At 44.6% G+C, this 57,671-nt stretch carries 55 protein-coding genes, 1 tRNA gene and 1 riboswitch (2 of these 57 cut by a window edge); of the genes, 33 read left to right on the top strand and 23 right to left on the bottom strand.

The window, feature by feature from the left end:
- Positions 1-588 carry the 3' portion of an exopolysaccharide biosynthesis protein gene (locus DSM107010_RS06390; protein ID WP_051033326.1) on the top strand. Its footprint begins 18 nt before the window's first position, so 588 of the gene's 606 nt are visible here — the last part of the coding sequence; the start codon falls outside the window, past its left edge; the stop codon is at positions 586-588.
- Positions 589-640: 52 nt separating this feature from the next.
- Here the strand turns inward: DSM107010_RS06390 and DSM107010_RS06385 are convergent, their stop codons facing one another.
- Positions 641-2,092 carry a glycoside hydrolase family 13 protein gene (locus DSM107010_RS06385; RefSeq protein ID WP_106169783.1) on the bottom strand — a complete coding sequence of 484 codons (1,452 nt, stop codon included), beginning with the start codon at positions 2,090-2,092 and terminating at the stop codon, positions 641-643.
- A 554-nt stretch (positions 2,093-2,646) separates the two neighbouring features.
- Here DSM107010_RS06385 and DSM107010_RS06380 point away from each other — a divergent pair.
- Together DSM107010_RS06380 and DSM107010_RS06375 are read left to right on the top strand one after the other, a co-directional pair.
- Positions 2,647-3,948: a glucose-1-phosphate adenylyltransferase gene (locus DSM107010_RS06380; RefSeq protein ID WP_015153007.1), complete on the top strand. Its 1,302-nt coding sequence runs from the start codon at positions 2,647-2,649 to the stop codon at positions 3,946-3,948.
- A gap of 115 nt (positions 3,949-4,063) precedes the next feature.
- Complete coding sequence (locus DSM107010_RS06375) at positions 4,064-4,654, top strand: AAA family ATPase (RefSeq protein ID WP_106167404.1); 591 nt, start codon at positions 4,064-4,066, stop codon at positions 4,652-4,654.
- 40 nt (positions 4,655-4,694) lie between these two features.
- Here the strand turns inward: DSM107010_RS06375 and DSM107010_RS06370 are convergent, their stop codons facing one another.
- On the bottom strand, positions 4,695-5,009 hold the full coding sequence (locus DSM107010_RS06370) for a hypothetical protein (RefSeq protein WP_015153009.1): 315 nt from the start codon (positions 5,007-5,009) through the stop codon (positions 4,695-4,697).
- Between the two features lie 39 nt (positions 5,010-5,048).
- Positions 5,049-5,128: riboswitch (Glutamine riboswitch) on the bottom strand.
- A 358-nt stretch (positions 5,129-5,486) separates the two neighbouring features.
- Here DSM107010_RS06370 and DSM107010_RS06365 point away from each other — a divergent pair.
- From DSM107010_RS06365 to uraD, 6 genes are all read left to right on the top strand, one after another.
- Entirely contained in the window at positions 5,487-6,161 is a 675-nt protein-coding gene (locus DSM107010_RS06365; protein ID WP_015153010.1) for an amino acid ABC transporter permease, read from the top strand.
- 137 nt (positions 6,162-6,298) lie between these two features.
- Positions 6,299-6,952, top strand: a complete 654-nt coding sequence (locus DSM107010_RS06360; RefSeq protein ID WP_015153011.1) for an amino acid ABC transporter permease — start codon at positions 6,299-6,301, stop codon at positions 6,950-6,952.
- A gap of 51 nt (positions 6,953-7,003) precedes the next feature.
- Positions 7,004-7,891, top strand: coding sequence for a transporter substrate-binding domain-containing protein (locus DSM107010_RS06355; protein ID WP_106167405.1), 888 nt, complete (start codon positions 7,004-7,006; stop codon positions 7,889-7,891).
- Positions 7,892-7,992: 101 nt separating this feature from the next.
- Positions 7,993-8,781, top strand: coding sequence for an amino acid ABC transporter ATP-binding protein (locus DSM107010_RS06350; RefSeq protein WP_106167406.1), 789 nt, complete (start codon positions 7,993-7,995; stop codon positions 8,779-8,781).
- A gap of 62 nt (positions 8,782-8,843) precedes the next feature.
- Positions 8,844-9,203 (top strand): hydroxyisourate hydrolase, encoded by a 360-nt coding sequence (uraH, locus tag DSM107010_RS06345; RefSeq protein WP_106167407.1) that lies wholly within the window; start codon positions 8,844-8,846, stop codon positions 9,201-9,203.
- A 91-nt stretch (positions 9,204-9,294) separates the two neighbouring features.
- Positions 9,295-9,795 (top strand): 2-oxo-4-hydroxy-4-carboxy-5-ureidoimidazoline decarboxylase, encoded by a 501-nt coding sequence (uraD, locus tag DSM107010_RS06340; protein ID WP_106167408.1) that lies wholly within the window; start codon positions 9,295-9,297, stop codon positions 9,793-9,795.
- A 38-nt stretch (positions 9,796-9,833) separates the two neighbouring features.
- On the opposite strand, the gene DSM107010_RS06335 is transcribed toward uraD, so the two are convergent.
- Both DSM107010_RS06335 and DSM107010_RS06330 read right to left on the bottom strand, forming a co-directional pair.
- Positions 9,834-11,564: an iron uptake porin gene (locus tag DSM107010_RS06335; protein WP_106167409.1), complete on the bottom strand. Its 1,731-nt coding sequence runs from the start codon at positions 11,562-11,564 to the stop codon at positions 9,834-9,836.
- 327 nt (positions 11,565-11,891) lie between these two features.
- Positions 11,892-12,167: a hypothetical protein gene (locus DSM107010_RS06330; RefSeq protein ID WP_015153017.1), complete on the bottom strand. Its 276-nt coding sequence runs from the start codon at positions 12,165-12,167 to the stop codon at positions 11,892-11,894.
- 322 nt (positions 12,168-12,489) lie between these two features.
- Here DSM107010_RS06330 and DSM107010_RS06325 point away from each other — a divergent pair, with 322 nt between their 5' ends.
- The 5 genes from DSM107010_RS06325 (at position 12,490) to DSM107010_RS06305 (ending at position 18,339) form a co-directional block, all read left to right on the top strand.
- Positions 12,490-13,170 carry a putative antibiotic biosynthesis monooxygenase gene (locus DSM107010_RS06325; RefSeq protein WP_106167410.1) on the top strand — a complete coding sequence of 227 codons (681 nt, stop codon included), beginning with the start codon at positions 12,490-12,492 and terminating at the stop codon, positions 13,168-13,170.
- Between the two features lie 501 nt (positions 13,171-13,671).
- Positions 13,672-15,123, top strand: coding sequence for a uracil-xanthine permease family protein (locus DSM107010_RS06320; RefSeq protein WP_106167411.1), 1,452 nt, complete (start codon positions 13,672-13,674; stop codon positions 15,121-15,123).
- Between the two features lie 105 nt (positions 15,124-15,228).
- A complete protein-coding gene (gene hpxO / locus DSM107010_RS06315; protein ID WP_106167412.1) occupies positions 15,229-16,389 on the top strand; it encodes an FAD-dependent urate hydroxylase HpxO in 1,161 nt (386 codons plus the stop codon).
- A gap of 130 nt (positions 16,390-16,519) precedes the next feature.
- Positions 16,520-17,569 carry a Vgb family protein gene (locus DSM107010_RS06310; protein WP_127022593.1) on the top strand — a complete coding sequence of 350 codons (1,050 nt, stop codon included), beginning with the start codon at positions 16,520-16,522 and terminating at the stop codon, positions 17,567-17,569.
- 104 nt (positions 17,570-17,673) lie between these two features.
- Entirely contained in the window at positions 17,674-18,339 is a 666-nt protein-coding gene (locus DSM107010_RS06305) for an SDR family oxidoreductase (RefSeq protein WP_015153022.1), read from the top strand.
- 38 nt (positions 18,340-18,377) lie between these two features.
- Here DSM107010_RS06305 and DSM107010_RS06300 read toward each other — a convergent pair whose 3' ends face one another.
- Both DSM107010_RS06300 and DSM107010_RS06295 read right to left on the bottom strand, forming a co-directional pair.
- Complete coding sequence (locus tag DSM107010_RS06300) at positions 18,378-19,628, bottom strand: Zn-dependent hydrolase (protein WP_015153023.1); 1,251 nt, start codon at positions 19,626-19,628, stop codon at positions 18,378-18,380.
- 472 nt (positions 19,629-20,100) lie between these two features.
- Positions 20,101-20,829 (bottom strand): hypothetical protein, encoded by a 729-nt coding sequence (locus tag DSM107010_RS06295; RefSeq protein ID WP_106169400.1) that lies wholly within the window; start codon positions 20,827-20,829, stop codon positions 20,101-20,103.
- Between the two features lie 264 nt (positions 20,830-21,093).
- Here DSM107010_RS06295 and DSM107010_RS38200 point away from each other — a divergent pair, with 264 nt between their 5' ends.
- The 5 genes from DSM107010_RS38200 (at position 21,094) to DSM107010_RS06270 (ending at position 27,982) form a co-directional block, all read left to right on the top strand.
- Positions 21,094-21,261, top strand: coding sequence for a hypothetical protein (locus DSM107010_RS38200; protein ID WP_158631743.1), 168 nt, complete (start codon positions 21,094-21,096; stop codon positions 21,259-21,261).
- A 17-nt stretch (positions 21,262-21,278) separates the two neighbouring features.
- Positions 21,279-22,151 carry a calcium-binding protein gene (locus DSM107010_RS06285; RefSeq protein ID WP_422387874.1) on the top strand — a complete coding sequence of 291 codons (873 nt, stop codon included), beginning with the start codon at positions 21,279-21,281 and terminating at the stop codon, positions 22,149-22,151.
- Between the two features lie 512 nt (positions 22,152-22,663).
- A complete protein-coding gene (locus DSM107010_RS06280; protein WP_106169402.1) occupies positions 22,664-23,395 on the top strand; it encodes a peptidylprolyl isomerase in 732 nt (243 codons plus the stop codon).
- A gap of 106 nt (positions 23,396-23,501) precedes the next feature.
- Positions 23,502-26,435 carry a peptidase domain-containing ABC transporter gene (locus DSM107010_RS06275; RefSeq protein ID WP_127022590.1) on the top strand — a complete coding sequence of 978 codons (2,934 nt, stop codon included), beginning with the start codon at positions 23,502-23,504 and terminating at the stop codon, positions 26,433-26,435.
- Between the two features lie 77 nt (positions 26,436-26,512).
- Complete coding sequence (locus DSM107010_RS06270; RefSeq protein ID WP_106166307.1) at positions 26,513-27,982, top strand: beta-barrel domain-containing protein; 1,470 nt, start codon at positions 26,513-26,515, stop codon at positions 27,980-27,982.
- Positions 27,983-28,010: 28 nt separating this feature from the next.
- Here DSM107010_RS06270 and DSM107010_RS06265 read toward each other — a convergent pair.
- Positions 28,011-28,083 (bottom strand) — tRNA-Ala (locus DSM107010_RS06265).
- Between the two features lie 128 nt (positions 28,084-28,211).
- Between DSM107010_RS06265 and trhO the strand changes: the two genes are divergently transcribed.
- Positions 28,212-29,120 carry an oxygen-dependent tRNA uridine(34) hydroxylase TrhO gene (trhO, locus tag DSM107010_RS06260; protein WP_106166308.1) on the top strand — a complete coding sequence of 303 codons (909 nt, stop codon included), beginning with the start codon at positions 28,212-28,214 and terminating at the stop codon, positions 29,118-29,120.
- Between the two features lie 8 nt (positions 29,121-29,128).
- Here trhO and DSM107010_RS06255 read toward each other — a convergent pair whose 3' ends face one another.
- Entirely contained in the window at positions 29,129-29,806 is a 678-nt protein-coding gene (locus DSM107010_RS06255; protein WP_106166309.1) for a class I SAM-dependent methyltransferase, read from the bottom strand.
- A gap of 231 nt (positions 29,807-30,037) precedes the next feature.
- Positions 30,038-30,412 (bottom strand): hypothetical protein, encoded by a 375-nt coding sequence (locus tag DSM107010_RS06250; RefSeq protein ID WP_106166310.1) that lies wholly within the window; start codon positions 30,410-30,412, stop codon positions 30,038-30,040.
- 449 nt (positions 30,413-30,861) lie between these two features.
- On the opposite strand from DSM107010_RS06250, the gene DSM107010_RS06245 reads away from it, so the two are divergent.
- Positions 30,862-32,469 carry an alkaline phosphatase D family protein gene (locus DSM107010_RS06245; RefSeq protein WP_127022588.1) on the top strand — a complete coding sequence of 536 codons (1,608 nt, stop codon included), beginning with the start codon at positions 30,862-30,864 and terminating at the stop codon, positions 32,467-32,469.
- 184 nt (positions 32,470-32,653) lie between these two features.
- Positions 32,654-33,352: a glutathione S-transferase N-terminal domain-containing protein gene (locus DSM107010_RS06240; RefSeq protein WP_015153031.1), complete on the top strand. Its 699-nt coding sequence runs from the start codon at positions 32,654-32,656 to the stop codon at positions 33,350-33,352.
- On the opposite strand, the gene DSM107010_RS06235 is transcribed toward DSM107010_RS06240, so the two are convergent.
- From DSM107010_RS06235 to DSM107010_RS06225, 3 genes are all read right to left on the bottom strand, one after another.
- The gene (locus tag DSM107010_RS06235) at positions 33,349-34,005 is read right to left on the bottom strand and encodes a hypothetical protein (protein ID WP_015153032.1); all 657 of its coding nucleotides are present in this window, start codon (positions 34,003-34,005) and stop codon (positions 33,349-33,351) included. The genes DSM107010_RS06240 and DSM107010_RS06235 overlap by 4 nt on opposite strands.
- Positions 34,006-34,114: 109 nt before the next feature.
- Positions 34,115-34,918, bottom strand: coding sequence for a hypothetical protein (locus DSM107010_RS06230; RefSeq protein WP_127022585.1), 804 nt, complete (start codon positions 34,916-34,918; stop codon positions 34,115-34,117).
- Positions 34,919-35,067: 149 nt separating this feature from the next.
- Positions 35,068-36,714: a M16 family metallopeptidase gene (locus DSM107010_RS06225; protein ID WP_106166313.1), complete on the bottom strand. Its 1,647-nt coding sequence runs from the start codon at positions 36,712-36,714 to the stop codon at positions 35,068-35,070.
- Positions 36,715-36,844: 130 nt separating this feature from the next.
- On the opposite strand from DSM107010_RS06225, the gene DSM107010_RS06220 reads away from it, so the two are divergent.
- From DSM107010_RS06220 to DSM107010_RS06210, 3 genes are all read left to right on the top strand, one after another.
- Positions 36,845-37,462: a TetR/AcrR family transcriptional regulator gene (locus DSM107010_RS06220; RefSeq protein ID WP_015153035.1), complete on the top strand. Its 618-nt coding sequence runs from the start codon at positions 36,845-36,847 to the stop codon at positions 37,460-37,462.
- Between the two features lie 127 nt (positions 37,463-37,589).
- Positions 37,590-37,817 carry a hypothetical protein gene (locus DSM107010_RS06215; protein ID WP_015153036.1) on the top strand — a complete coding sequence of 76 codons (228 nt, stop codon included), beginning with the start codon at positions 37,590-37,592 and terminating at the stop codon, positions 37,815-37,817.
- A gap of 68 nt (positions 37,818-37,885) precedes the next feature.
- Positions 37,886-39,286, top strand: coding sequence for an aminopeptidase P family protein (locus DSM107010_RS06210; protein ID WP_106166314.1), 1,401 nt, complete (start codon positions 37,886-37,888; stop codon positions 39,284-39,286).
- 211 nt (positions 39,287-39,497) lie between these two features.
- Here DSM107010_RS06210 and DSM107010_RS06205 read toward each other — a convergent pair whose 3' ends face one another.
- The 5 genes from DSM107010_RS06205 to DSM107010_RS06185 form a co-directional block, all read right to left on the bottom strand.
- On the bottom strand, positions 39,498-40,250 hold the full coding sequence (locus DSM107010_RS06205) for an SDR family oxidoreductase (protein WP_106166316.1): 753 nt from the start codon (positions 40,248-40,250) through the stop codon (positions 39,498-39,500).
- Positions 40,247-41,596 carry a magnesium transporter gene (gene mgtE / locus DSM107010_RS06200; RefSeq protein WP_106166323.1) on the bottom strand — a complete coding sequence of 450 codons (1,350 nt, stop codon included), beginning with the start codon at positions 41,594-41,596 and terminating at the stop codon, positions 40,247-40,249. Before mgtE ends, DSM107010_RS06205 begins: the two co-directional genes overlap by 4 nt.
- Positions 41,597-41,856: 260 nt before the next feature.
- Entirely contained in the window at positions 41,857-42,672 is an 816-nt protein-coding gene (locus tag DSM107010_RS06195) for an ABC transporter permease (RefSeq protein ID WP_106166317.1), read from the bottom strand.
- A gap of 126 nt (positions 42,673-42,798) precedes the next feature.
- Entirely contained in the window at positions 42,799-43,653 is an 855-nt protein-coding gene (locus DSM107010_RS06190; protein WP_106166318.1) for an ABC transporter permease, read from the bottom strand.
- A gap of 38 nt (positions 43,654-43,691) precedes the next feature.
- Positions 43,692-44,975, bottom strand: a complete 1,284-nt coding sequence (locus DSM107010_RS06185; protein ID WP_106166319.1) for an ABC transporter substrate-binding protein — start codon at positions 44,973-44,975, stop codon at positions 43,692-43,694.
- A gap of 73 nt (positions 44,976-45,048) precedes the next feature.
- Between DSM107010_RS06185 and DSM107010_RS06180 the strand changes: the two genes are divergently transcribed.
- Positions 45,049-45,420 carry a four helix bundle protein gene (locus DSM107010_RS06180; protein WP_015153043.1) on the top strand — a complete coding sequence of 124 codons (372 nt, stop codon included), beginning with the start codon at positions 45,049-45,051 and terminating at the stop codon, positions 45,418-45,420.
- 26 nt (positions 45,421-45,446) lie between these two features.
- Here DSM107010_RS06180 and DSM107010_RS06175 read toward each other — a convergent pair whose 3' ends face one another.
- Entirely contained in the window at positions 45,447-46,628 is a 1,182-nt protein-coding gene (locus DSM107010_RS06175; RefSeq protein ID WP_106166320.1) for an ABC transporter ATP-binding protein, read from the bottom strand.
- Between the two features lie 502 nt (positions 46,629-47,130).
- On the opposite strand from DSM107010_RS06175, the gene DSM107010_RS06170 reads away from it, so the two are divergent.
- Both DSM107010_RS06170 and DSM107010_RS06165 read left to right on the top strand, forming a co-directional pair.
- Entirely contained in the window at positions 47,131-47,853 is a 723-nt protein-coding gene (locus DSM107010_RS06170; RefSeq protein ID WP_106166321.1) for a GntR family transcriptional regulator, read from the top strand.
- Between the two features lie 269 nt (positions 47,854-48,122).
- Positions 48,123-48,527 carry an allophanate hydrolase-related protein gene (locus tag DSM107010_RS06165; RefSeq protein ID WP_106166322.1) on the top strand — a complete coding sequence of 135 codons (405 nt, stop codon included), beginning with the start codon at positions 48,123-48,125 and terminating at the stop codon, positions 48,525-48,527.
- Positions 48,528-48,539: 12 nt separating this feature from the next.
- On the opposite strand, the gene DSM107010_RS06160 is transcribed toward DSM107010_RS06165, so the two are convergent.
- Positions 48,540-49,277 (bottom strand): aspartate/glutamate racemase family protein, encoded by a 738-nt coding sequence (locus DSM107010_RS06160; protein ID WP_127022582.1) that lies wholly within the window; start codon positions 49,275-49,277, stop codon positions 48,540-48,542.
- 310 nt (positions 49,278-49,587) lie between these two features.
- On the opposite strand from DSM107010_RS06160, the gene DSM107010_RS06155 reads away from it, so the two are divergent.
- The 3 genes from DSM107010_RS06155 to DSM107010_RS06145 all read left to right on the top strand — a co-directional run bounded on the left by DSM107010_RS06155 (position 49,588) and on the right by DSM107010_RS06145 (position 53,011).
- Positions 49,588-50,205: a PAS domain-containing protein gene (locus DSM107010_RS06155; protein WP_015153049.1), complete on the top strand. Its 618-nt coding sequence runs from the start codon at positions 49,588-49,590 to the stop codon at positions 50,203-50,205.
- A gap of 189 nt (positions 50,206-50,394) precedes the next feature.
- The gene (locus DSM107010_RS06150; RefSeq protein WP_106171335.1) at positions 50,395-51,579 is read left to right on the top strand and encodes an NAD(P)H-quinone oxidoreductase subunit H; all 1,185 of its coding nucleotides are present in this window, start codon (positions 50,395-50,397) and stop codon (positions 51,577-51,579) included.
- A 115-nt stretch (positions 51,580-51,694) separates the two neighbouring features.
- Complete coding sequence (locus DSM107010_RS06145; RefSeq protein WP_127022579.1) at positions 51,695-53,011, top strand: class I SAM-dependent methyltransferase; 1,317 nt, start codon at positions 51,695-51,697, stop codon at positions 53,009-53,011.
- 346 nt (positions 53,012-53,357) lie between these two features.
- Here the strand turns inward: DSM107010_RS06145 and DSM107010_RS06140 are convergent, their stop codons facing one another.
- The gene (locus tag DSM107010_RS06140) at positions 53,358-53,879 is read right to left on the bottom strand and encodes a DUF1643 domain-containing protein (RefSeq protein ID WP_241994141.1); all 522 of its coding nucleotides are present in this window, start codon (positions 53,877-53,879) and stop codon (positions 53,358-53,360) included.
- Positions 53,880-54,106: 227 nt separating this feature from the next.
- On the opposite strand from DSM107010_RS06140, the gene DSM107010_RS06135 reads away from it, so the two are divergent.
- Together DSM107010_RS06135 and DSM107010_RS06130 are read left to right on the top strand one after the other, a co-directional pair.
- Positions 54,107-55,132 carry a 2-hydroxyacid dehydrogenase gene (locus tag DSM107010_RS06135; protein ID WP_106169926.1) on the top strand — a complete coding sequence of 342 codons (1,026 nt, stop codon included), beginning with the start codon at positions 54,107-54,109 and terminating at the stop codon, positions 55,130-55,132.
- A 220-nt stretch (positions 55,133-55,352) separates the two neighbouring features.
- Entirely contained in the window at positions 55,353-55,778 is a 426-nt protein-coding gene (locus DSM107010_RS06130) for a CAAD domain-containing protein (RefSeq protein ID WP_015153055.1), read from the top strand.
- Between the two features lie 162 nt (positions 55,779-55,940).
- Here DSM107010_RS06130 and DSM107010_RS06125 read toward each other — a convergent pair whose 3' ends face one another.
- From DSM107010_RS06125 to DSM107010_RS06120, 3 genes are all read right to left on the bottom strand, one after another.
- On the bottom strand, positions 55,941-56,933 hold the full coding sequence (locus DSM107010_RS06125; RefSeq protein WP_015153056.1) for an S-layer homology domain-containing protein: 993 nt from the start codon (positions 56,931-56,933) through the stop codon (positions 55,941-55,943).
- Between the two features lie 124 nt (positions 56,934-57,057).
- Positions 57,058-57,183 (bottom strand): hypothetical protein, encoded by a 126-nt coding sequence (locus DSM107010_RS42070; protein ID WP_277871314.1) that lies wholly within the window; start codon positions 57,181-57,183, stop codon positions 57,058-57,060.
- Positions 57,184-57,214: 31 nt separating this feature from the next.
- A protein-coding gene (locus DSM107010_RS06120; protein ID WP_127022606.1) for a homoserine dehydrogenase crosses the window boundary here: on the bottom strand, positions 57,215-57,671 show its end. Its footprint extends 944 nt past the window's final position; 457 of the gene's 1,401 nt are visible here — the last part of the coding sequence; its start codon lies beyond the right edge, outside the window; its stop codon occupies positions 57,215-57,217.

Genomic DNA, 57,671 nt, shown 5'->3' with positions numbered 1-57,671 from the left:
CACGATATTAAATCTTTACTAGAAAAACTATCTCAACAACCTTTAACTTTAAGCGATATTTTGGCAGGAACTTCAGAACGAGGTTTTAGTCTTGTTATTGCCTTACTTGTCTTACCATTTTTATTCCCTCATCCGCCTGGTTTTACTGGCATACCAGGAATAGCTTGCTTAATTTTATCCCTACAAATGGCATTGGGAAGGCGATCGCCTTGGTTACCGAAAAAAGTTGCTCAATTCAAATTTCCTCGCTGGTTTGCCCAGCAATTGTTACAAAACTTGAAAAGGTGTACCAGATTGCTAGAAAGAATCGTTCGTCCTCGCATGTTGAAAATAGCGGGAAATCCTTATATTTGGCAATTTAACGGGTTTTGTATTGCTTGGTTAGCTATTTTATTAATGTTACCAATTCCACTGACAAACTCTTTTCCAACTATTGGTATTTTAGTACTGGCAGTAGCAACACTAGAAGATGATGGATTATTGATGTGTGTTAGCTATATATATACTATTGTCATTACCTTAATATTTGCCTTTTTAATTTACGCTCTTTGGCGAGGTTCTAGTTTATTACCGAGTTTATTTCAATAGAAAAATGTAGAGACGTTACATGTAACGTCTCTACATTTTTAGGTCAAAGTTTTTATACCAAAATACAACCTGCCCTTGGAGGTAGATTCAAATTCATTTGCGATCCATCAGCAATAGACTCAATTTCTGCACTCCCAAATAACAACTTGCTGGGGTGCGATCGCAACTTATTTGTGTCGAAACTAACTTGTGCTGAGTCAGTACCAGTATTGACAGCTACGACAATTTCTTCTGAGCCTAAAGTTCGCGCAAAAACATAAACCAAGCCCTGTGCGTGTAACACTTGATAATCTCCCGTACGCAAGGCAGGATATGCATGGCGTAAGGCAATCAACTGACGGTGGTATTCGAGAATTTCCCGATCCCAAGTGGCTTCGAGAGGGAAACCCCGCCGAGAGTCTGGATCGATTTTGCCTGGTAAACCAACTTCGTCACCATAGTAGATGCTAGGAGCGCCAGGAAATGTTAATAGCAATAGGGTAGCAAGTTCAACACTAGGGCGATCGCCTCCTGCAATCGAAATTAGTCTCGCCGTGTCGTGGCTAGCGAGTAAATTCAACTGCGTTAACTGAATTTCCCAAGGATACAATTGCAGCAATTCTTGCATTTTTGTGGCATATTCAGCTGCAAACAGGGGTGGATAGGGATAGTAGGAACGGTCTTGTACTTGTGTCATATCCACGCGATCGCCAGCCGTAAAAGCGATTGTCGGTGCGGCAAACAAGTAATTCATCACGCCGTCAAATTGCGTGCCGTCCAGCCATTCTCGCGAATCTTCCCACACTTCACCGACAATATAAGCATCGGGATTGATGGCTTTGACGCGATCGCGAAACTCTTGCCAAAAACCAGGAGTTCTAATTTCAAACGGCACATCTAACCGCCAGCCGTCGATGCCGAATTTCAGCCAATATTCGGCAATCTCCATAATGTATTCTCGCACTTCTGGGTTATCGTGATTGAACACGGGTAAAGCGCGATTTCCAGCCCAGCCTTCGTAATTAGCAGGGCGATCGCCATCATAAGGACACAAGGGCCATTTTTCAATCTTGAACCAATCTACCCAAGGAGAGTAGGGACCATTTTCGAGAATGTCGTGAAAAAAGAAAAAGCCCCGACTGGCATGATTGAAGACTCCATCCAAAACAACCTTAATATCGCGGCTGTGACAAGCTTCTAGCAATTCTTGAAAAGCTTCATCTCCGCCTAACATCGGATCGACTCGATAGTAGTCGTGGGTGTGATAGCGGTGATTGCTAGCAGATTGAAAGATCGGGGTGAAGTAGATGGCGTTAATGCCTAACGTTTGCAAATAATCTAATTGCTCCATCACACCCCAGAGATCGCCACCCTTATAACCTTGAAGAGTGGGCATTTCTTCCCATTCTTCCCAAGTAGCGTTTTTTAACAGCCGTTTGCGGGGTTGTTGACTCTTAGCAAAGCGATCGGGAAAAATTTGATAGAAAACAGCGTGTTTTACCCAGTCTGGGGTGGTAATCTCCATAGTCACTTTCTAGCCCTTCATTGACAAGGTACAAATACTCTCCATTCTGTGGCTCTAACCAGGGGGTGAATGTCGCGATCGCTTTTTGACAGTTATCAGTGACTAGTGGCTAGTGGCTGGTGGCTAGTAGTCAATAGGGTTGGGGGAGCCAGTGCGGTCTTGGGGGTGGCGCTATCGCGGACTTCGTCGCCCCCTATGAGCAACTGGCGCTATCGGGGTGTGGGGTGTGTAGGAAGTGTGGGGTATAGAGAATTTTGAATGCGCGAATTGTTTTGCTCCCTCTGCTCCCTGCTCCCTGCTCCCTAAAGATGGGGAAAACTACGACTAGCGGTAGCACCACACCAAATTTTACGATAATTTTGGAGTTTGGGAAGTGCGATCGCTGCTGCTCAACTGCTCTATGCCTGCCAAAGCCGAGCTAACCGCGATCGCCCCAGACTCCCAGGAATTCTTCATGTGTAGTGCTGATAAATTTCTGCCTCTAGATTCTTAACAACTTTTACACCTAGTCCTCTACACTAATTTTGGGAACGAAAGGCAGTCGGGAGGAATTTGTGAAAAAAGTACTAGGAATTATTCTCGGTGGCGGTGCTGGAACTCGTCTTTATCCGCTGACTAAGCTACGAGCTAAGCCAGCCGTACCATTAGCAGGGAAGTACCGCTTAATCGATATTCCTGTCAGTAATTGTATTAACTCAGAGATTTACAAAATATACGTTTTAACACAATTCAACTCGGCTTCACTCAATCGCCATATTGCCCGTGCATACACCTTTTCTGGTTTTACTGAAGGCTTTGTAGAAGTCCTGGCAGCTCAACAAACGCAGTACAGCACTAACTGGTTCCAGGGTACGGCAGATGCAGTGCGTCAGTATCTTTGGTTGATGGAAGAGTGGAACGTGGACGAATATTTAATCTTGTCGGGAGATCACCTCTACCGCATGGACTATCGCCAATTTGTCGAGCGTCACCGCGAAACTGGTGCTGATGTGACTCTTTCTGTGATCCCGATCGAACAACGTCGCGCTTCTGACTTTGGCTTGATGAAAATTGACAGTGCGGGACGGGTAATCGACTTTAGCGAAAAACCCAAAGGTGATGCACTGCTGAACATGCAGGTCGATACTACAGTATTGGGGTTAAATCCAGAAGAGGCGAAGCAAAAACCATACATCGCTTCAATGGGGATTTACGTTTTTAAACGCGATGTCTTAATCAAGTTGCTGAAAGAAGCGCCAGAACAAACTGATTTCGGGAAGGAAATTCTGCCAGCTTGTGCGAAAGAGTACAACATTCAAGCCTACTTGTTTAACGATTACTGGGAAGACATCGGAACGATTGAGGCGTTCTACGATGCTAACTTATCGTTGACAAAGCAACCCTATCCAGCTTTTAGCTTCTACGAGGAAGAAGCACCAATTTACACTCGCGCTCGTTACTTGCCTCCTACTAAAATGATGGATTGTCAGGTAACAGAATCAATCGTTGGCGACGGTTGTATTTTGAAAAACTGTCGCGTACATCATTCAGTCTTAGGCGTGCGATCGATTATCCAAGCAGGCTCGATTGTAGAAGATGCGCTACTCATGGGGGCAGATTTCTACGATCCCCATATAGAGGAAAGACAAACAGTTTGTGCAGATGGTGAAATCGAGAACGTTCCTCTGGGAATTGGTGCTAACACCATTATCAGACGAGCAATTATTGACAAAAATGCCCGGATCGGTTGTGATGTCCGCATCATCAACAAAGATAGGGTTGAAGAAGCAGATCGAGAAAGCGAAGGCTTCTATATCCGCAGTGGCATCGTTGTCGTGCTGAAAAACGCCGTTATTTCGGATGGAACCGTTATTTAGTGGTGAGTGATGCGTGGTGAGTGATGAGTGGAAGAATTGAAAATAATTTTCTACTCGTATAATGTGCAGCTTCTTTGTTCCCCCCTTAAAAAAGGGGGGCTAGGGGGATCTTTTCATGAGTAAGGTAGTTCTGCGATCCTCCAACTTCCTTAAAAAGGGGGCATTAGATCAGTCGTACACGGGTTTACTCTTTACTCCCTACTCTCTAATTCTGCTCGTTGGTTTACCAGGGAGTGGAAAATCTACTTTAGTAGGACAACTGGTAGCAGCAGACTCAAAGCTACAACCCATATCAACTGACAAAATTCGAGAACGCCTATTTGGGAATGAGGTGATTCAGGGGGAATGGTTGCTAGTTTGGCGCGAGGTGCAACGGCAATTTCAAAGGGCTGCAATTCAAATTTCGCGCGGCGAAGTCAGTACGGCAATTTACGATGCAACTAATGCCCAACGCAGACATCGGCGAGAAGTCATCGTTTACGCTCGTGCTGCGGGGTTCAAGCAGATTGTAGGACTTTGGGTCGATACTCCTGTATGGTTATGTCTAGCGCGAAATCGACGGCGCGATCGCCAAGTCCCTGAAGAGGTCATATTACGGATGCATCGTCAGCTGCGCGATGCGCCACCGAGTTTATCTGAAGGGTTAGATTGTTTGCTGCGTTCCAGTCAATTATCTGTTTGCACTTCAGCCGCTTCACCAAGTTAAGGTAGTAGGAACGCACACCGCACGCTCCTATTAAGTCTAACTAGCTGTAAAAGGGTCGAAAGCTTCTTTCTCTTCTTAGCGGACGATTGTATGATTCCTCAATCCAAGTTCTCACTTCATTTTCTGAGTTAAAATCAAACGTTTCGCCTGTTATCGGGTCGTAAAGCTTCCACAACGAACGACCTATTTTATCTTCGGTTTGCCACACTCGCATTTCTGCATTGTGACTCCAAGCGGTAACGAGCGATCGCCACATCTTTTTCAACCACGATCTGCGAGTTGGTCGATTGTGTTGCGGTTCTGGTTTGTAGTTGTAAATTTGTTCTAGTTTTTGAATGTTTTGTTGATAATTCATCACGATCTCGCCTCCTGAAGGAATCAGGTCATTATTTCGCGTGCGTTCCTTCTGGATATTTCCTTACTTCCGTCTCTCTCAGCATCTGGTGAAGAGTGTTTTTAAGAGAGATGAACGATTTATTTTCTGTATTTATTGTAACTAAATTTTCTGAAAATCGGTTGAAATCTTAGTTCAATAGTCACGAAATTCTGACAAAATAGCGAACAAGCATGAAATTACTCCTCGCAGCTTCAGATTCTTCTACATGATTTCTGCTTTCATAGCGGCTTTCAATTGGGTAAAACACGCAATCGAGAATTGCTATCAAGAGTGACTTGTATCGATCTACACAGAACAAAAGACGATAATTGTATACAGTATTCAAAATTATGTAACTGACTTAAAAGTTAGCATTACTATTGCTAAGCTACTGCAAGTATTTGGCGCGATCGCACTAACTTTTGACTCCTAACTTTTGACTTTTGACTTGCTACTATGAACTATACCTTTGATTTTTCAGTGATTTGGAATAACATAGGTTTGTTTACGGCGGGAGCATTTGTCACCATTAGGTTATCGTTAATTGCGATCGCCTTTGGATTGATTCTTGGCATCGTAGGAGCGTTATTTAGAACCTCTGAAAATCGGTTTTTGAATTGGTTAGCGATCGCCTATGTTGAGGCTATCAGAAATACGCCATTTTTAATCCAACTTTTCTTTATATTCTTCGGATTGCCGAATTTAGGTATTAAGCTAACAGCAGAACAAGCAGCAATTTTATCATTAGCTGTCAACTTTGGGGCTTATTCTACAGAAATCGTCAGAGCAGGTGTAGAAAGCATTCATAAAGGGCAAGTTGAAGCAGGCTTGGCACTAGGATTCAAACCCTTATCGGTGTTTCGCTATATTGTTTTAACTCCGGCATTATCAAATATTTATCCAGCTTTAGTTGGTCAAATTATTCTTGCGGTTTTATTTACTAGTGTTGTCTCTCAAATTGCAGCTGAAGACTTGACATTTGCTGGGGACTATCTGAATTCCAGAACTTTCCGCAGTTTTGAGATTTACTTCACGATTTCTCTCATTTATCTAGCTATTGTTTGGTTAATTAAAGGATTAACTTACGCTATAGAGAAACGGTTTTTTGAATTTGCTAAATATAGACGCTAATCCATGACATATTTATCGTGTTTTGGCTAGTGTACAGGCGGGTTTATCAAACACTTAAGACTACGGCAAATATTTACGATAAAAACCCGCCCGTACAAATGCATCACTTTTGACTTTTAACTTTTGACTTTCTAAAAATGGATGAATTTACTATACCAATCATTTTGAAAAACCTCATAATTGCAACCCAATGGACGTTGATTTTATCTGCGATCGCATTTATTAGTGGTGGAATTATTGGTTTTCTCGTGATGTTGATGCGGATTTCTCCGAACCAGTGGATTCGAGGCATTAGTTGGATTTACATTGAGTTTTTTGAAGGAACGCCGCTATTATTACAATTGTTTCTTGCCTTTTTCGGACTCTCTGTGGTTTTCGGAGTTAATTTGTCACCTTTACAAGCAGCAACTTTAGCTTTAACGGCTTTTACTAGTTCATTTTTAGCAGATATCTGGCGGGGTTCTGTAGCTGCTATTCCTCAAGGACAATGGGAAGCAGCATCAGCATTAGGTTTTGGCTATTTCAAAAAACTTAGATTGATTGTATTACCACAAGCACTCAAATTATCGATCGCACCAACCGTAGGATTTGCCGTACAAGTTATCAAAGGAACTTCTTTGGCTTCTGTAATTGGCTTTACTGAATTATCTCGCGCTGCGGCGCAAATTAATAATGTGACTCTGCGATCGCTATTAGTATTCTCACTTGCAGGTTTGATTTATTTCTGCTTGTGTTATCCCCTTTCTATTTTAAGTCAAAATTTAGAACGAAAATTAACATACAAAGCTTGAAAAAATCAGTCTAACGGCTAGTTCCGACTCCCGATTTCCTATTTACCTCAAATGAACGCGATTCCTAAAAAGTGGCTGCAATTCATCACGCTGTTTTTGGCAAGTTTATTAATGATGGCGAGTATTGCTGCTTGTAACTCGTCAGAATCATCTTATGTCAAATCGATGTCAGTGACATCTGGTACTGCGTCAGCTACTAGCCTACCTGGTGTAAATTCTGGAACAACGCTAAAACAAATTCAATCTACTGGCAAGGTACGAGTTGCTGTTCCAGATGATTTTCCCCCGTTTGGTGCTGTGGGACCAGATATGCAAGTGCGCGGCTATGACATTGATGTAGCACGGGAGATAGCTAAAGGTTTAGGGGTCGAGTTGGAATTAGTCCCCGTGGTTGGTAATTACCGAATTCCGTTTTTGCAAACAAATCGGGTAGATATGGTAATTTCGAGTTTGGGTAAGAACAAAGAACGAGCCAAAATTATTGATTTTTCCATACCATATGCTCCTTTTTTCTCAGGAATTTATGGCAGACAAAATGTTAAAGTTGCTTCTATGGAAGACTTGAAAGGTCGTACCGTAGGTGTTGCTCAAGGCTCTTTAGAAGATTTAGAACTGTCTAAACTACCTACTGGAACAGTTAAAATGAAACGTTTTGCTAGTAACAGCTTAACGGCATCAGCATTAGTATCGGGACAGGTAGAACTGATTGCAACTGGCAACGTGGTAGCGGCTAAATTAATGCGAGATAACCCCGATAAACAAATCGATCGCAAGCTTGTGCTGAAGAATTCTCCTTGTTACATTGGCGTACGACGTGGTGATACCGATCTTTTACAAAGAGTTAATGCGATTATTACAGATTTGAAAACCTCGGGAAAGTTGAATAGTTTTTCTCAGAAATGGTTGGGAGAACCTCTGGCAGAATTGCCTACTGTATAAAAAGTCAAAAGTCAAAAGTCAAAAGTTAAAAGTCAAATGTATAGTGGGCATTGTCCACCATGCAAATAGATATAAATAGTTAATGGGAAAAGTATCAGTTTATGGCATACCCTCACTCCGAAATAAGTTCAAGTAATATCGCTAGTACTGACTTGAAGCCAATTGTTATTGCTAGAAACGTGGAAAAGTGGTATGGCAATAATTTTCACGTTCTTAAAGGCGTTAGTCTGACAGTTAATCGAGGTGAAGTCGTGGTTTTAATGGGACCATCTGGTTCGGGTAAATCAACTTTTATTCGGACTTTAAATGGTTTGGAGCCTTATCAAAAAGGTAGCATTGAAATTGATGGAACGAAGATTTCTCATAATCTCAAAAATATCGAAATCGTACGTCGAGAAGTAGGAATGGTGTTTCAACAATTTAATTTATTCCCTCATTTAACTGTACTAAAAAACGTGACTCTCGCTCCAATTCATTTGCGCGGAATGACAAAAAGCAAGGCTGAAGAAATGGCGATGCAACTATTAGAAAGAGTCGGAATCGACCATCAAGCAAATAAATATCCAGGTCAACTATCTGGCGGACAACAACAGCGAGTGGCGATCGCGCGTGCTTTAGCAATGAAACCAAAAGTCATGTTATTTGACGAACCAACATCAGCTCTCGATCCAGAAATGGTACAAGAAGTATTGCAGGTAATGCGATCGCTGGCTAATTCTGGGATGACGATGGTTTGCGTGACTCATGAAGTTGGTTTTGCTCGCGAAGTTGCCGATCGCGTTATCTTTCTAGCTGATGGTTATTTAATAGAAGATACCACACCATCGGAATTTTTCAATAACCCAAAAGAAGAGAGAACTAAAAAGTTTCTGTCGCAGATTTTGCACTGAATTCCTGTTAAAATTCGAACGATACATCAGCGCGATCGCAAATTATATTTGCATTGATAAATATGGTAGGTAAACTTACTACACATGTCTTAGACACAGCTCAAGGTTGTCCCGCTCGACAAATGACAATTGAATTGTGGTTGGTTAGCTCAAATGGAGAAAAAACGCTATTAAAAACTATTCATACTAATAATGACGGTCGTACGGACTCACCATTATTAGTAGATGAAGAACTCAAATCAGGTATTTATGAACTAGTTTTTTCTGTCGGCGATTACTTTACCAAACATATAGAGAACCTACCTCAGCCAGCTTTTCTCGATCGCGTACCGTTACAATTCGGAGTTGCCGATCCTAATTCTCACTATCACGTTCCCTTACTCGTTTCTCCCTGGTCTTATAGTACTTATCGCGGTAGTTAAGCTTAATTTGGATCGCGCAAAGACGCGAAGGCGTAAAAGTGTTCTTTGCGTCTTTGCGTCTTTGCGTGACAATTCTTTTCTAGGTAACTTGATGATGATTTCTCTAACAGAACTGAACCAAATGAGCCAAGATGAGTTTGTAAAAACCTTGGGAGCAGTGTTTGAAGATACGCCCGCGATCGCTTATCATGCCTGGTACGAGCGACCGTTTAAAAACGTAGCGCAATTACATCAAACAATGGTAGATGTTGTCAGAACTGCCAGTCAAGACGCACAAATAGAACTCATTCAGGCACATCCTGACTTAGGTAGTAAAGCCAAAATGGCAATGGCATCGGTACAAGAACAAGCTGGTGCAGGTTTAGACCGTCTTACACCTGAAGAATACGATCGCTTTTTATCTCTAAACCAAGCCTATAAAAATAAGTTTGATTTTCCGTTTATTATTGCCGTTAAAAATCACACAAAAGATAGCATTCTTGCAGCTTTTGAACAACGGTTGCAAGATTCTATTGAAACAGAACGAAACCAAGCTTTAGCAGAAATTTTTCAAATTGCTAAATTTCGTTTAGATGCGATCGTATCACAGTAGGGGTGCATAACTATGCGCCCCTACCAATGTTTGATTTTTTAAAACTTAAACTGAGCGCGTAAATTACCTACATAAATATTAGGATTGTCACTGAAATTATTCGGATTGGCAATCAAATAAAACGCGGGAACTAGAGCAATGTTATCCGTAATTGGGTAATAGTAAGTTGCCTCAAACTCATATTGTACGCCGCCATCACCACCACCAGAAACTAAAAAGTTCCGACCGTCTAAAACAGCAAATGGTCTGAGATAGGAAAATGTTAACAATGCTCCTTCTTTGCCTAAATCGGGAAAAGCTAATCCTGCTTGAATTGCCTGTACGTCAACTTCTCCATCCAGTCGTCCATCTGTAGTAGGTTTAACATTCGTACTCGCATAGGTATATCGTCCAAATAAACCAATGCCTTGAGTTACTAACCAATCAAAATTGAAGTTCCAAGTATCAGCTGTAGCATCTTCAATTGAACCGCCAAACCCATCATCGACAAAACCATAAATCGGTTCGCCAATTGCGCCACCTACCCGTCCGTTCACTGCTTGAATGTTAGAACGGTTGTAGAGAAATCTCAAGTTCAAATTCTTGCCAGGAGCAAAGGCTAATTCTGCTGTAATTGTGTTAGTTGGTTTAAATAAACCTTGACTAGGATTACTAGAAGTATTGAACGCAGAACCAGAAAGAAATTCTGTATTCTCGCCTAAATAACCAGCAGTTAATTTGACTTGGTCGTTAATTTCCCAGGCTACGACTGCTCCTGAACCTCTATCGACGGAATTAAGAAGAGTACTACCAATCGAGTTGTAGCTACTTGCTCCGGTTAAATATAGAGTGAAGCGGTTATTGTCAAAATGACGAAACCAGTTAACGCGAGGACCAACTGTAAATTGTAGACTTTCCCCAACCGGAAAACTATAGAATAATTCGCGCACGATGACATTATTATCCGCTCCCGTCACACCTTTTTGATCCGTGTAAGGTACGCCAAAGGTATTAAATAAACCAGCAGAAGCAAATGTATTTGCAGGAGAATTCCCATTCCCGGCTACGAGTTGGGTGACGAGGCTATCCTTACCTGTGAATGAAGTGTTGAAATTGAGGAAAAGGTAATCGCTGAAGGTAACATTAGGGTCATCGCTAATCGTCCGGCGTACAGGTCTACCATCAGCTCCCCGCGCCGGAACAAAAACACTGGTTCCCTCTGCTGTTATATCTCCATCGGCAAAAGCTCCAGTCACGTTGAGGAAGATATTAGCAGTGAGTTTTGTCGTCGTGGAAAATTGATTTGCTTCTAATTCTGCTGTTTGTGTTTCCAAAGCATCGACACGACGACGCATAGTCGCAATTTCAGCTGCAAATTCTGCTTGCAGAGCTTGCAAGGTGTCTAAGTCCTGTTTGTCTACTACATCGGCGCTGGCTGTAGCAATGAGTTCGTTGACTCTGTCTAAACAGGCATTCAACCCAGCCGCAAATTCATATCTCGTTAATGCACGATTACCGCGATAAGTTCCATCAGGATAGCCAGCAATGCAACCGTATCTTTCTACTAAAGATTGTAATGCTTGAAATGCCCAATCTGTAGGTTGTACGTCCGAAAGCTGAGATACAGATGTGACTTGTGCCATAATATCTGGATCGGTCTGAGATGATTCTAAATTATTCTCATTTGCCTCTACTGGTAGTACGCCGATTGAAAGACTTGCTGCTAATAAACTTAACCACAAAGTTATTTTAGCTGTCGCTTTTACTTGACAGAAAAAACCTGAATCCATGACTCCTCACACGCATAGCAAACTGGCAATAACAGATAGCAATCTGTCTTGCTCTAAACAATTTAAAAATTGAAAAAACAGATTTATAGTGGCGATCGCACTCTAGAATTAAACTCGATCCAATGTCGAGTACACATCCTTACTTTTAGCTTTCAAGACCCGATCGGCTTGCAAGCATACTGTATACGCTAGTGTAACTTGAGTGAAAAAATTGTAATTCCAACTACAAAAAAGTCTAGATCGCAGTACGAACTTTCGATCTAGACGCGATTGTTATTCTAGAAATCCCTAGCTCGAAAAATCTCCTTTGGCAGACGTTGAGAGATTTTAATTCATCAACAGCCAAAGTTTTTGCAGCGAACTGGTGGAATTTTCTTGTTGCTCGAATTCCTTGTTAGCCCAGCACCGTTCAATATACTCTACTTGTTGTTCGCGATCGACTAATTCATCGACAAGTAAGGAAATTAGGACTCGCCAAGCAAAGTCCAATCCTAACTTAAATGTAGAAGCTTTACCATCTGGATTGGGAATTCGGCTGGGAATGAGTTCTAATTGTTGGTAGTTTTCCCACTGAGAGTTGCTTGTTTGGCTGAGAGTTTTCACAATCGTCCTCCTCAATTAAAGTCATTGCAGGAGGCACTTCTAAACCTGTCACCACGACGCTTGACAATTACGCGAGTTAGAATTGCGCGGTTTGTGAGCGTATGTCCGAATCTTTTTCCATGCCTTAAGATACATTTTTATTATATAACAAGATGAACTCTTGTTACATATCTGTATTTAGAAACATTTTTGCTCTGTCGGCTCTCTCTTTGAGCAGAGATAAAAGCTGTATTCAGCTAGCTCAAAACCTTTCTAGAAAAGAATTTCGATCGAAAATGCTAGTTTGAAATATGGCACGATTTTCTACTCTTCCAACTAGCTAATGCTCAACTCAGATGATGAGGAAATTTTTTATTCCAGCGTGGCGATCGAATACATTGTGCCACAGGGGAAAGAAGCTGTTTTTCTCAAATGGCACGATCGCTTAGTGAGTGCTGCCGCACATTACGAGGGGTTTACTCGCACAGATCTCTGTCCGCCTCTGGAATGTTGCGATGGAGTCGTCAAATGGTATTCCATCATGCACTTCGACACACCGACTCGGTTAAATCGGTGGCTGCAATCACGCGATCGCGATCGCGTGATGGAGTCAGGACGAGAGATTTTCCAAATTTACAAATTCAAGTCATTGACGACTGGCTTAGAGGGATGGTTTTCTCTCCAGTCTGGTATAGAGAAAACGAGTTTGGGTCTCCCAGCATGGAAGCAAGTCTTATCGGTAGTTCTGGGATTGTATCCCACAGTCATGACGCAATCGAGAGTATTTGCTGCTTTTGGTATCATGCAGTCTTGGTCGCCTGCTAGTTCGATGTTGGTGAATAACCTGATAACATCCTCAATTTTGACGTGGTTGGTGATGCCATTGGTAACGCGGTTCATGAGATTTTGGCTACAACCTGCTTTTCGTTTAAGTTCGGTTAAAACCGATTTAATTGGAACCGCGATCGCGTTGATTGCACTGGGAATGATGGCAATATTATTCGAGCAGTTGTCCAAATCATAAAACGCATTCATCGCACTTCGATCGCACCACTTAATATTTCAGATCCGCAGCAGGCTTGTGTTGTTAGAAGTTTTAGTATACTGTATACCATATCTATCGAGTTTATGTTTAGACTGCAATGCTCGATGCCTGCAATTTCCTGACTACGTGACAATCCTAGAAGTAATTTAACAATTCTAGACAGCGACCAAACGAACATTTTTGTAAATTGATGTTTTGTAGCCAAAAATACAGAATATTAAATCTGGAGACAATTTGTATTTCAATCGCTAAATAATTTTAAGTTGGCGAGTCAAGAGAGGAGAGATAAACGATCGTGAATTGTATTAAATAATGCAAAAACTCGCGAGAGAGTTGAGATTTAATGACAAATTAGTAGTAAAAATCGACTAAACTCCAGCAGGCGATCGTTGGGAAAAAAAGAGGCGATCGCGCGTGCATGACAATAACGAAAATAGTTTTATAAACCTCGCAAATAAGCGCTGAATTTGAGGAATCCTGATGGCAAAAGTGAGTGTTCAATCGACTCCGCAAACTGAGGAGCGCAACGCTGTAGCACCTGTCAATAGACTAATCTACGGACTGAACGACAAGCCTCCATTTATCGAAGCAGTGCTAGCAGCCATGCAGCACGTTCTAGCGATCTTTGTCGGTATTATTACTCCTCCGTTGCTGATTGCCAACGCTTTAAAGCTGAACCCAACTGACACTAGCTACGTCGTCAGTATGTCACTGTTTATTTCAGGAGTCTCGACATTCATTCAAGCTAGAAAAATTGGACCAATTGGTTCGGGATTGCTCAGCATTCAGGGAACTAGCTTCTCTTTTCTAGTGCCCATTATCTCCGCAGGGACAGCAGTAGTCGCAGCCGGAGGAACCCCAGAAAGCGCGTTGAGCTTAATCTTTGGCTTATGCTTCTTTGGCGCGTTTATTGAAATAATCTTGAGCCGCTTCTTACACCTAGTTAGAAAAATTATCTCTCCCCTAGTCACGGGTACGATTGTTTGCGTCATCGGTCTGACCCTGATCAAAACGGGGATTATCAGTATGGGTGGAGGGGTAGCAGCGCAAAGAAACGGTACTTTCGGCAGCTTGCAAAACATAGGCGTTGCCACATTGGTACTGCTGACCATCATCGTGCTGAACGTGAGTAAAAAGCCAATGCTGAGGATGGCTTCAGTTGTCATTGGACTGCTAGTCGGCTACGCTGTGGCAAGCGTGTTAGGCATGGTTAACTTCAGCGGTTTGGGAAATTTGCCGTTAATCGCCGTGCCAATTCCATTTCGTTACGGACTGAGCTTTGACTTTGCTGCTTTCGTGCCGTTCATTCTACTCTATATCATCACCACAGTAGAATCGATTGGCGACCTCACAGCCACATCAGCGGTATCTGGAGAGCCAATTAAAGGCGCGACTTACATGCGGCGAATCAAAGGGGGAATTTTAGGAGATGGTGTAAATTCTCTGATTGCGGCATTATTCAATACATTTCCCAACACGACATTCAGTCAGAATAATGGCGTGATTCAAATTACAGGTGTGGGTAGTCGCTATATCGGCTACTACATCGCAGCCATACTTGCCTTTTTGGGTCTATTTCCAATTGTTGGTGGGATCTTTCAAACCTTACCGCAAGCTGTGTTGGGTGGTTCCACAATTATCATGTTCGGCTCAATTGTTGTCGCCGGGATTAACATTCTCTCATCAGTAGAACTCGATCGCCGTGCGATGGTAATTGTCGGTACATCCTTGGCAATGGGGTTAGGGGTGACTTACACGCCGGAAATTGTTGATGCATTACCACTAGCAATTAAAAACGTTCTCTCTTCTGGAATTTCTGCCGGTGGACTGACGGCTATCTTATTAAATTGGTTGTTACCTTACGATCGAAAAGAAGAAGTTACCGAGCAGGACGATAGTAATGCTGACGAACTTGCAGAGTTAGAAGCATGAGCAAAATTCAAAAGTCAAAATTTTGAATTGTTTTGGTCGCTGAGTTGGGACAAGTTAGGTAGAGGCAAGTTACATAGGGGCAAGTTACGCAGGGGCAAAGTTACAATGTATAACCTCAAGGTTGTCATCATCGGTGCGGGAATTGGCGGTTTAACCGCAGGTATCGCTCTGCGTCAGGCAGGGTACGAAGTCGAGATTTATGACAGAGTCAAAGAACTGCGTCCGGCGGGTGCGGGAATTTCATTGTGGTCGAACGGTGTAAAAGTCCTCAACCGCCTGGGGTTAGGGGAAAAGATGGCGGCGATCGGCGGCTTGATGGATCGAATGCAGTATCTTACCCTTAAGGGGGATGTATTAAGCGATATCGATCTGCATCCCTTAGTTGAGGAAGTCGGTCAGCGTCCTTATCCAGTCGCTCGTACTGACTTGCAACAAATGCTCTTGGAGGCTTATCCCGGCGAAGTCAAGCTAGAACATAAATGTATTGCAGTCGAACAAGACGAGAATAGCGTTACGGCAATTTTTGAGAACGGACATCGTACCACAGGCGATCTACTTATAGCAGCAGACGGAGTGCGATCGCTTCTGCGCACGTATGTATTAGGACAAGAAGTGCAACCCAATTACGGTCATTACGTCAACTGGAATGGTTTAGTTCCCGCCAGCGAAGATTTAGCCGCAAAAAATTCTTGGGTAATTTTTGTCGGCGAACACAAACGGGCTTCAATGATGCCAGTAGCAGGCGATCGCTTCTACTTCTTTTTTGATGTTCCTTTGCCTAAAGGTACTGTTTCTAGCCCCGAAAATTACCGCGCCGAATTGACAGAACACTTTCAAGGCTGGGCGCAACCCGTTCAAAATTTAATTCAGCGTCTCGATCCCTACAAAACAAATCGTTTAGAAATTCACGACGTGGGACCGATTGACCGGATGGTACGCGGTAGAGTTGCTTTACTCGGAGATGCCGCGCACGCTACTTGTCCAGATTTGGGACAGGGAGGTTGTCAAGCAATGGAAGATGGGTTGGTGTTAACTCAATACCTGCTCACAACAAATATTAGTATGGAATATGCCTTAAAACGCTACGAAGCAGACCGGAAAGAACGGACTAGCGCTGTAGTTGAAAAAGCCCGCAAACGCGCCGAAATGATTCACGGTAAAGAGCCAGAAATTACCCAAAAATGGTATCAGCAACTTGCACAAGAAGAACCAGCAGATGTTAGAGGTGCGATCGCTAAAGTGATTTTAGCTGGACCATTGCGTTGAGGGAATTCGGAATTAAAAACTCTTGACAAGATTTTTCCCTTAGAGCAAACTCAAGTAGCCTTTGAATATCTCGAAGAGGAGAGGTATTTTGGCAAAGTGGCGATCGCTTTCTAGTATTCCTGGCTGAGCTATGTTGAGAACGCTTTTCCGTACAATTGCACTCGCCGCCGTGCTGCTTTCTAATACCAGGGCGATCGCATCTCCTTTAACTATTGCCAGTTTAACTCCAGCGCGCGAAGAAACTCGCATTGGCTTACCGAATGGGTTTCAATACCCAAATGGCATTGCCCGCGCTAGTGACGGAACACTGTACGTGGGTTCAGTGACAAGCGGCAAAATTCTCCAAGTTCAACCAAATGGTAGAATTGAAACTTTCTTCCCAGGAAATAATGAAATATTTGCCGCTAATAGTCTGCGGCTCGACGATCAACGCGGTATTTTGTGGGGAGCTTCATCAGACTTTTTAGGCGTGCGCGGTGCTGATGGCAAAGTCACTCGCCGTCCCCATCGGATCTTTGCACTCGATATTCGGACTGGTAAAGTGCTGCGGGTGGTTTTGATGCCAGATGGCGGCTTTGGTAATGACATGGCGATCGATCCCAAAGGTGGAGTTTACCTCACTGATAGTAATCGTCCTCGCATTTACTATCTTGCACCTGGAGCCAAGCAACTTCAGGTTTGGGCTGAAGACGATCGCTTGCGCTCTCAACCAGTTGGTTTAGCTGGAATTGCACGAGCAGCTAACGGTATCGTAGTTGTGGGGCTGTTCTCCGGTGGCAGATTATTCAAAGTGACTCCATCACCACAGGGAACGCAAGTAGACGCGATTTCGCTGCAACGCTCGATTGAAAATCCAGATGGTATGGTATTTGCTCCAGATGGTTCGCTACTCGTATTAGAAGGAGCGATCGCCAGTGGTAACGGTCGTCTGCTCTGCATTCGTGACATTCTTACACCTGCATCGCAACCAAAAGCGATCGAAGTCTTAGCGGACAAAATGGAATCGCCCGTTAATTTGACTGTAGCAGATCGACAAATATGGGTGACAGAATCGCGCATTCGCCATCGTCTCATTCCAGGAAAAGAAACTGCCATTCCCGATCGCTTTTTTATCCGCCGTTTTACGTTACCGTCTTCTAAGACCACCAAGACTTCTTGGTTAAGATTCGATCCCCCCTAACCCCCCTTCAAAAGGGGGGAATAAAGCCCCCTTTTGAAGGGGGTTGGGGGATCGAGGACTATGCATCCCAACCGAGAAGAATTGCTTCTAATGAGGAGTAAAACATGGCAACATATCTAGTCACGGGGGCAAATCGCGGGATTGGTTACGAATATTGCCGTCAACTCAAAGCACGAGGGGAGAACGTCATCGCGGTCTGTCGTGCGGTTTCGGATGAGTTAAAAGAACTAGGCGTACACATTGAATCTAAGATTGATATTACCTCAGATGCATCCGTCACCGAACTACGCGATCGCCTGCAACAAATGCCGATTGACGTGTTAATTAACAATGCGGCGATCGTCGAGCGCGTCACGCTGGAAAATCTTGACTTTGATAGTATCCGAAAACAATTTGAAGTCAATGCGATCGGTGCTTTACGAGTGACGCATACATTCCTACCCCATCTCAAAGCAGGTTCCAAAGTCGTGATGATGACTAGTCGCATGGGATCGATCGCCGATAATACTTCTGGCGGTTCCTACGGCTACCGGATGTCCAAGGTTGCATTATCGATGGCGGGTAAGTCTCTAGCGCACGATCTCAAACCGTTGGGAATTGCCGTTGCTATTCTCCATCCAGGGTTAGTCCAAACCCGCATGACTAACTTTAGTGCATCTGGCATTACTTCTGAAGAATCGGTGCAAGGATTGTTAGCCCGAATTGATGAATTGTCATTAGATAATACGGGGACTTTTTGGCACAGCAATGGTGAAGTTTTGCCTTGGTAAACTCGCTCATGATGCCACCAATGACAAATGACCAATGACTAATCACAACGATAATGCCGATCCAACTCTAAAAACGTATGCAATAAAACATTCGTTCCTTCAGCACACTGTTCTGGCGAAGTAAATTCCGTTTCAGCATGACTGACACCCGCTTTACTCGGCACAAAAATCATCCCCATATCGGTGAAAGTGGCGAGTTCTTGAGCGTCATGGCTGGCGCGACTGGGTAGATGGGTGTAACTCAGCCTTAAATCTTCGCACGCTTGCGCGATCGCCTGTTGGATCTGCGGTTTTGCTAAGGCTGGCTCGTTCCGCAAACGAGGTTGTAAATCGATATAAGTCTGAGTTTCAACGGCGATCGTTTCAATCTCTGCTTGCAGTTGTGCCATTAAATTATCGAGATGCTGGCTGGATAAATCCCGAATATCTAAGCTCATCTTCACTAACCCTGGAATGACATTCGCAGCATTAGGTAAAACTTCCATCCAGCCTACTGTGGCTACCTGTTGTCCGCCTGGGGTATGCGCAATTTTATTCACTGCCAGTACAACTCTTGAGGCAGCTACCAAGGCATCTTGTCGCATCTGCATTGGTGTAGAACCCGCGTGGCTGGAGCTACCTTTAACGGTAATAATGTAACGTCTTTGCCCGACAATTCCTTCCACAACACCGATCTGCTTGCCAAGGCATTCTAAAACGGGTCCTTGCTCGACGTGCAACTCGACAAAAGCTGCGATGTCTGCGGCGGTGCGACGTGCTTCTGTAAGTCGCCTCCAATCGCCGCCAACCCGCGTCAAACAAGTTTGAATGTCTATGCCATCAACACGGGGATATGTCGCCGGATCGAGAATGACTCTACCGGACATTGCTTTACTGCCAATCATCGTCCCCTCTTCATCGGTAAAGACAATGACTTCTAGAGAGCGATTCAGTTGAATTTGCTGTTCTTGCAAGACTCTTACCACTTCCAAGCCTGCCAAGACTCCAAACGCACCATCATAGCGTCCGCCATTCGGTACGGTATCGATGTGGGAACCCGTTGCTAAGGCTGCTGCGTCGGGATATTTGCCGGGGTATTTACCGATGATATTGCCAGCCGGATCGATGTTGACGCTCATCCCTGCGGCTTGCATCCATTGTTGCACCCGATCGCGAGCTTGCATATCCGTAGCGCTGTAAGCAATCCGCCGCACTCCTCCACCAGGCAAAGCGCCAATTTGCGCTAACTGTTCGATGCTCTGGATGAGGCGATCGCGGTTTATCGACAGTTGGGATAAAGTATCTACCATTTGGCAATATCTCAGACTAGAGTATTTATTCCCAGACATTTATGTATACAGTATACTCTACTTTTAAACTGAGATTGTTAATTCAGGTACAAAATTGAGGAAATTCCAATATCGCTCTCCGTTTTTTCTCCTAATCCTTTCAAAATTTAAATGAGATTGCTATAGTATTGATTGTTGACCAAACAATCGAACAAAATTTAGATTAAAAATCCTTTCCAACGTTAATTGAATTTCGTGAGGGTTGTGCTTAATTGCATTCTCGATCGGGTTACTAAACACTCGCCAAAGCTGGTTGGTATCGGCGTTCACAATAGGCAGATCGTCCGTGATGCAATCGATCGGTTGAATGCGTTTTTTGGTTAAATTGTGGTTTAAATTAATGAGGACTGAATCTACTAACGGCTTTAGTTGAGTCGGTTCGCAATGGAAAATAACACCTTGTGTTTCAGCAGTGTGAGCTTCGAGAAGAGAATTAATTAAGGCGAGCTGGCGATCGCTTCAAGCGTTCGTATAGGTACACTGACAGAATACTAATCGAGCAAGCACAGGCGAGTTGGATAATAAGTTCTCTTGAGTAAAGATTGCGGATTTTTGCATACTCAAGGGTAGCCAGACCAGTTATGGGATAAAAAATCGCATAATAGGCGATCGCTACCGCTTGATAGATAACATGTAACCGCCAATGCACTGGAACCAGCACTGCAAAAATGAGAAATAACAGGGATGGTGGTGTTTCAGGAAGACTGACGAAAGTGAAAATAATATGTGTAAGACGGCTCAAGGAACAGGCAAAAAGCAGAAATAGCGCTTCGGGATACCGTCGTCCCCAGATCGTTTTTTGCCCGATCGCACAAGCCAATAAAATGACAACAGCGCTGAGGTAGTAAACAATGGATGCAACTCTCCATCGCTCCGAGATCGATGCATCTCCATAGGTACTGAAGGCAACTGCTCTCAATCTCTCAAACTCAAACAAAACAGAGTAAAGACCTTCAGCCGATACGAGCGACTGCCAAAACAACGCTAACCATAGTCCAAGGCGCAATCGCTTTTGTAAAAATTGATGCCGCCAAGTCAAGTAGTCCGCTGAGTCTGGGCGTGATTTAAGGCGGGTCAACCAGTATTGAGCGTGTCGGCTGAGCCAGTGCCAAATTAATTGAATAAATTGCAACCATTGACCTGACTTGAGCGATCGCCCCATAAATAAATTTTAGAGATATTCAACTCCATGATGCTATATCACAATCTTCAGATTTGGAATTGACCGATCGGTTAGATCGGGCATCGATGCAAAGGCTGTCGTCCAAAGACCCTGACCGATTGGATGAATTTAAGATTAACCGATTGGTTTTACCAATTTGACTGGACGACCGATTTGCAAGCAGTTACTCCATTCGTAGGATAAACACCAACACAAATAGCCCTAGAACGAATAGTCCAAAATACGAAACAGGATGTGACTGCAATGGAAACAAATACAAATCAAGCGCCTTTATTCCCAAAGCCGACTGGCGATTATGCCGTAGGAACAACTTCTCTTTACTTTAAAGATTCGGAGCGAGAAGAACCTTTCACAGAAGACCCCAACGACTTACTAATGACTATCTCACTGCTTTTTTCGATCGCTATCTAAAAAATCGAGAAAGTCCTCTGTTTGCTGATAGTTCCTTTCCGCTTCCAGAAGCCTATCCAGAAGTTATCGCCCAATCTTATCAGGGAGAAAATCTCCTGTCTGACAAAGATGGTGATGATGAGATCTATGGCGGGCAAGAGAATGACTCCCTCTATGGCGGTGGAGGTAACGATCTCTTAAAAGGAGGCGATGGCAGCGATGCCTTACACGGAGGTGGAGGGGATAATTCCCTCTACGGTGAGAGCGGGAACGATTATTTATTTGGACAGGACGGTAGCGATTGTTTACACGGAGGTGAAGCGAACGATCTTCTGCATGGGGATGGGGGCAACGATGTATTAGAAGGGGACAACGGCGACGATACCCTAGTTGGTGCTGATGGCAACGATACGATGAGCGGCGGCAAAGGCAACGATACTCTCAGTGGTGGTGCGGGTAACGATCGCTTAAAAGACACTCAAGGCAACAACATTCTCTACGGCGACGCTGGCGACGATGAGTTGCGTGCAGGTCATGGAGATGACAAACTTGATGGCGATTCGGGTAACGATATCTTGATTTCTGGAGCAGGTGACGATCGCTTGAATGGGGGTACGGGCGACGATTTACTCCAAGGTGGTTCCGGGGTCGATCGCTTCTATTTGAGTAGCGATCGCGATATCATCCAAGACTTTCAGGATGGTCGAGATTTATTGGGGCTACTGACAACGATCGATGGTCCTCCTCTCAGTTTCAGCGACCTTGATATTGTTCAAGTTGGGCAGAATCTTGAAATTCGCTGGAAGCTTGAAGGGTTGAACGATGTAGGAAGTCAGACGCACGTAATTATTCTCGAAGGGATTCAAGCTAGTCAAATTACAGTTGATGATTTTGTGCAAATAACACCCTAACCCTCTCGTAGATCTCAAGCAAAGCGCACAAGCGGAGTAACTTCAGCTTACTCCACTTGTTCTAGCCTAGCGCGATCGCACTCGCTACGAGATTCCCTCGATCCCTGCTCCCTGCTCTGTGCAAATAAACTTTTATCAAGAAATCCGAAATTCTTGTAACTTTAGTTGTTTTGTCATTTAATTTTCCATAGTTGGAGTATAACGTCATAAGAAAAATCAAAGATTGCCAAAGAAAAGCTAATTCCGCTAAAGGTGACATGGATAAGATGAGATGGGAGTAAATTTAACATGCAGCTAATGTGGGGAATTTTTACCTATACAGCGCTAATCAAAAGTTAGTAGGGAAGCCAATTGAGTAAAGAATAAAGACTTTTTACCTTTTACCGCGAGATCGGCTAAATCAAGATTAGTATTAGTATTCGCAAGGACAATTATGAGCAACCCTAGTCGAACACAAATTATGTTATGCATTTTTCAGCTAGGGCTGTAAATTTATATATCTGTATATTGGTATGGCACAAGAGTTTCAATTAAACAGCATCATTCCCACTCAAGAAATTCCGTCTCTATTGAGTCGCTATCAATTGCTACCGCAGTTGATGCGGGGAATTGCGATCGATCGCGCGATCGCTCCTTATTTTTGTACCGAAGCCGAACGCCAACAAGCAATCGAGCAGTTTGAGAGACAGTATCACATAAACGATACAGAGTCAAGAGCAGCTTGGTTAAAAAGAGCTGGCATGAGTGAAGCACAGATGGCAGAAGTCGCCGTGCGATCGCTCCTGATTGAGAAGTTCAAACAAGATACTTGGGGTGCAAAGGTCGAGTCTTATTTTATGAGTCGCAAAGCAGCCTTCGACCAAGTTATTTTTTCCTTACTGCGGACAACAGACGGTTTGCTGGCACAAGAAATTTACTTTCGCATCCTCGAAGGGGAGCAAACCTTTGCTGAAATGGCACAACAATACTCCAAAGGCTCGGAGGCAAACACAGCCGGAGTCATCGGACCCGTGCCATTAAGCCAACTCAATCCAACTCTTGCCAAAATTCTTTCCATCGGTCAACCAGGGCAGCTTTGGCGACCGACTCGGATCGAAAACTGGTTTACGATCGTCCGACTGGAAAAGTTGCTACCAGCTCAATTAGACGCAAATATGCGGCAGCGTTTGCTCAACGAAATGTTTGAAACCTGGCTGAACGAACAAATTCAGCAGCTCCAACCATTGCAATTTTCTTGGTCTTAGCGTTTGCCCGTAGCTAAATCAGACCCCGGACAGTATCAAGCCGATCGATCTGCAAATTCTGATTTTGGAATATTTTGACTTTTAACTTTTGAATTTTGAATTCGTCATGACAGCTACTATTTCTAGCTCTCAATTTCAAGCATTTCTCGCTCAGACAAATTTATTTCATCCGCTGCCAGCAACGACTTTACAGGAATTAGCAACGAAATGTCACTTGTGGCGCTATCGGATCGGGCAACCGCTACTCGTGCGGGAAAAAATGCCGACGCAGGTGTTAGTTATCTACCAAGGTACTGCTAGATTAATAGGCTACGATCGCCGCCAGCAAAGCCCCGTAAGTTTGGGTTTAGTCGAACCGAAAACCGTCTTAGGTTGGGCGGGTTTGATTCGCAACATTCCCTGTGAAACCGCGATCGCCTCTACGGAAGTCATTTGTATTGCGATTCCCGCCGCCGACTTTTTAGCAAGTCTTTCAGCCGAACCGACTTTTGCCCAACACATCAAAGCGCAATTTTCTCCTGCGGAATTGTGCGAACTCTTGAGTTTAGAACTCCAACGTCGCGCCGACAGTGCCACGAAACTGAAAGACTTGGTATTTCAACTAAGTCCGTCCGTCGAGGTACTGAATTTAGCCCCAGGGCAAGCAGATGGGACGCGATTGCGTGGCGATCGCACTTGGCTGATTAGTAGTGGAGCGGAGGCGATTGTCGGCAACCGTTTCGAGCTGAACGGTTCAGCCCCCACAATTACAGAGCCAGGGGTGCGGCTGCTGGGCGTGAAATTACCCCAGGAAATCGAACGAACTATGCCCGTCGTACTTGCTCCTACCGATCTAGAAGTTCCCTACGCCCCAGAACAACCCCCAGTAGCCCCAGCAACCAACACCAAATCCGTTAAATATCCCTTCGTGCGCGGACAGGGAGAAATTAGCGCGGCGATGGCTTGCTTCCAAATGTTGTGTCAATATTTGGGCGTATCGTGGCGACGGGACACGGTGCGGCGGGTATTGGAAAATCAGCAGAAATCTCTCGGAACAATTTCTTTGCAAAGCTGCGGCGCGATCGCCGAGATGTTGGGCATGAGCGCCCAATTAATTCAAGTCCCCAGCAAAGCGATCGCGCGGATCAAAACTCCTGCTTTAATCCGCTATCACGATAGCTTGGCAATTCTCTACGCCTGCGACGACAAAGAACTGACGCTTGCCGTTCCCGAAATCGGGATTCACCGTCAAACCCCTGCCGATTTTGCCCGTGCTTGGGGCGAGGGAGGGCAAGTATTGCTGTTACAAGCGCGTCCGGGGGAAAAGACGGAAAGATTTAGCTTGCGCTGGTTTTTGCCGGCGATCGCCCACCATCGTGGCGTATTGATCGAAGTTTTGATCGCGTCATTTTTCGTGCAGCCATTTGGTTTAGCCAATCCCCTCGTTACCCAAGTCATTATCGACCAAGTTTTGGTCAACGGTGCTTTGGATACATTAGACGTCCTGGGAATTTTGTTGCTTGGGGTAGCGCTATTTGAAGCCTTGCTCACGGGAGTCAGGACTTATTTATTTGTCGATACCACGAACCGCATCGACATTGCTTTAGGTTCGGAAGTGATCGATCGCCTGTTACGTCTACCTTTAAGTTATTTCGATCGCCGCCGCGTCGGAGAATTAGCGTCACGTATCAACGAGTTAGAAAATATCCGCCAATTCCTCACGGGTACGGCACTGACAGTTGTATTAGATGCCGTGTTCTCGGTGATCTACATCGCTGTGATGCTCTTTTACAGTTGGATACTGACACTTGTAGCCCTGGCAACAGTTCCAGTCTTTGCCCTGTTGACAATTTTCGTCGCGCCCATCGTCCGCAAACAACTGCGGGTGAAAGCAGAACGCTACGCCGATACTCAGTCTTATTTAGTAGAAGTTGTTTCGGGAATTCAAACAGTCAAAGCGCAAAACATCGAACTTAAATCGCGCTGGCACTGGTACGAACGCTACGCCCGTTACATCAGCGCTGGGTTTAATACCGTGGTGACTTCCACTACGGCAAGTTCGGTGAGCGGATTTTTCAATAAGTTTTCTGGGCTATTACTGTTGTGGGTTGGGGCATATTTGGTGATTTCCCAACAATTAACCCTGGGACAATTGATCGCCTTTCGGATCATTTCTAGCTACACCACCAGTCCCTTATTGCGGTTGATTCAACTGTGGCAAAACTTCCAAGAAACTGCTTTATCGATCGAGCGTTTGGGTGATATTCTCGACGCACACCCAGAAGTAGACGAGGCAAACCGGGCGCAACTGCCAATGCCTGAAATTGAAGGGGCAGTCAAATTTGATGGCGTGTCTTTTCGCTTTGGCAACAGCGGTGTGTTTCAACTGACTAATGTAAATCTAGAATTTCCTGCGGGTACGTTTGTCGGGATTGTCGGGCAGAGTGGTTCGGGTAAGAGTACCCTAACGAAGTTGTTACCGCGTCTGTACGAACCGACGACAGGGACGATTCAAATTGACAATTACGATATCAGCAAAGTTGAGTTGTATTCCCTGCGACGACAAATCGGCATGGTGTTACAGGACACGTTGTTATTCAACGGCACGGTGCAAGAAAATATTGCCCTAACGAATCCAGAAGCGAGTTCAGAGCAAATTATTGCCGCTGCGAAAATTGCCGTCGCCCACGACTTTATTATGTCTTTACCCAACGGTTACAACACCAACGTTGGGGAACGGGGTTCGGCACTGTCGGGGGGACAGAGACAAAGGATTGCGATCGCCCGTACGGTACTGCAAAATCCCAAATTGCTGATTTTGGACGAAGCCACCAGCGCCCTCGATTACGATTCGGAACGGCAGGTTTGTCAGAATTTAGCAGAAGCATTTCACTCGCGCACCGTATTTTTCATTACCCACCGTCTCGCCACGGTAAAAAATGCCGATGCGATCTTGGTGATGGATAAAGGCGTGGTGGTAGAACAAGGCACTCACCAACAATTAATGGCTTTGAGAGGACGTTATTTCTGTCTCTACCAACAACAGGAATCGCAACTGTAAATATTCCCCTCGTGTAGGGGCGCACAGCTGTGCGCCCCTACATACGAATACCGCCATCGACAATAGGAATCGCAACTATGAATACCGAACCGTTAGCCAAATCTGAGGAACAATTTTTAAATTCATCAGTAGTACTTAACCGTCCTGCTTTGTGGTCGCATTTGTTTATTTGGCTGATTGTTGGCGCGACAACTTCGGCGATCGCCTGGGCAACATTTGCTAAACTCGATCAAACTGTAGTCGCAACGGGTAAATTAGAGCCGTTAGGGGCAGTTAAAGAAATTCAAGCTCCCACTGGGGGAGTGGTGCGAGAAATTCACGTTCAAGACGGTCAGAGCGTGAAAAAAGATCAGCTTTTAGTCACTTTAGACCCGACTTCACCTCAAGCTGACTTAGATTCTCTCACAAAAGTCCGCTCTAGTTTAGTACAAGAAAATCAGTTTTACGACCAGGCAATTAATAGTAGTAAACCTGTAATTTCTGGAAGTGCCGATCTGGTTTCTCTACTGAAGTTACGCGCCGATTTGATGTCGGAAAATCGCTATTTTCAAAATGTTTTAAAGGGTGGTAATATTGCTTCTGGAGAAACGACGGATTTTGCAAATAATCAAAGTCAATTATTGATAGCTAGTCAAAATGAAATTCAATCGAGAGTTCAGGCAGCGCGGAAGCAAGTTCAAGAATTAGAAAAACAGCGATCGCAGACTGCCAAAGAGCTAGCAACGGCAAAGCAAATTCTTAAGGTCAACAACCAAATTTTAAAGCGAATTACTCCCTTGGCAACTGGAGAAGGGGCAATTTCTCAAATTCAATACGAACGCCAGCAACAGGAAGTTATTACCAAACAAGGAGAGGTCGATCGCCTAACAGCCGAACAACAAAAGCTAGCAATTTCTATCGATCGAGCTAAGGAAGAATTACAAAATACAATTGCCACCTCAGCGAAAGAAGTTCACAGTAAAATTGCCGAAAATCATAAAAAAATAGCGGAGATTGATAGTCAATTAAGCCAAAAGCGATTGGAAAATAAGACAAAATTAGCAGAAATTGACGCGCAAATTAGTAAAGCCGTACAATCTGTCAAATATCAGCAGCTTAAATCTCCAGTGAATGGAACTGTATTTGACTTGCAGCCTCGTGCGGCGGGTTTTGTGATTGGCGATACAAAACCAATTTTAAAAATCGTTCCCAACGATAATTTAGTTGCTTCGGTATATCTGACAAATCGAGATATCGGCTTCGTGCGCGAGGGAATGAAAGTGGAAGTGCGAGTCGATTCCTTTCCCTCAACAGAATTCGGTACACTCAAAGGAAAAATTACTTGGGTTGGTTCCGATGCTTTAGCACCAACTCAAGAGCGGCAATACTACGCTTTTCCTGCCAGAATTCAATTAGAATCGCAAAATTTATCGGTGAATGGCAGACCAATTTCCTTACAATCTGGGATGGGAGTCAATGCTGGGATTATTATTCGCAAGCGATCGGTTATGAGTATTTTGACCGATTTATTTGACAAGCAAGTCAGAAGTGTAGAGTCGATCCGGTAGTTGGGATTAAATAATTAATAACTAAATATGGAGGTTAGCGGACTCGAACCGCTGACATCCTGCTTGCAAAGCAGGCGCTCTACCAACTGAGCTAAACCCCCGTGAGTCGTGAGTTTGCTGTCGTTTTTTCGACAACTTTGTTATTATAGCTACTCTAAAACAATATGGTCAAGAGCTAAACGAGCAAAATTACCAAAAATATTTCAGAAATTTCTACTCATTCAAAGCCATGACTCAGGTTATCGCCACATTTTATAAGTTTGTCAGCTTACCAGACTGCGCCGAAATACGCGAACCGTTACTGTCTTACTGCCTGTCTCAAGGGGTGAAAGGGACAATTCTACTCGCAGAGGAGGGAATTAATGGCACAATTGCAGCTGCTTCCCGAAGTTTAATTGATTCCCTATTTGCTTTTCTCGGCTCCGATCCGCGTCTGGCAGACTTAGAGTACAAGTTATCACGTGCTGAAGCACCCCCATTCGAGCGGATGAAGGTGAAGTTGAAGCGGGAAATCGTCACCATTGGAATACCGGAAGCAGATCCGAGCCAGCAAGCCGGTACTTATGTCAACCCTCAAGACTGGAACGCAATTATTAGCGATCCTGAAGTCGTAGTGATTGACACCCGCAATGATTATGAAGTAAAAATTGGAAGTTTCCAAAGAGCGCAAAATCCACAAACTCAGTCATTTCGCCAATTTCCTGAATACGTGCGTCAACATCTCAATCCCGACAAACATAAAAAGGTAGCAATGTTTTGTACGGGAGGAATTCGCTGTGAAAAAGCTTCATCTTTCATGCTGTCTCAAGGATTTCAGGAAGTTTATCACCTCAAAGGTGGAATTTTAAAATATCTAGAGGAAGTTCCATCTGAAGAAAGTTTGTGGCAAGGAGAGTGTTTTGTATTTGACGAACGGGTAGCTGTACAACAAGGTTTAGTACCAGGTAATTATGAAATGTGTCGTAGTTGCGGACACCCAATTTCAGAAGAAGATAAGCAATCGGAAAAGTACGAAGAAGGAATTTCCTGTCCTGATTGCTTTAATACTCTTACCGAGGAGAAGAGAAGCCGCCAGCAAGAAAAGTTGAAACAGGGAGTCGGGAGTCGGGAGTTGCGGAAGCAGGGACAAGAGAGATAAGGAAGCAATTAGCAATTAGCATTCATTACCTTTCTTACCAGAGTTAAACCGTCTCCAATTGGTACAAGGCTGAGAGTAATACGCTTATCTTGATGAAGTTTTTGATTTAAGGTGCGTAATTTCTTAGTGCGATTATCTTGGACCTGTGGATCGGCAACTCGTCCCGACCATAAAACGTTATCAATTGCAATTAATCCGCCTGGACGTATAAGCTGAAGTGCTTGTTCGTAGTAGCTATCGTAATTACTCTTGTCTGCATCAATTAAAGCAAAATCAAATGTTTCAGATGCACCTGTTTCTATGAGATGGTGAAGGGTTTCCTTGGCTGGTGCAACGTGCAAGTCAATTTTATGTGCTACGCCTGCCTGCTGCCACCAGTGACGCGCGATCGCAGCATATTCCTCATTTTTTTCACAGCTTACTACTATACCATCAACGGGTAATGTTAATGCCATGACTAAAGAACTATAACCCATAAATACACCGATATCTAAAGTTTTCTTTGCTCTGATTAATTGCAACAATAAGGCGATAAATTGACCCTGTTCGGGTGCAATTTGCATCTTACCTAATGGGTGACGGGCAGTTTCTTGACGTAGTTGCGTTAAAATCTCTGGTTCTCGCAATGAAATAGATAATAAGTAATCATATAAATGGGGCTCTAAGCCAAGAGTTTGCCAAGTCATGATCGAGTCAGTAATGAGTGGCGATCGCAATTAAATAATATCAAAAAATAGTGTCAAAATAAATATCAAAAATAAAGGTAAGCAATACTCACCATCCATTTAAACATTTCAAAAATTATCAGTTAGCAATTGCAATCCGTTAGCTGATTTGAAGTAGTTGTTGAACGTGCTTTTGAAAAGCTAACAATCCTGCTTTTGAATTCCAGTTTTCTTGAAAAACATTCATATTCTCTAAGTCGATAACTTTTCCATCTCTCGGAAAAAAGATTTTTTGACCGAAAACTTGCTCGTAAGTTGGCGGATTGTGCCATCATTAGCTATCCAAACCGTTTTTACCATCCGATAAAAGCTAAATTCTTTTGCTGTCAACTCTTTGTACAACTCGTTATCTATAACTCGAACTACATGAGTGACCCTGGCGTGCTGTCTTAAAATGATAAAATCGTCTTTTTGAGGCTTGCAAGTATTTTCATATTGATTGTACTTCCAGTTTAAACCAAAAATATTTTCTGCTGGTTCAATATATTCAGTTTTATCCTTATAAGCCCAATATCTACCATCTTGATTTTTTACATTTTTAGTCCATTTTAGTCTAGTCAGATTCATGTTGAATCCCTCTGAGTAATTTTGCTTATATCGATCGATTCTCAGGAGTATGAGAAAGCTTATATAAAGCTAGTACGAGCGATTGGTATAGCTTCTATAGTTAAGATGCCCGCGGATAAATTTACAATAAATGATAAATGCCAAATTTCTAATCGTAGGTAATTGTTCTTAAAATTTGGTCTGAGCGATCGCAAATACGATTAACATCATCAAATAGTTAAGTCAAGGTTAATTTTTGCTGCTTGACTGCGGAGCGAGATTTGTTTAAATTACTGCCGTAAACTCTTTTTTTCTCAAGATTACTTTCACGTCATTAACTACTAACAGGATAGCGATCGCGCTAAATCGAAGCGCATGAATTGAGCTTTTTGGTAGTTTATTTTGACTTATCAAAATTAAGGTTTTCGATATTGTTTCGATTTTCCCTTGCCAAACTAAAGGAAATACTTATGAATTTCAACTTGCGACAACTTAACCGTCGCTCATTTCTGCTCGGTTCGGCTTTCACCAGCGGGGCTGTAGCTGCCAGTTTGTTGTCGCCATCCCGACAAGTTAAGGCACAAGCGCCAGGAATTGTGACCTCAGACAAAATGCGCCCGACAATCCCTTATGGAGTTGCTAGTGGTGATATCACGGGGAATCGTGCCGTAGTTTGGAGCCGCTGCGATCGCCCCGCACGAGCGATCGTAGAATACAGTACGAGTGAAAATTTTCGCCATGTCCGACGAATTATCGGAGCGCCAGCCTTAGAAGCAACTGACTTTACAGTCCGCGTTGACCTATCAGGACTGCCAACCGACGAGCAAATCTTCTACCGATTTACTTTTCAGGATTTGGACAACTCTAGTATTTCGAGCGTTCCTGTCACGGGAACTTTTCGCACTCCTTCAACTAAAAAACGCGACATTAAATTTGTCTGGGGAGGAGACACAGCCGGACAAGGCTGGGGAATTAATCCAGAATTTGGTGGCATGAAGATCTATGAAACCATGCGACAACTCAATCCAGACTTCTTCATCCACTCTGGCGATACGATTTACGCTGATAATCCAATCTTGGCTGAAGTCAAACTTGATGATGGTAGCATTTGGAAAAACATCACCACACCAGAAAAAGCAAAGGTAGCAGAAACACTAACTGAGTTTCGCGGCAACTATATTTATAACCTACTCGATGAAAACGTCCGCCGTTTCAATGCCGAAGTCCCTCAACTCGTTCAGTGGGACGACCACGAAACCACAAACAACTGGTATCCAGGCGAGATTCTTACAGATGTCGGTACAGATGCCCGTTATCAGCTTAAAGATGTGAATCTTCTGGCAGAACGGGCAAGACAAGCATTTCTAGAATACCAGCCAATTCGCTTCGATCCTAACGACCCAGAGCGGATTTATCGTTCGTTTCAGTACGGAGCGATGCTAGACATTTTCATGCTCGACAAGCGCAGCTATCGAGGCGCAAACTCGGCAAATCGCCAAACTGAGGCAAGCGACGAGACAGCATTTTTAGGTAAAGCTCAGGTCAGCTGGTTGAAGCAGCAGTTACTCACCTCAACCGCCACTTGGAAAGTCATTGCTAGCGATATGCCAATTGGACTAGTAATTCCAGATGGGACAACAGCCTATGAAGCGCTATCAAATGGGGATAACGGCGTTCCTCTAGGGCGAGAACTAGAGTTTGCAGATTTGTTTCAGTTCATTCAGCGGCAAAATATCCGCAATGTTGTTTGGTTGACAGCAGACGTGCATTATGCTGCGGCTCACTACTACGACCCTAGCAAAGCTCAATTTACTGATTTCAAGCCTTTTTGGGAGTTTGTCGCGGGTCCTTTAAACTCAGGCACATTTGGACCTAACGAGCTAGATAGTACTTTTGGTCCGCAGGTGAAATTTAACAGTTTGCCAAAGGGAACTAAGCCAAATCGTCCCCCTTCGGAAGGGTTACAGTTTTTTGGTATGGTCAAAATCGATCGCGACAGTGAAGTGATGACCGTCACCCTACACAATTTAGCCGGGGACACCCTCTACAGCGTGGATTTGCCTCCTGAAGAGAGCTGAGGGAGCTGAGGGAGCTGAGGGGACAAGAGGGACAAGGGAGAAATTAGTCACACCACACCCCACACTCCATACCCTATCAACACGCACCACGCACCACCCAATTACCAATTACCAATTACCAACTACCAACCACTCAACAATTCCGGTTACGATCGAAGAGTTTATGCATTCCGAATGAATTGCCATGACGATCGAACTCTACTATTGGACAACTCCAAACGGACATAAAATTACCATTTTTCTTGAGGAAGCAGAGCTACCTTACGAAATCAAACCTGTCAATATTGCTAAGGGCGAACAGTTCGACCCAGAATTTCTCAAGATCTCACCTAATAATAAAATTCCGGCGATTATTGATCGCGACCCCCCTGATGGTGGCGAACCGATAAGCGTATTTGAATCGGGGGCAATTCTGCAATATTTGGCAGAAAAAACGGGAAAATTTTTACCAGATAACCTACGCGATCGCGTCGAGACAATGCAATGGCTGTTCTGGCAAATGGGTGGATTGGGTCCCATGCTGGGACAAAATCACCACTTTGTCACTTACGCACCGGAGAAAATTCCTTATGCGATCGATCGCTACGTAAAGGAAACCGAACGATTATATGGCGTACTCGACGAACGGCTGACAAATCTACCTTTTATCACAGGTAGTTACTCGATCGCGGATATGGCAGCTTATCCCTGGATCGTACCCTACGAGACGCAACAGCAAAATTTAGATGACTTTCCCAATCTTAAACGCTGGTTTGAGAGCATAAAAGCACGTCCTGCCGTGCAACGTGCCTATGCTAAGGCTGACGAAATTAGTACTGCGCCATCTGTCACCGAAGAATCTAAAGCGATTTTATTCGGTCAAGGGCGGCGGCGCTCGTCTTAAGTGTTTTTGGTCAACTTTTGGCGTTGGCGATGTAGCAGTAAGCCAGCGCCAATAACACCGACACCAGCCAGCGTTCCTACTCCTCCTGGTTCTGGGACTGTTTCGATTGAGCCAGTAATGACAGCATCACCCTCAAGCGAAAGAACGTTTGGATCTGGGTTAAGTCGATCGACTTGAGTAAAATCTAGCGTTCCAGTCGCGCCTGTGAATATGCCTTCGCCACCTGTAATTGTCAGCGTACCGGAACCAGATCCCGTCAGATTTTCCCGGTCAAGTGTAGCCGTAGCCGTGGCAGTTCCTCGCAATTTGTTATCCGTGCCTTCTCCCTCAAATACGATGTAACCTGGTGGCAGATCTGGTAAGCCAAACGTAGCGGGATTGGTATCAAAGTTAAGCGCACCAGTTGCAGGATCGGTTCGCGCGTAGATTAATCCTTCATACTGAGTTAGACCATAAGGGGCTTCAGGGTCGGAACTCGTAGCTAACTCGATCGATTGAGATAGCTCCTCGTCAATCGGTACGATCTCGATTCTTGTGTCATAGTTACCGTTAAATGGATATATCGTCTGCGCGATCGCTTTTGTCGTATCCAGTCCCACGCTAGCCAATGCGAAAGCGACTGAAATCAGCTTTACCGTATATGAAAGAGTCATTTGCATCCTGGCTTACAGCTATGCAAACGATCCTACAGCGCCAAATTTACAGTTTCTTGTGCTAATTTTTGGGAATATTTGCCGAATGTTTAGCAAATAGATGTTGACTCTAAGTTGCTTTTCTTCGCCTTGCAGCTGTCCGAGGCGGAGTGCGCCGTGCTTTGTGTCTGGTAGGTGGTTTCGCTGGTTTAGCTGGGGGTTTGGCGGTTTCTGGTTCCGGTGCGGGTTCTGGCGCGGGTTCTGGCGCGGGAGATTTAGCAGTTGTCCGAGTTGAGGTTTTCCCCTTGGCTTTAGGCTTGGTAGTAGTTGATTTAGCCGGGGATGTAGCTATTTCTAGTTCCGGTGCGGGTTCTGGTGCGGGTTCTGGTGCGGGTTCTGGTGCGGGAGATTTAGCAGTTGTCCGAGTTGAGGTTTTCCCCTTGGCTTTAGGCTTGGTAGTAGTTGATTTAGCTGTTTCGGGTTTGGCGGTTTCTGGTTGCGGTGCGGGTTCTGGTGCGGGAGATTTAGCAGTTGTCCGAGTGGAAGTTTTCCCCGGGGCTTTAGGCTTAGTAGTCGATTTAGCTGAGGGTTTAGCTGTTTCGGGTTTGACGGTTTCTGATTCTGCTGCTGATGGGGATGTAGACGATACCTCTACAGTTACCGTACCTTTCGTTTCTGGTGTAACCACAGCCACCACCATTTGAGTTTGGCGATCGTGTGCTTCAAATTGTGTGACTAGATCGGCTAATCCCATTTGTCTTGAATATTTGGGAATCACACTTGCTTTGAGAAATTTTGCCTCCATTTGAGCGATCGCATCATTAGGGTAGTAATTGACAAGTAAAACCCCATCTCCCTGTACCGCTGTCATATCTAAAAAGTATGTACCTAAGCGAGGAAGGTCATCTTGCAGTAATTTTTGTAGTTTGTCCATGTGAATTGGAAATTGGTAATGGGTAGTTGGTAATGGGTAGTTGGTAGTTGTTGATGGGTGAGAGATAATTCAAGAAATTAAAAGTATTTTCATGCACGACTTCCGACCCCTGTACGGGCGGGTTTGGAAACCAGCCCCTACCGACTCCCTCAAGAAGATAATAACCGCCCGACTGTACGATTTTTGGGGATGAAAGTTTGTCGTGCAACTCGTTGAATATCGGCTGACGATACCTGAGAAATCGCTTCTAGTTCTTTAAATAAATTTTGCCAGGAACCTGTTTTGACTTCGTACTCTAACAATAACTGTGCCATCCCCATATTTGAGTCGAGCGATCGCAATAAATCTGCTTTAGCTTGTGTTTTGACTCGCTCCAATTCCATCGCTGAAACTGGTTCGGTTTTGAGGCGATCGATTTCTTTTCTCATCGCTGTCCCCACTTCATCAACTGTATGCCCTGGAGCTGTCAAAGCATAAAATAGCATTAAATTTTCATATTTATTCCCCGGAAATCCACTACTACCTTGAGCTGATAAAGCTAGGCGTTGCTTTTCTACTAAAGATTGATAGAGTCGTGATGTACGTCCGTTACTCAACAATCTGCCAATCGTTTCATAAACCACATAATCTGGATCGTTAATTCCCGGACAGTGGTAGCCTTCTAAATACCAAGGTTGAGTCGGTAATTTGAGCGTCACTTCCCTCGTTTTTTGCTGCTTTGGTTCTACTGTTGTCAACTTAGGAGGAGCGACTTTAGCGCGATAGCGTCCAAAATAAACTTGAGCCAACTGTTTTACTTGTTGGGGATTAACATCACCGACAATTGCGATCGTTAATTGACTCGGTATGTAATAAGTATCGAAAAACTGCTGCACGTCAGCCCGCGTTAAGTTGCGAATATCTTGTTCGTAACCGATAACGGGACGCTTGTAAGGATGGACTTGATAAGCAGTATCGAGGAACTTTTCCACCATTTGTCCAATAGGCGAATTTTCTACCCGCAGCCGTCGTTCTTCTAAAATTACATCTTTTTCTTTGTAAAATTCTCGAAACACGGGTTCGAGAAAACGTTCTGACTCCAACGACATCCACATTTCTAGTTTGTTGGCGGGAAAGCTGTAAAAATACCGCGTTGCTTCTGTCGAAGTATTGGCATTTAAACCTACACCTCCAGCTTGTTCGACAATTTGCCCTAACTCATTTTGTTTAACTAACTGGGCTGCTTCAGCTTCTACTCGCTCAAATTGCGCTTGCAATTTGGTAACTTCTGCCTCATTTTTCGCTGTCTTGGCTGCGGTAATTTCTGCTGCTAATTTGTCTAATTTTTCTAACAGCGGTTTTTCTGCGGTGTAGTCTCGCGTACCGATTCGCGTCGTACCTTTAAATGCTAAATGCTCCAAAAAGTGAGCCACACCTGTCTTACCTACTGGTTCGTTAACTCCACCCACATCAGCATAGGTCAGAAAAGATACAACTGGTGCTTGATGGCGTTCCAAGACAATAAACTTCATCCCATTACTGAGACGAAATTCGGTTAAATCCTGGCTCACACGCTTGTAATAAGGTTGGATTGACTCCGATGGAGCAGAATTCGGAATTCGAAATTCAGAATTCGGAATTAAAGCTTCCCTACTCCCTGCTCCCAGCTCGTCCCTGCTCCCTATTTCAGCTAACGCCGTTTCCGAACAGACAACCCAAAACAAGATAGTTACAATTGTTAATACGGCAAGCAAGCGTTGCCAGATCTTAAATGCGGATAAAATTGAGCGGATAAAACGTACGATCTGATGCATCATAGATTGGAATCAATTGTGCGTTCGAGATAGATCTATTAACGATCTATTAAAGTTTGCCAGTTATGCAGCTGGATGTAAGAGAATGTCCCTACAAGTTGTATTAACATCGATACAACCATAAATACCTTCTATGCAAGTTTTTAACCGTGCTTCACAGCCAGCAGATTCTTCTCGCGATCGCATTTTACAAGCGGCGCAGCGATTGTTCGCGCGTCAAGGGTTTGACGGTACGACGACCCGCGACTTAGCACAAGCTGCTGGTGTGGCGGAAGGTACGCTGTTTCGTCACTTTTCTAATAAAAAAGCAATTTTGGTCGAGGTAGCAACCCAAGGTTGGGTAGAAATTCTCACCGATCTGCTGACGGAATTGAGCGAAATGGGCAGCTATAAAGCTGTAGCACAAGTCATGCAGCGGCGAATGTGGAACTTTCAGAAAAACGCCGATTTAATGCGGGTTTGCTTCATGGAAGCCCAATTTCATCCAGATTTGCGCGATCGCGTTCAATCTGAGGTGATCGGCAAAATGACGGATGTTGCTGAGGCTTTCTTTCAAACAGCAATGGAACGGGGCATTTACCGTCCGATGAATCCGCGTATCGTCGCCCAAGTTTTCTTAGGCATGTTTGCCATCTCTGGTTTCAGCCACAACACGTTAATGGAACCCAACGCCTCCCCCCAACAAATGAAAGAGATGGCGGAAGGACTAGCAGATATTTTTCTCAATGGGGTTTTAGTGAAGAGTCATTAGTCATTGGTCATTCGTCATTTGTTGTTGCCAATGACAGATGACGAATAACTATTCATAGATGAACGCAAGATATTAAAATCTTGTTAATAATTAAATATTGATGTGTTCTGCGTCTCGGAGGTTGCGAATGAAAGACCTAAGTAAATGGTTGAACCCTAGAGCGGCGATCGGAAGTTTACTAAGTGTTATTGTTTTGCTGAGCGTAGCAGGCGGACTTGTTAGCTGTACTCCTAGTGGAGATGAAAGAGTCAGAGACACGAACGAGAATGTAGAAGAAGACAACGAGAACGAAGCAGACGACGAGGATGATGGCAACGAAGCACCTAACCAAAATAATCAAGATGACGACGATTAAATTGGTCATTTGTCAGTAGCTAGTCACCAGCCACTAGTCACCAGTCACTCTTCACGACTTAGTTTTCAATGACTCATGACACTGATGTGGAAGCTCTGCGGCAGCGGCGAGAGAATCTAGCCGATCGCCTTGATGTACCAGTTATATTATGGTCGGGACGCAGTAGCGCGCGTAATTTTCCTGCTAATTGCTTTCCCTTTCGAGCCAGCAGTCACTTTCTCTATTTTGCTGGTATTCCCCTGGAAACAGCGGCTATTCGCTTAGAAGGGGGGAAAATGACGTTGTTTGTAGACGATCCGAAACCAGAAAGCGCCCTCTGGCACGGAGAAATGCCCAGCAGAACAGACATTGCAACTCAGATTGGCGCAGATGCAGCTTTACCCATGAGCGAGTTGGAATCTCATGCTGTGGGGGCAGCTACTATTGCCGCACAGGATACTATGACCGCTCTCCAACAGTCTCGCATCCTTAACCGTCCAATTTCACCAGCTAAGGTATTGCAAGGCATTGATTTGGAGTTAGCTCAAGCAATTGTAGCGCTGCGGCTCAGTCACGATCGCGCTGCTTTAATTCAATTACGCCAAGCTGCTGACGTGACGGTACAAGCTCATATTGCTGGTATGGCAGTGTCAACTAACGCCTCATGGGAGGCAGACGTGCGCGCCACGATGGAACACGTTATTCTCGCTAATAACATGAGCTGTGCTTATAGCAGTATCGTGACGGTGCATGGAGAAGTGTTGCATAACGATCGCTATCATCACCCGATGCAGTTGGGAGACTTGTTACTGGTGGATGTAGGGGCAGAAACATCAACAGGTTGGGCGGCGGATGTCACCCGTACTTGGGCTGTATCTGGGCAATTCTCAGCCACTCAACGGGCGATCTACGATGTGGTACTGGCGGCGCACGATGCTTGTATTGCGAAGATTCGTCCCGGCGTAGAGTATCAAGATATACATTTGTTAGCGGCGACGGTTATTGCTCAAGGTTTGGTCGATCTAGGCATTTTGCGCGGTCAACCGGAAGATCTAGTCGAAATGGATGCTCATGCCCTATTTTTTCCCCACGGGATCGGGCATTTATTGGGTTTAGACGTTCACGATATGGAAGATTTAGGGGATATTGCTGGATATGAGGAAGGGCGCAAACGCAGCGATCGCTTTGGGTTAAATTATTTACGGTTGAATCGTCCCCTCCGTCCTGGGATGTTAGTCACGATCGAACCAGGATTTTATCAAGTTCCGGCGATTTTAACCGATCGCGATCGGCGGGAGAAATATCGCGATGTCGTCAACTGGGAACGCTTAACTCAATTTGCTGACGTGCGCGGCATTCGGATCGAGGACGACGTGTTAGTTACGGAGACTGGCAGAGAAGTCTTGACAGCAGCATTACCAACTAAAGCGGAAGCGGTTGAGGCTTTGGTACAAGGGGACTTGTCTCAGTTAGAAGCGGTTTATAGTTAAAAATAATTACGCTTCGGTACAACTTTCTCTTGTCCCCCCCTTTCATAAGGGGGGTTAGGGGGGATCTTTGAGTCATTGGCGTAGTTTTTCGATTTTCTCTTGTCTCCCCCTTTCATAAAGGGGGTTAGGGGGGATCTTTGAGTCATTGGCGTAGTTTTTCGATCCCCCAACCCCCTTAAAAAGGGGGCTAAGAAAAAAGTTCGCATAGAAATTAATTTAACTGAGCAAACAGCGCTTCCCAATCAGTGATTTCCGGTCTTGCACCAGAATTAACAATTTCAAAAGTCTTGTTGACTGTTACGGGGTCAGATATACACTCTACGCAAGCGGTAGCTACATCTATTCTGCTAGTATCCCCTACCAAGGTATCGCCCGTACCTACAACAACAGCTAATTTGCCGTCAGTTGTCGCCTTTAATAATGTATTCAGGTCATAAGAAGTGTAAGGACCATCAATTAAACGCCCTGGGCGGATAATCGTGTAAGGCAAACCCGAAGTCGCGATCGCCTGTTCTCCTTCCTGCTTGGCATCAAGTACGCCAAAGGCATTGAGAATACTAAAAGGAAACTGCTTTTTGCGTAAGACACCACAAGAAGAAACAAAAACAAACCTTTGCAAATCTTGCGGTGCAGCTGCAACCAAATTTTTCACACCCACAGCATCAACCTGCTGCGGACTATTTTGGGCTGAGAAGAAGTTTTGAAAATCCCATTTGGCAGAAGGAAAGGCAGTCGTACCAGTACAACAAATAATATGGGTAACGTTCTGTACTGCTGCTGGTAGGGTGTTGGGTTGACGAATATCGCCTACGGCAATTTCTACGCGATCGCCAAACATCTGTTTTGCTTTATCGGCTTGACGGGTGAGGACGCGCACGGTAAAACCTTTTTCCAGTGCTTTAGCAACTGCTAACTGTCCGACTCCACCTGTTGCACCAGCGACTAGAATTAATGCTGCTGTCATTTTGCCATCATCCGTAAAGCTAAAGAAATCAACGATAGGAAAGTTAAAAACCCGACGGCATCCAGAATAGTTGTGAGTAGGGGACCGCTGATCAATGCCGGATCGAGTTTCAATCGCTTTAATCCCATCGGTAGCATTGTCCCTAAACTTGCCGCTACAAATACGTTAATTGCCATCACCGAGGCAGCAACAATAGCAACCCAGCGTTCTTGAGGCGGCGACCAAATTAAGGACAGAATCCCCAAAGCGATCGCCAAAGCTAAGGCTGTTCCTAGCCCAGCCAAGATCTCTTTACGGAGAATTTTTAACGTATCTAGAGGTGTCACTTCGCCTACACCAAGTCCGCGTACCGTCACCGACAAAGCTTGTATGGCAACATTGCCACTCGTGTTAGATAAAATCGGCATAATTACGGCTAACACTGGCACTACAGAAATCACCTGTTGAAAAGGTGCGATCGCGCTGGCTGCCCCAACATATAACCCAATATTTGCTAACAGCCAAGGCAATCGCTTGCGGATAGTTACATGGGGCGGAGATAAAGCCGCTTCGTCACCACCACTGACCCCTGCTAATTTTTGAATATCTGCCGTGGCTTCCTCTTCTAAAATATCTACCACGTCGTCAACGGTAATAATTCCTACCAAGCGATCCTCCCGATCTACGACTGGGATGGCGATCAAGTCGTAGCGTTTCATCAACTGGGCGGCTTCTGCTTGCGGTGTGTCGGTTCTGACTCGCACGACACGCTGACTGGCAATCTCGCGAATGAGAACATCGGGGATAGTAAATAATAATTGTCGCAAGGAAACTACGCTCACCAGTTTGCGATTATCGTCGGTGACGTAGGCATAGTAAATCGTCTCTTTATCTTCGTCATTGCGTCGAATTTTATTGAGGGCTTCTCCTACAGTTAAACCTTGGCGCAGGCGGACGTATTCCGTCGTCATCACCCGTCCTGCCGTGCCTTCGGGATAGCCTAATATTGTTGCTGTGGCTTGCCGTTCTTCCGCACTAAGTTGTTGTAGCAGCCGCTTGACAACACCAGCAGGTAACTCGTCAAACAACTCTGCCCTGTCGTCAGGACTCATGGACTCTACCAGGTGAAATACCTGGGCATCATGCAGAGAACCGATTAATTCTTCCTGCACTTCTTGAGGTAAGTATTCAAATACAGCGATCGCCTGATTTTTATTCAGCAAGCGAAAGGCGATCGCTTGTTGCTGGGGAGAAAGTTCCGCAATATAATCCCCTGCATCTACAGGGGGCAAACGGTTTAATTCTGCTTTAAGTAAGTTGAGATCGGTAATATCGGTTAGGGCAATACGTCCTTCTTGAGTGAGCATAAACACCTCCTAAGTCTCCCCTACTCTGAGAGACTAGTTCGCTCAGCTCAGAGGAGAATACTACTGTGGGGGGATGGACTTCGATCTACGTCCATAAACTTTGAACAATTCAACATCGATACCCAATTTGGGTAACGCTACGTTTAATCGTAACCTGCAAGTGTTGTTTTCGGAAGTCCAAGCTAAAAATGACCGAAACATTTGTGTATCTCGCTGGTTGTAATATTATCTTGCCCGATTTGCGATCGAATGAAACATCTTCATCTTGTTTGCTGTCGCGATAGGTAATTAATTGCCACTAATGCGATCGCAATCAAAGCAAAAGAAAATAAAGTTGTCAATGTTCCCAGGGCATAGAGTGCGGGAGAAGTGACGTTTGTTGTCATACCAAAAATTTCTAATGGCAAGGTGTTAGTCTCCCCAGAAATTAATGACGTGCGGGTAAACTCATCGTAGGAAAGTGTGAATCCTAGTAACCCTACACCAATGACACTAGAGGCAATTAGAGGAAAGACAATTTGCCAAAATGTTGTCGTGTCACTCGCTCCTAAATCGTGGGCAGCTTCTTCATATGCAGGGTTGAACCGACCAAATATTCCTAACATAATTAAAAAGGCAAAAGGTAGCGTCCAGGTTAAATGTCCGGCAAGTGCTGAAGAATACCACTGATTATCTAACCCAACTATACTAAACAAAATTCCAATTCCTAATGAGACTAGAATGCTAGGGACTATTAAGCTAGAAATTGTCAGGTAAAAAATCAGATTTGAACCGAAAAACTTCCGACGAAATGCTAGCCCTGCCATCACGCTAAAGATAACTGTAATTAGCATGACAATTAATCCCAGCCAAAGCGATCGCCCAAATCCATCGACAAAGTTTCCTACTCGCTGCGGCTCAAACACTGCTTTGAGCCAATGAAAACTAAAACCCCGCATCGGGAAAGTTAATTGTCCTTCCGGTCCTTGCAACGATAAGAGAAAAATAGCCGACATCGGACCATAAAGGAATAAGACAAATAATCCGAAAAATCCTGCTAGTAGATAGTAAGAAAGCGATCGTTTTTTTTCAGCCATATTTAATTATGGGGAATAGGGAGTAGAGATCGGTGACCAGTGACCAGTTATCAGTGAAGAGTTATAGTTGGTAGCTAGTAGTTAGTCATTTTGTTTTTTGACTTTTAACTTTTGAAATTTGACTTTTTACAATTCTTTGCGAATATCAACTACGCGCAAAATGGCAAATACAATTATCAGCGTAACAATCAATAACACGACTGCATTTGCTGCGGCTAGGGGATACTGCAAGCTATCGAGTTGGTTCTTAATTAAATAGCCAACAGAAGAAGACTTACCACCACTCATAATCCGCATCGTGGCAAATTCTCCCATCACCAACGTCACCACAAAAATCGAACCGATCGCAATTCCCGAAGCAGATAAAGGCAGGATAATTTCTTTTTGAATTTGAAATGGAGAAGATCCTAAATCCTCAGCTGCCGTTACCAAAGAGCGATCGATTCGCATCATGCTATTAAATATCGGTGCAACCATAAATAAACAGTAGAGATGCACCATCGCCAGAATTACAGAAAAATCAGAAAATAGAAAAATTTCCACTGGCTGATTAGTTATACCTAAGCCCATTAATGCCTGATTAATTAATCCCTCTCTCCCTAAAAATGGAATCCAAGAAATCATCCGAATAATGTTTGATGTCAGAAAGGGTACAGTACAAATTAAAAATAAAATCGTCTGCCATTTCGGACTTTTAATGTGAAAAGCCAAAAAGTAAGCAACTGGATAGCTAATCAACAAGCAAATCAACCAAACGAGAAAAGCAAATTTAAAGGTATTGAGATAAGTTGACAAGTAAACTCTCGAACTAAAAATTCCCAAGTAGTTATTTAAAGTAAATCCTGGGGTCATCGCAAAGCCATTAAAATTCCAAAAACTGACAATTGCGATCGCGATAATTGGCAATACCAAAAACAGTAGAAAAACCAATGTTTGTGGAGCTACCAACAAATAATTGCGTAAAGTTTTTGAGTTGTTCATAGAAAGTGGTGCGTGGTACGTGATAACTGAATAACTGATTACGCCACAATAAACTCAGTCCACTTATAAACGAGATATACTTGCTGCTGCATGAAAGAGTTCCAACAGACGACATTACCCATTCGTTCTGTAAACGAACCACCATCGCGCACCGCACCTTTAGACTCGATCTTTTTACCAAAGGGATCGATAATGTCAATCGCCGCAGGTTTGCCTTCATACCAAAAGTCCCATTCTTCCGGCTTCATAAACTTTCTGGCATTTTGGGGAGCAGCACTGTAGTAACCTTGACGCGAGAGGAATCCGCCTACCCAACCGTCTAACATCCAGTTGAGGTACTCGTAAGCAGCGTCTAGTTTTATTCCCGAAAGATTCTTCGACAAACCCAAACCGCCACCCCAACCGCGATAACCTTCCTTCAAGGGTGCATAAACGCAAGGGATTCCCCTTGCTCTCACAGCAGTCACCGCAGGCGACCACATCGATTGCAGCACCACTTCCCCAGATGACATCAGGTTGACGGACTCATCAAAGGTCTTCCAAAAGGCACGAAATTGCCCAGCTTGCTTTTGCTCGATTAAAAGGTTAGTCACCTTGTCGAGTTCTTCTCTGGTCATGTTACCTTTATCGCCAAACTTCATCTGTCCTGTGGCTTCCATCACCATTGCTGCATCCATAATGCCAATGGAAGGAATATCGAGCAGAGATGTTTTGCCTTTAAATTGTGGGTCAAATAAATCTGCCCAAGACTCGATTTTCTTGCTTACTAAATCAGGACGATATCCCAGCGTATCGGCGTTGTACTGAAATGGAATCATCGTCGCCCAGTCAGTTGGTTCTGAAGCAAATTCAGTCGAATCCTTGCCTTTCAGAAACATGACTTTGCGTGGAGCCGTTCCTTGAGAGGTATTGACTCTTGCCCCTGGATATAATTCTCCAGTCGTGAAGATCGGCGTAATTTTATCGAATTCTTTGATTTTCCTAATATCAATTGGCTGAAGATTGCCAGAAGGAGCAACTAATGGTAAGGCAAAATATTCACCGTCAAAAATATCGTATTGTTTGGGTTGAGTAATGGCAATTTGAATGTTTTCTGCCGTACTCAACGCCCGCATTTGAATTTTGAAACCCAAATCTTTCTCTGCTTGGACGCGAATATCGTTAATTTGTGCCGCACCTGTGCCAATTAATCGCAGCGTTACATCTTGAAGTTTGTTAGTAATAACTGTTGGACTGCGATTGGAACAACTAGCAGCCGCGATCGCAGTTCCCCCTGCTGCCAAACCTGTTTTGAGCAGCTTGCGCCGACTAATTTTTCTCATAACTTTACAAAATCAAAAGTCAAAAGTTAAAAGTCAAAAGTTAAGATGGTGCGATCGCCTCTCTTAGAAAGATATGACACCGCCTTTTGATATTTGCGATCGCGCTTTTCAGTTTTCTATTCGCGTTGTTAAGCTGTGTAGTTTTTTGCATAAAATATCGGGGGTGGCAAGGGAAATATCAAAGCAGCTTATTCGGTCGGGAACTTCCATTGGGGCAAATGTTGAGGAATCTAGAGCAGCACAAAGTCCTGCTGATTTTATCCACAAACTAGAAATTGCCTTAAAAGAAGCTAGGGAAACTAGATACTGGCTCAAACTAATCGTTGCTACTGCCATTGTTCCCGAAAGAAGATTGCTGTCTCTACTAAGTGAGATAAATGAGCTAATGAACATTATTGCTGCCATCATTATTAAGTCTAAGCAGAATAGAACAAAGCCGTTTTGACTTTTCACTTTTCACTTTTGACTTTTTTATGCGGCTAAGAAAACGCAGTTATCTTTCGACCAACTAAGTACGACTAATTGTCCTTCTGTAAGTGCATTTGCATCCCAATCAGTTGTACGGGCTTTGTATAATATTTCTTGCCCTGTGGCTTCTGCCATCAAGGAAACTCGCGTCACAAAACCCGTCATTTCTACAGCAACAATTCGAGCAGTAATTTGATTGGCAGCCAGAGAAGACTGAATAGGAACAGTAGGCAAATAAGGCTCGATCTGCATTAAATCGGGACGGATCGAACACGCTGCTATAGATCCTACTGGTGCAGCGTAGCCGCGACAAAATAAAGTGCCAATGCCTTCTACTTCCAGTTGAATTAAATCCAAACTCGTATCGGCAACGCTGTTGACAACTTTACCTGTAAAGATATTGTTGTCTCCCATGAATTTAGCAACAAACTGGGAAGCAGGAGTGTTGAAAAGTTCTGAAGGTGTAGCAACTTGATCGATCCGTCCGTGGGTCATCACCACCACCATATCTGAAAGAGAAAAAGCTTCTTCAACGTGGTGAGTCACCTGAATGAAGGTCATGCCAAATTGTTTCTGAATTCGGCGCAACTCCGTCCGCATCTTAACTCTTAAGTTTTCATCCAAGGCGCTTAAAGGTTCGTCCAACATCAACACCTGGGGACGGGTGGCTAAGGCTCTCGCTAAGGCGATCCGCTGCTGTTGTCCGCCGCTGAGCATATTCGGTTTGCGCTCGGCAACATGGCTCAAACCTACCATTTCTAGCATTTCTCCCACTCTGGTACGGCGTTCTTGTTCTGGGAGTTTACGCATTTTCAAGCCAAACTCGACGTTTTCCCAAATGCTTTTATGTGGAAACAAGGCATAGCTTTGGAACATCATCGAAGTATTGCGTTTCGCTGCTGGAATGTCATTGACGCGGCGATCGCCAATTAAAATATCTCCGCTAGTGACTTCTTCATGTCCCGCGATCGTTCTCAGTGCTGTTGTTTTGCCGCATCCACTCGGACCTAATAAACAGCAGTAGTTTCCGGCGGGAATATCTAAGGTCAAATTTTCAACTGCTGTAAACGAGCCGTATTTCTTCGTCACCGATCGCAACGATACGCCAGCCGCCGCATCAGCTAAGGCTTGTTGCGTTGCTGAACTCGTTTGGAGGAATTCTTGTCTAACTCCAGTTGTTGTCATGATTAGTTCTGTAGTGCAATTGCTAGCTTGACTCAAACCTGCTGCGAACGGGCGATGCTAGAAAAGCGGTAACAGTAGTTCGCTCTTATCTTTGCACTTTACTCATCAGCAGGTACGCACGTTTGGACTCAAAAGTCTAGCTGATAACTGTGTATGCTGTATACGATGATATATAAGAATAAATTGAAAAAAAAACTGTATGTTGGACTACAATCTCCCCCGAGAGAAAGAGCATGTCTATCTCAGGCGAGGGGTCTCGATAATTAAGAATATCTATTTAATAATTGAGGGTGGCGATCGCTAGCAAAAACTTACGCTCCTCAGGAGAAAAAATTGTATACTGTATGCAAAGCTGATGAAGAGGTCAGGAGCTAGCCACACAATATTCATTCTGGCTCGATCGCCTAACTTCTTCCTCAATAACACGTACAAATACAGTTAAGGAAGATCGTGCCGTCAAAAACATAAAATAAGAATAGCTAAAATATCCCTCTTCAGACAGATGCTAAGGAGTCTCGCTTTGTCCCTGTCTCCTCAGTCGCTCCAGCGACAGCGATCGCTACAAGAACAAGCATATCAGGCGTTGCGGAATGCCATACTCTCAGGGGAACTAGCACCAGGAGAGCGACTAGTAGAAACCAAATTAGCGAACAAGCTTCAGGTAAGTCGAACGCCGATTAGAGAAGCAATTCGCTTACTTCAGCATGAAAATCTAGCTACAAGCGACCTAGATGGAGTCTTGCGGGTTGCGACGATCTCAATTGTGGATGCAATGCAATTGTACGATTGTCGAATTGCTTTGGAGGAATTATCTGTCCGGGGAGCCTGTCACCATGCGACAGAAATGCAACTGCAAGAACTTGAAAGCATGGTTGAGCAAGCAGAAAAGATAGTAAATAGTAAACCTACACAACTGACTAGCTTTCGCTTGTTAGATATTGACTACCGCTTTCATCGGTTATTAGCGCAGAGTTCCGGCAATCCCTGGCTTGTCTCCCTGTTAGATCGAGTCTTCGATCAAATGCAACTGTTAAGGATTCAGACAACCAAACACAATCCCAATGTATTAGAAATTCGTACAGAACATCGACAAATTTATCAACCTATACAGCAGCGAGATGAAAAAGCGGCAGTCGCGGCAATGGTTGCCCACTTAAGAGCAAGTAAAGCGCGAGTCGTACAAGAAGTCGAGCAATTACAGCAAACGAAAGTGAGTAGTGAGTAGTGAAGAGTGGCTAGTAGCTAGTGGCTAGTGGCTAGTAATCAATAGACCTCCTGCATGAATCAAAAAATCATGGATGTCATTCTGTTGGCGAAGCCTTCCCGAAGGGTACGCAACGCAGTGTAGTGAAGAATCTCCCAGATGTTTCGCGTCGCGTATGGATGACAATTCAAGTATTCACGCAGGAGGTCTAATAAATACTAACTACCAACTACTAACTACCAACTACCAATTTCCAACTACCAATTACCAATTACCAATTCCCCCTCAACATGAAAACAACCTCAGAAACCAGAAAAGTTTTTATTTGTGGTTCGGCATTGCGCGGACAACCAGATCATCAAAATCTTCAGTCAGCAAAGTTTGTCAAAACAGCAGCAACTCAACCCCGCTATCGCCTTCACGCTGCTGGTGACGGTTGGCATCCGGCGATTTATGAAGTCGCAGAAGGTGGAATTTCTATTCCTGGGGAAGTCTATGAAATGACGAAAGAGCAGTTTGAATATTTGTCGGCAAACGAGCCACCAAATATGTATGCAAGCGATATTGTTCTAGAGGATGGAGAAGTCTTGACAGCATTTCTTTATCCGAAAGAATTAATTGAAAAATACAATTGGACTGATATTTCGCATCTTGGTGGGTGGGCTGCTTACAAAGCCAGTTCGAGCGAAAGTTAAAGGCGATCGCTGTTACTTTTTGGGAGCAAAAGGGGCAAGCATACCAGTATAGGGTTTAGGAATGGGATATGCTAAGTCGCCAACTTTGCTAGTACTTAAACCCAAACTTACCAAAGCTTCTACAAATTTGACAGCAGCAGTAACACCATCAATGACGGGAATACCAATCTCGTCGCTAATTTCAGCAGGTAGGTCAGCCATACCACCACATCCTAAAACGATCGCCCCACAGTCATCTTCAGCTAGGGCAGATTTACACTCTTGAATAATTGTCTTGCGAGCTGGAGATCCTGCAATCTCCAGTTCCAACACGGGGAGATCGATCGCGCGAATATTACGACAAAAGCGACTCATACCGTAGTTTTCTACTAATTGCCGAGCAATGACTTGCGTGCGTTTGAGGGTGGTAACGATGGAAAATCCAGTAGCCACAAAACTCGCAGCGTGCATCGCCGCTTCCGCAATACCGAGGACGGGACCCCGTGCTAGTTCGCGGGCAGCCAGCAAGCCAGGATCGCCAAAACAAGCGATGACATAACCATCTACCCCAGTTGCTTCTCCTTGGTGAATTTCTTCAAGTAAGCCAACTACGCTAAGTGCTTCATCGTAATGTCCTTCGATCGAAACTGGTCCCATAGTTGGGTTGCAAGCAATAATCTCAGTGTCAGGACTTGCAACGGCTTTTGCTGCTAACCCGATTTTTTGGGTCATGCTAGCTGTGGTATTGGGGTTGATGACTTGAATTTTCATGGTTTTGCTGCATGGAAAGGGTGGGTTTCTGGAGATTTTTGTCCAATGTGCAACTTTCTCTCGTTCTCCCTTTATAAGGCAGGGTTAGGGGGGATTTTGCCTTAACCGAAAAGTATTGATAGCAATTCTCGATTGTATGGATGACATTTGTAGGGGCGCACAGAGAAAGCGCCCCTACCAGACGTGTATTGCATCCAATTGAAAACCGCTATGAGATAGGAGGTCAGAAGTTGTTGTTTTTTTGTTTTATATAGCAAATGTCATACTTGCGAGTTAAAGTGTTGTAGAAAAATTGCTATTTTCGCAGACTATGCCAATCAATTCAAATAAGTTTGCTGAGAACACGGGCGAGCTAACGATTCAGTTAGAAGCAATGTGCCGTCGCTTAGAAAATTTGTATATTCGTGCAAAAGAGCCAGCTTGGTCGCCAGCGGAGTTACTGGCAGAATCTTTTAGAGAACTCAGTTGTTCTCTAGAAGAGATTTATGTTGCTATTGAGGAGCTGCGGCAGCAAAATGAAGAATTGGCAGCAGCTAGATTTTTAGTCGAGCAGGAGCGCCAACGCTACCAAGATTTATTTGAATTGGCTCCAGATGGCTATTTTGTCACCAATGCTGCGGGAGTGATTCTCGAAGCTAACCGTGCTGCTGTTAGTCTACTGAATGCAGCGCCAGAATACTTAGTTGGCAAACCACTTGTCTTGTTTGTCGAACGAGGCGATCGCTCATCCTTTCGTTCTCAACTCAATCGACTATGCTATCAAATTGACCGACTGCAAAACTGGCAAGTCCGCATCCAACCCCACAAATGGGAACCCTATGACGCATTCTTGACGGCAACCGTCGTGCGCGATCGCCAAGGAACGGCAAGTCATTTACGGATTTGCCTGCGACAGACCGACGAGCAGCAAGTGGCGATCGGCAGCTAAACCATCTATACCAGCAGTTGCCAAAGTTTATGAATATCAGTGGTTTATAAAACTTTTTCGGAGCCGTCAATTCTTATAATTATTAAAGAAACGCAATAAAACTGGTTAGTGGTTAGTAGTAGAGACGTTATATGTAACGTCTCTACTACTAACTGATAACTGATTGGTCAAGGAGCGATCGCTAAACATATGGCAAGGATAGAAACCAGAACAGAACCCATGGTACTCAACATGGGACCGCATCACCCCTCCATGCATGGCGTGATGCGGTTGATCGTGACTCTGGATGGCGAAGATGTGGTCGATTGCGAACCCGTCATCGGCTACCTGCACCGAGGAATGGAAAAAATCGCCGAAAACCGCACCAACATCATGTACGTCCCCTACGTGAGTCGGTGGGATTATGCGGCGGGGATGTTCAATGAGGCTGTTACTGTCAACGCCCCCGAAAAATTAGCCGATATTCCCGTTCCCAAACGCGCCAGCTACATCCGCGTCATCATGCTGGAACTGAACCGGATTGCCAATCACTTACTCTGGTTGGGTCCGTTTATGGCTGATGTTGGCGCTCAAACTCCTTTCTTTTACATCTTCCGCGAACGCGAGATGATCTACGACCTCTGGGAAGCAGCTACAGGCTACCGGATGGTGAATAACAACTACTTCCGCATTGGTGGTGTAGCCGTCGATCTACCTTACGGCTGGATCGATAAGTGCCTCGATTTTTGCGACTACTTCATGCCCAAAGTAGACGAATACGAGCGCCTGATCACCAACAACCCGATTTTCCGTCGTCGTGTTGAGGGTGTAGGCACGATTACAAGAGAAGAAGCTATTAACTGGGGGCTTTCCGGTCCCATGCTGCGGGCAAGTGGCGTAAAGTGGGACTTGCGGAAAGTTGACCACTACGAATGCTACGACGACTTCGACTGGGACGTTCACTGGGAAACCGCCGGGGATTGCTTTGCGCGTTACTTAGTGCGAATTCGGGAAATGCGCGAATCGGTGAAAATTCTGCGCCAAGCCATTGCCGGACTACCAGGTGGACCCTACGAAAACCTGGAAGCCAAGCGGATGCAAGCTGGTCCAAAATCTGAATGGAGTGGTTTTGATTACCAATACATCAGTAAGAAAGTTGCCCCCACATTCAAGATTCCCAAAGGCGAACACTACGTCCGTGTAGAGAGTGGCAAAGGGGAATTAGGCATTTATATTATCGGCGATGATAATGTCTTCCCTTGGCGGTGGAAAATCCGCGCAGCTGATTTCAACAACGTGCAAATTCTGCCTCATATCCTCCGAGGCGTGAAGGTTGCTGATATCGTCACGATCCTGGGTAGTATTGACATCATCATGGGATCGGTAGACCGATAAATAAGTCGTAAGTTGTAGGGGCGGGTTTACCTAAAATATTTGTCAAAGTTAGAACAAACTAGTGAACCCGCCCGTACAAAAGTCGTCAGTCAAAAATAATCAATACAAATGACAAATGACAGATGACTCGAATTTAGAGTTGAAGCAGGCGATTCGACGTGCGATCGCCTCCAGTTCTCAGCAGCGAATCACTTTTGCTGAGTATATGGAATTAGCGCTATATCACCCGACTTGCGGCTATTACACGACTAAAGCCGTCCAAATGGGCAAGCAGGGTGATTTTTTTACGTCTACCCATCTGGGTGCTGATTTTGGCGAGTTGCTCGCAGAGCAGTTCGTTCAAATGTGGCAGATCTTAGGAAAACCTCAGCCCTTTACTTTAGTAGAAATGGGGGCAGGTCAAGGTTTTTTGGCTTTAGATTTACTCAAATACGTCCAGCTGAATTATCCAGAGTTTTTCGCCGTACTGGACTACATCATTGTCGAGCAGTCTCCTGCTTTGCGAGAGTTACAGCAGCAGACGATCCCCCCAACCCCCCTTGAGAAGGGGGGCAAGACGATCCCCCCAACCCCCCTTGAAAAGGGGGGCAATGTTCTCTCTACAACCCCCTTTTTAAGGGGGTCGCTGCCGGCGGGGGGATCCATCCGCTGGTGCAGTCTAGAAGAAATCCCAGATAATTCGATCGCTGGCTGTTTCTTTTCCAACGAACTCATAGACGCACTACCCGTACATCAAATTGCGATCGAACGAGGTGTGCTGCGAGAGGTGTATGTTGGACAAGGGAAACAAGGGGGACAAGGAAGTAGCAATTCTAGTCACCAGCCACTAGCCACTAGCCACTCTCCTTTTACAGAAATTACAGAGAAACTTTCTACACCCAGACTGCAAGAATATTTCGACTTGGTTGGCATCGATATAACTTCTTCTACCTATCCAGATGGATATCGCAGCGAGGTAAATTTGGCTGCTTTAGACTGGTTGCAATCAGTAGCTCAGAAGTTGCAGTGCGGATATGTATTGACAATTGATTATGGTTATCCTGCAAGTCGATACTACAATCCAGCACGATCGCAAGGGACTTTACAATGTTACTATCAACACCATCACCACAACGATCCGTATATCAATATCGGACAACAAGATATCACCGCTCACGTTGATTTTACAGCTCTACAGCGATGGGGCGATCGCTGCGGACTGCCAACAGTCGGGTTCACCCAACAAGGCTTATTTTTGATGGCGTTAGGATTGGGCGATCGCATTGCGGCACTATCTCAAACCACAAGCCAATCGCTCCAACAAGTCCTATGGCGGCGTGATGCTCTACATCAACTGCTCGATCCTATGGGTTTAGGCGGATTTGGCGTTTTGATTCAAAGCCGGGGACTCACTGAGACAGAAGTAGCACAGCCCTTGATGGGGTTAAAGTAGAGACGTTACATGTAACATCTCTACAAGGTGAAATCTTAAATCAATAGCTCTGACGATGGTGAGAATTCAATTTTCCCCCACAATGATTAGAGTAGTAAAGTAAGGCTATCAAACAGCAAAATCATGAACGCCCACGATCTATTAACACTAGTAATGCTTTTGACTCCTGGGATTTTGCTTTCAGTAATAATTCTGGTTACATTTGCCGCTGGAGGCTGAATCAGTTATCAGTGGCTAGCGGCTGGTGACTAGTGACTAGAATTGCTCCCTCAGCTTCCCCAACTTCCTCAGCTTGGCAACTCTCTCTTCCCCGACTCCCGTACGGGCGAGTTTAATTGCAGATCTTCTAGTTGTTCGCAGGAATTTTCCATGAACCCCCCCCTACGACTCCCGGCTCCCGATATGGTATTAGGACTGCACCCCCTCTAACATAGAGTGGATGACGTGGCTGTCCTTTTAGGGTGACTCCTAGACAATGCAAAACTTGACCCTGACTCAAGAAACCTAGTACGGATTTATCTCTTTGTTGCCAACTACCATAGTTACCCCAACCAATGACAATTTTCTCGACACTTTGCTGCATTCGCATTAAATAAGAGTCATTCTCGCAGCCAACCGGATCGAAGACTCTTCGCAACACTAACCAATCGGTGGCGCGGTAAGCAAATAAATTGCCTACTTCTATGCTTCCGTATCCCCAGTTACGAGCAAAATTGATACAGCGACGAATCGTGGGATCGTCTTTGGTTGCATCTGCCGTACTGGGGTTGAGCATAATAAAGCCAATGCATGGTAGATCGGTATCCCAAACTCTAGTTAGGGAATAACGATACAATCCATCGGGTGCGATCGCAGCACTCATCTTCATTCGGCAAGACGCAAGAGTTAACTAACTACTAACAAATGACGAATGACAAATGACGAATAAGTTCGCAAAGAACTGTAACGACTGCTGGCTCAAGTACAATGAAAAGCAGCTTTGCTACATCAGGATGACATCTTTACAACAGCACAACAGCTAAAAGTTTGCTTTTTTGACTTTTAACTTTTAACTTTTGACTTTTCACTGTTGACGTACTGAGTAGAGGAACAAGGATGAAAGTTGCTGTATTTAGCACCAAATCCTACGATCGCACCTTTTTAGAAACTGCTAACGCCGAATACAAACACGAACTGGCATTTTTTGAACCTCGTCTGACCTGCGAAACGAGCATTTTAGCAAAAGACTATCCAGTAGTTTGCGTCTTTGTCAACGACCAATTAGATCGTCAAACCTTGACTTGTCTAGCCGATCGCGGTACGAAGTTAATTGCTTTGCGTGCTGCCGGATATAACAACATAGATATCATCGCTGCTACTGAATTAGGTTTACCAGTCGTGCGCGTGCCAGCCTACTCACCCTATGCAGTAGCAGAATATACTCTAGGGATAATTCTTGCCCTGAATCGTAAAATTTACCGCACTCATTATCGCGTGCGCGAGGGGAATTTTTCGCTAGAAGGTTTGATGGGTTTTGACTTACACGGCAAGACAGCGGGGATCGTTGGTACTGGAAAGATTGGGGCGATCGTCGCGCAAATTCTCCATGCTTGCGGCTGTCATGTGCTAGCGTATGACAAATATCAAAACCCTGACTGTCAAGCTTTAGGCGTGCAGTATGTCTCGCTTCAGGACTTATTTGCCCGTACTGACATTATCAGCCTTCACTGTCCGCTAACACCAGAGACATACCATTTAGTTAATTCTGAAGCGATCGCCTTGATGAAAACAGGTGTAATGCTGATTAATACCAGTCGTGGAGCGTTGATCGACGCAAAAGCAGCGATTAAAGGCTTAAAATCCGGTAAAATTGGATATCTTGGTTTAGATGTCTACGAGCAAGAAGGAGATATTTTTTTTGAAGATCTCTCAAACACCATCGTGCAAGATGACGTATTACAGCGGTTGCTGACGTTCCCCAACGTCCTGATTACTGGTCATCAAGCCTTTTTTACCAAAGACGCACTGACTAGTATTGCCCAGACTACCCTTGCCAATATTAGCGATTTTGAAAGCGGAAAACCTTGTCCTAATCAAATTAAAGTAGAGTTTCCTCAAGCGGTTGCTACCAATGTCAAGTAACTTAATTTACAACTTATGACAATCCGAGTGCTGACGAACTCGATCTGATTTATCTATCTTGAAGTCGATCGAGTAGTCCGTGGAAGTTAAGTATATTTGATCAATAACAAAGAACTCGTTTTGATTTTTTGATTTTCAAACTAATCAGTCCGGTAGAACATGCAGACCGTTGCTATATCGGCGATATTAAAGTAGTCATTGTCAAAAACAAGGTAAAACTATGGAATCTCAGATACAACAACAAGAATACACCACCACACCTGAAGGAATGCCAGCTAGCGAACCCGCAGGCACCTTGGCGCTTCCTCCCGCGCCTCAGTCAAACGCGCAATTGAAAAAACTCGGCGCTCAAGTCAGAGCCTTTCTGGACGAACTACCAGAATACATTGCCAAGTTTTATAACGAAAACCAAAAGCCAATTACTGTTGTCCTCTTGATTGTGGCAGCATTTGTCACTGTCAAAGTCGTTTTGGCAATCTTAGATGCTCTCAATGATATTCCTCTGCTTGCACCAACTTTTGAATTAATCGGGATCGGTTATTCTGCTTGGTTTGTCTATCGTTACCTACTCAAAGTAGAGACACGGGAAGAATTGGGGCAAGAAATTCAAGCTATTACCAGTCAAGTCGTTGGTAGCAAGAAATAGTCCGCAGCAGTAGCGGAGATCTGCATAAAAACACAAACAAATAAAAGCGATCGCCCAATAAGATTTGTCTTAGCCCGATCGCTTTTTCAGTTATCAGGGACCAGGGAGTAGGGAGCAGGGGGAACAATTACCCATTACCAATTACCAACTACCATTTACCATTTACTGCTGTTGAACTCCAGCAATATAGGGAGATTGAATCGGATCGAGCCGTCCTGCTCTGACTAAAGCTTGGTAAACGCTGGCTGCTACATCAGCACGGGTAGCCTTGATATTAGGTCTGAGTTGATTAGCTTCAGGATAATTCACGACTAACCCAGCCGTGGTAGCTGCGGCAATTCTCTCCCTAGCATAATTGGGAATTTGGTCTGCATCTACATAGAATTTCTCCAAGACTTGCTCTGGTAAGGCTGGTGGTGCAAGATTTAAGCCACTAGCCAGAGACACCAAAACTTGCGCTCTAGGAATCTCCTGTTGAGCTTTAAATGTATTGTCAGGATACCCGCGTAAAAATCCAAGTTGAATTGCTCGATTAATCGCTGGGATTCCCCAGAAATTTTCAGGCACATCTGTAAATTTACTCTGAGTATCAGATCCGGGTAATTGATTGAAGGCTTCTTGCAAAATCGCAGCATACTCAGCTCTAGTGACGGGATCGGTAGGCTTGTAATAGCCGCCAGAAAAACCTCTGACGATGCCACGCTCGGCAAGAGCTGTAATAAATGGATATGCCCAATAATCCGCAGGCACATCTTGAAACTTAACTTGTTGGGTTGGAGATGGTTCTGGGGATGCTGGAGTGGTTGGTGTGGTGGGAACAGGGACGATCGCCGGAAATGGAGCTACAGGCTGTCTGCGAGGCGTGACAGGCGTTTCTGGAGCGATCGCTTCTGGGGCAGGACTGGGAATCGGCGCTAGTTCCGCTCTAGGTTCGGGGCTAGCTTGCGGCTGGGGAGTCAAAGCCACAGGCGATCGCGCTTCTGGGGCAGTCACCAACGGTAAGATACTGGGAATCTGAAAACCTCGCCCCGAACGAGACAGCGACCAAAATAGTATTCCGCCGAGCGCAGCTAAAGCTAGCACGACTGCAAGAAATTCATCAAATCCTAAAGGAGTTCTGGAAGACCGAGGATCGGGAGGTGGGGAATTAGTCATGCATTTTCGCCCATCGAATCAGGATTTCGTGTCTAAGACAATCTACTTGTACTAATTCGCTCAATCTACTACCTTAAGGCTAATTTTTTCAATTGGTCATTAGTCATTGGTCATTGGTCATTAGTTAACGGTTGACAGTAATTATTATTCTTCCTTGTCCCCCTTGTCTTCCTTGTCCCCCTTCGCCCCCTAATCCCCACTCCCTTCGGTCGTGGGGTCCCCGAGTTCCCCCTTGTCCCTCACTCCTCACTCCTCACTCCTCACTCCCCACTCCTCACTCCTCACTCCCCACTCCCCTCTTCCAACACGCGCAAAATACTAGGAATACTATCAATTGCTTCAAGCTGGCGAATTTCTGCTAAAGCTTGATGAAAATCGCCTTCGCGCACGTTGTGGGTGACAACGACGATTTCGGCTAAATGTTTGTGAATTCCCGTCTGCACGACAGATTCTAAGCTGACACCGTGGGAACCGAAACAAGTTCCCAACTTACCAATTACCCCAGGATGGTCTTTGGTGAGGAAGCGGGCGTAAAATCGGGTAACGAGTTCTGACATTGGGGCGATCGCGCAGTAGTCTTGATGAGTGCAAGCGAGTAATGGGTGGAGTGAGGCGCTTTCTGTCTCCAAGTGTCCTGTTTTCAACACAGCAGCAACATTTAAAATATCCGAAACAACGGCGCTAGCGGTTGCTCCTGCCCCTGCCCCAGGACCAAAAAACATCACCTGTCCGAGGGGT

Source organism: Chroococcidiopsis cubana SAG 39.79, assembly GCF_003991895.1.
Taxonomy (GTDB): Bacteria; Cyanobacteriota; Cyanobacteriia; order Cyanobacteriales; family Chroococcidiopsidaceae; genus Chroococcidiopsis; species Chroococcidiopsis thermalis.
This window is presented reverse-complemented; position numbering and strand designations above follow the sequence as displayed.

Bases quoted from the DNA above. Each gene is read 5' to 3' on its own strand.
- DSM107010_RS06385 (WP_106169783.1), bottom strand. From the start codon at position 2,092: ATGGAGATTACCACCCCAGACTGGGTAAAACACGCTGTTTTCTATCAA.
- DSM107010_RS06375 (WP_106167404.1), top strand. From the start codon at position 4,064: ATGAGTAAGGTAGTTCTGCGATCCTCCAACTTCCTTAAAAAGGGGGCA.
- DSM107010_RS06370 (WP_015153009.1), bottom strand. From the start codon at position 5,009: ATGAATTATCAACAAAACATTCAAAAACTAGAACAAATTTACAACTAC.
- DSM107010_RS06365 (WP_015153010.1), top strand. From the start codon at position 5,487: ATGAACTATACCTTTGATTTTTCAGTGATTTGGAATAACATAGGTTTG.
- DSM107010_RS06360 (WP_015153011.1), top strand. From the start codon at position 6,299: ATGGATGAATTTACTATACCAATCATTTTGAAAAACCTCATAATTGCA.
- DSM107010_RS06355 (WP_106167405.1), top strand. From the start codon at position 7,004: ATGAACGCGATTCCTAAAAAGTGGCTGCAATTCATCACGCTGTTTTTG.
- DSM107010_RS06350 (WP_106167406.1), top strand. From the start codon at position 7,993: ATGGCATACCCTCACTCCGAAATAAGTTCAAGTAATATCGCTAGTACT.
- uraH (WP_106167407.1), top strand. From the start codon at position 8,844: ATGGTAGGTAAACTTACTACACATGTCTTAGACACAGCTCAAGGTTGT.
- uraD (WP_106167408.1), top strand. From the start codon at position 9,295: ATGATGATTTCTCTAACAGAACTGAACCAAATGAGCCAAGATGAGTTT.
- DSM107010_RS06335 (WP_106167409.1), bottom strand. From the start codon at position 11,564: ATGGATTCAGGTTTTTTCTGTCAAGTAAAAGCGACAGCTAAAATAACT.
- DSM107010_RS06325 (WP_106167410.1), top strand. From the start codon at position 12,490: ATGCTCAACTCAGATGATGAGGAAATTTTTTATTCCAGCGTGGCGATC.
- DSM107010_RS06320 (WP_106167411.1), top strand. From the start codon at position 13,672: ATGGCAAAAGTGAGTGTTCAATCGACTCCGCAAACTGAGGAGCGCAAC.
- hpxO (WP_106167412.1), top strand. From the start codon at position 15,229: ATGTATAACCTCAAGGTTGTCATCATCGGTGCGGGAATTGGCGGTTTA.
- DSM107010_RS06310 (WP_127022593.1), top strand. From the start codon at position 16,520: ATGTTGAGAACGCTTTTCCGTACAATTGCACTCGCCGCCGTGCTGCTT.
- DSM107010_RS06305 (WP_015153022.1), top strand. From the start codon at position 17,674: ATGGCAACATATCTAGTCACGGGGGCAAATCGCGGGATTGGTTACGAA.
- DSM107010_RS06300 (WP_015153023.1), bottom strand. From the start codon at position 19,628: ATGGTAGATACTTTATCCCAACTGTCGATAAACCGCGATCGCCTCATC.
- DSM107010_RS06295 (WP_106169400.1), bottom strand. From the start codon at position 20,829: ATGGGGCGATCGCTCAAGTCAGGTCAATGGTTGCAATTTATTCAATTA.
- DSM107010_RS38200 (WP_158631743.1), top strand. From the start codon at position 21,094: ATGGAAACAAATACAAATCAAGCGCCTTTATTCCCAAAGCCGACTGGC.
- DSM107010_RS06280 (WP_106169402.1), top strand. From the start codon at position 22,664: ATGGCACAAGAGTTTCAATTAAACAGCATCATTCCCACTCAAGAAATT.
- DSM107010_RS06275 (WP_127022590.1), top strand. From the start codon at position 23,502: ATGACAGCTACTATTTCTAGCTCTCAATTTCAAGCATTTCTCGCTCAG.
- DSM107010_RS06270 (WP_106166307.1), top strand. From the start codon at position 26,513: ATGAATACCGAACCGTTAGCCAAATCTGAGGAACAATTTTTAAATTCA.
- trhO (WP_106166308.1), top strand. From the start codon at position 28,212: ATGACTCAGGTTATCGCCACATTTTATAAGTTTGTCAGCTTACCAGAC.
- DSM107010_RS06255 (WP_106166309.1), bottom strand. From the start codon at position 29,806: ATGACTTGGCAAACTCTTGGCTTAGAGCCCCATTTATATGATTACTTA.
- DSM107010_RS06250 (WP_106166310.1), bottom strand. From the start codon at position 30,412: ATGAATCTGACTAGACTAAAATGGACTAAAAATGTAAAAAATCAAGAT.
- DSM107010_RS06245 (WP_127022588.1), top strand. From the start codon at position 30,862: ATGAATTTCAACTTGCGACAACTTAACCGTCGCTCATTTCTGCTCGGT.
- DSM107010_RS06240 (WP_015153031.1), top strand. From the start codon at position 32,654: ATGACGATCGAACTCTACTATTGGACAACTCCAAACGGACATAAAATT.
- DSM107010_RS06235 (WP_015153032.1), bottom strand. From the start codon at position 34,005: ATGACTCTTTCATATACGGTAAAGCTGATTTCAGTCGCTTTCGCATTG.
- DSM107010_RS06230 (WP_127022585.1), bottom strand. From the start codon at position 34,918: ATGGACAAACTACAAAAATTACTGCAAGATGACCTTCCTCGCTTAGGT.
- DSM107010_RS06225 (WP_106166313.1), bottom strand. From the start codon at position 36,714: ATGATGCATCAGATCGTACGTTTTATCCGCTCAATTTTATCCGCATTT.
- DSM107010_RS06220 (WP_015153035.1), top strand. From the start codon at position 36,845: ATGCAAGTTTTTAACCGTGCTTCACAGCCAGCAGATTCTTCTCGCGAT.
- DSM107010_RS06215 (WP_015153036.1), top strand. From the start codon at position 37,590: ATGAAAGACCTAAGTAAATGGTTGAACCCTAGAGCGGCGATCGGAAGT.
- DSM107010_RS06210 (WP_106166314.1), top strand. From the start codon at position 37,886: ATGACTCATGACACTGATGTGGAAGCTCTGCGGCAGCGGCGAGAGAAT.
- DSM107010_RS06205 (WP_106166316.1), bottom strand. From the start codon at position 40,250: ATGACAGCAGCATTAATTCTAGTCGCTGGTGCAACAGGTGGAGTCGGA.
- mgtE (WP_106166323.1), bottom strand. From the start codon at position 41,596: ATGCTCACTCAAGAAGGACGTATTGCCCTAACCGATATTACCGATCTC.
- DSM107010_RS06195 (WP_106166317.1), bottom strand. From the start codon at position 42,672: ATGGCTGAAAAAAAACGATCGCTTTCTTACTATCTACTAGCAGGATTT.
- DSM107010_RS06190 (WP_106166318.1), bottom strand. From the start codon at position 43,653: ATGAACAACTCAAAAACTTTACGCAATTATTTGTTGGTAGCTCCACAA.
- DSM107010_RS06185 (WP_106166319.1), bottom strand. From the start codon at position 44,975: ATGAGAAAAATTAGTCGGCGCAAGCTGCTCAAAACAGGTTTGGCAGCA.
- DSM107010_RS06180 (WP_015153043.1), top strand. From the start codon at position 45,049: ATGACACCGCCTTTTGATATTTGCGATCGCGCTTTTCAGTTTTCTATT.
- DSM107010_RS06175 (WP_106166320.1), bottom strand. From the start codon at position 46,628: ATGACAACAACTGGAGTTAGACAAGAATTCCTCCAAACGAGTTCAGCA.
- DSM107010_RS06170 (WP_106166321.1), top strand. From the start codon at position 47,131: ATGCTAAGGAGTCTCGCTTTGTCCCTGTCTCCTCAGTCGCTCCAGCGA.
- DSM107010_RS06165 (WP_106166322.1), top strand. From the start codon at position 48,123: ATGAAAACAACCTCAGAAACCAGAAAAGTTTTTATTTGTGGTTCGGCA.
- DSM107010_RS06160 (WP_127022582.1), bottom strand. From the start codon at position 49,277: ATGAAAATTCAAGTCATCAACCCCAATACCACAGCTAGCATGACCCAA.
- DSM107010_RS06155 (WP_015153049.1), top strand. From the start codon at position 49,588: ATGCCAATCAATTCAAATAAGTTTGCTGAGAACACGGGCGAGCTAACG.
- DSM107010_RS06150 (WP_106171335.1), top strand. From the start codon at position 50,395: ATGGCAAGGATAGAAACCAGAACAGAACCCATGGTACTCAACATGGGA.
- DSM107010_RS06145 (WP_127022579.1), top strand. From the start codon at position 51,695: ATGACAGATGACTCGAATTTAGAGTTGAAGCAGGCGATTCGACGTGCG.
- DSM107010_RS06140 (WP_241994141.1), bottom strand. From the start codon at position 53,879: ATGAAGATGAGTGCTGCGATCGCACCCGATGGATTGTATCGTTATTCC.
- DSM107010_RS06135 (WP_106169926.1), top strand. From the start codon at position 54,107: ATGAAAGTTGCTGTATTTAGCACCAAATCCTACGATCGCACCTTTTTA.
- DSM107010_RS06130 (WP_015153055.1), top strand. From the start codon at position 55,353: ATGGAATCTCAGATACAACAACAAGAATACACCACCACACCTGAAGGA.
- DSM107010_RS06125 (WP_015153056.1), bottom strand. From the start codon at position 56,933: ATGACTAATTCCCCACCTCCCGATCCTCGGTCTTCCAGAACTCCTTTA.